This is a genomic window from Gemmatimonadota bacterium (genome assembly GCA_021295815.1).
Taxonomy (GTDB): domain Bacteria; phylum Gemmatimonadota; class Gemmatimonadetes; order Longimicrobiales; family Gaopeijiaceae; genus JAGWBQ01.
This window is the reverse complement of sequence record JAGWBQ010000002.1, coordinates 127,292-184,962: the sequence shown is the minus strand read 5'-3', so window position 1 is coordinate 184,962 and position 57,671 is coordinate 127,292. Positions and strand designations below refer to the sequence as shown.

The following is a 57,671-nucleotide window of genomic DNA, read 5'->3' as shown; positions in this document are numbered from 1 at the left end:
ACCCGTTCTCCGGAGGCGAGCGCCCGCTTGATCGAAAAGAGACAGGCCTGGACGATCTCGGAGCTCTCCCTGCGGGAAAGCACCGGTCCCATCAGGCGCTTGACCTCGTCGACGATATCCGCTCTGATCAGATTTTCCTCCTACATCCTGGGCAGGGTCACGCCGCGCTGTTTCTGATACTTGCCTTGTCGGTCGGAATAGGCGACCTCCGGTTCTTCATCGCCTGCGAAGAATACTAGCTGCGCGATCCCTTCGCCACCGTAAATCTTCGCGGGCAGGGGCGTGGTGTTGGAGATCTCCAGCGTGAGGTGCCCTTCCCACGTGGGTTCCAGCGGCGTCACGTTCACTATCAGACCGCAGCGGGCGTAGGTGGACTTTCCCACGCAGATCACGAGAACGTCGCGCGGGATGCGGAAGTACTCCTCTGTTCGGGCCAGCGCGAAGGAGTTGGGGGGGATGGTGCAATGGTCTCCTTCCAGGTCCACGAACGATCCCTGATTGAAGTCCTTCGGATCGACCACGTGGCTGTGCACGTTGGTGAAGACCTTGTACTCGCAGGCCACGCGAACGTCGTATCCGAAGGAGGACAGGCCGTACGAGATCTGACCTTCGCGCACCTGATGGGGAACGAAGGGCTCGATCATCCTCGTCTCTTCGCACATCCGGCGAATCCAGCGGTCGCTCCTGACGGGCATCGGGTGGCGTGGGTTGGGAGTGGGAGAGAGGGCGGAACGGCGCCACCTGGCTTCGGGAGCGGGGTTAGGCAATCTAGCGCCGCGCGGAGCCGGCCGCCATATGGCCGGAATTCGGTGGGCATCGCGCGCTAACTTCGAGCGCGGACTCCGGAACCTCGCGTTCCGGTGCGCCCTCGCTTGCCCGTTCGGCGGAAGTCGGTCTAACTTCCACCCCGTTGCGACTTCGACAAAGCCCATGAGTGACTTCGACAAAGGAGGCGACATTTGGCGGGATCGCCCGTGTACATCCACGTCGACGAATCCTGCCTGGGGAACCAGTTCAGGGACCGAGCGCGTCCGGGCGGCGCGGGTGGACTCGTCGAGGCGTGGCACGACGGTGAGTGGAAGCGACGGGATCTCTGGATTTCGGAACCCGATACCACCAACAACCGCATGGCGCTCCGGTCGGCTATCGAGACTCTGGGTCCGCTGCGTGGGTCGCGTCCCGCCCTCCTGATCACCGACAGCGTCTATCTGGCCAAGGGAGTGAAGGATTGGTTGCCCGGCTGGAAAAGGCGGGGCTGGAGGCGCAAGAAAGGGCCTATCGAAAACCTGGATCTCTGGCGCGAGCTCGACAGTATCCTGACGCTGCGCCGCGTCGGCGTACAGTGGGTACGCGGTCACGACGGGCATCCGGAGAACACCTACGCCGACCTGATCGCGACCCGCGCCGCAGCCGAGCAGAGCTCTTCCGGAGGCCTGTGCGAGTCCGGCTTTCCCGAGTGGCTCGATGGAGAGCGGGAGAAAGGTAATTTCCTGGACTACCGAGAGTTCCTCCCTCCCGAAAGACGTTTCTCCTATGACCGATAGTCGACAAATCTTCCGGCCACGCGCAACAGACTGCGCGACCCGTACCGGGATTACGTCCACCGAAGTCGGCGACCGAAGACCGCCGCGAATTCCTCGGCGAACGCGATCTGGACGCTCTCCATGGTGACCTCGCGACCTAGCTCCGTCTCGAGCGAAACCGCTACGGCGTCGGGGATCCCGCAAGGGATGATGGCGCCGAAGTAGGAGGCGTCGGTCGACACGTTGAGGGCGACGCCGTGCGAGGTGATCCATCCCGAGGAAACCCGCACCCCGATGGCCGCGAGCTTCCCTCGCCCGGTCCAGACCCCCGTCAGCCCGGGACGGACGTGGGCGTTCACGCCGAACGCGGCCGCCGTGCGCACCAGCGCCTCCTCCAGGTCCCTGAGGTAGCGGTGCAGGTCCTTGCGGTCGGGCTTGAGGTCGAGAATGGGGTAGGCGACGAGCTGCCCCGGTCCGTGGTAAGTCACGTCTCCCCCGCGGGATGCTCGGTAGAGATCGATGCGACGCCGCTTTCGCTCGCCTTCGTCCAGGAGGACATGCGCGGGATTCCCGCCCGAACCGAGTGTGATTACGTGCGGGTGCTCGAGAAGCAGGAGGGTGTCGGCGATCTCGCCTGCCCGCCTCCGGGCCACCAGCTCCTCCTGGAGAACGACGGCTTCGGGATAGGGTACCGCCCCCAAACGCCGGGTGCGGAGGGGCGGACGCGGAGGCCGTTCCGTCAGCTCAGACGTCTTCCGGGAAGGACTCGAGCATGGCCTTGAGGGCCGAGAGGAAACGGGCCGAATCGGCTCCGTCCACTATGCGGTGGTCATAGCCCAAGGTGAAGATCGAGCGCTTGCGGACGACGATCGAGTCGGTTCCGCTCACCGGGTCCTCGACCGCCACGACCCGCTTCTCGATGGCCCCGGTGCCCAGAATCGCCGAGGTGCCCTTCGGTATCACGGGGAGCCCCGCCAGCGTGCCCAGGACTCCGGGGTTGGTGATGGTGAAGGTGGCTCCCTGAATCTCCGAAGGTAGGAGAGTCCTCCCGCGCGCGCGCTCGGCGAGATCGACCATCCTGCGCCCGATGCCGGCGAGGCTGAGGTCGTCGGCGTCGTGGACGACGGGGACGATCAATCCGGGGTTGAGGTCCACGGCCATGCCGAGGTTGACGTTGCCGCGGAAGATGACTTCGTTGCCTGAAACGGCCGAATTCACCGTGGGGAAGTCGCGAAGAAGCCGGGCGACCGCCCACGCGACGAAGGCCGTGTAGCTGACCTTGGCTCCGCGCTCGGCCCATGCGGCTTTGCGCGCCTTGCGCACCCGGTCGATGGCGCTGAAGTCGATCTCTATGAACGAGTGCACGTGCGGCGCGACGCGTTTGGCGACCACCATGTGTTCGGCCGTGAGACGTCGAATCTTGTCCATCGCCTCCACGCGGTCGCTCGAACGGACCGGGTAGCGCGGGTGCTCGACCTCGCGGTGGAAGCGCTCCCAGAGATCGGAGGGCGCCGCGTCGGTCGGTGCGGATCGGGTCCGACGTGGGGTCGCCGGGGGCGAGGGCGCCGATGCCGCAGTCTCGATGTGGGCCAGGATATCCTTCTTAGTGACCCGGCCCATGTGCCCGGTGCCCTCCACGTCCGCGACGTTCACGTCGTGCTCGGCCGCGATCTTGCGGACGACCGGTGTCGAACGGGTCCGCAAGCGCTCGTCGAGAGAGCTGGCGCCGTCTCCGCTCTCCCGGTCCGGTGCTGCGGTGTCGGGTCGGGCGGCGGCTCCCGCCTGGGGCGCGCCGTTGTCCTCTGCTGCGGAGAGGGTGGGCGATGCGGCGGTCTCGTCGCCGGACCCCGCAGACGGAGCCTCGGTGTCGATGATCGCCACGGTGGTGCCCACCTCGACCGTTTCGCTCTCGCTCACCACGACTTCGATGAGCCAGCCTCCTGAAGGAGCCGGGATCTCGGCGTCCACCTTGTCGGTGGAGATCTCGAGGATCGGTTCGTCCCGCTCGACCCGGTCGCCGACGGCCTTGAGCCACTTGGACACGGTGCCCTCGGCGATGGACTCGCCCATCTGGGGCATGGGTACGTCTATGCGCGCCACTGCTTCTTACTCCTGCTGTTCTGAGGTGGGTCGAGGGGGGCCCGAACCGCTGCGGTGAGCCGGACTACCCCCCGGGGAGGCCTCGGTTCAATACTCCGCAAGATAACGGAGCGCCGTGAGGATATCCGCGCTTCCCGGTAAGAATTCGTCTTCCAGCCTTCCCGCGTAGGGGACCGGTGCGTCGATCGCGGTTACGCGCACGATGGGCGCGTCGAGCCATTCGAAGGCCAGTTCGTTGATGCGCATCGCGATCTCGCCGGCGATCCCGCCCGTCCGGGTGTCTTCGTGCACGACGAGAACGCGTCCGGTGTCCTTCACCGCCTCGGCGATGGCCTCGTCGTCGAGCGGCAGAAGGGTGCGCAGGTCGACGACCCGGGCCTCGGCGCCGTCCTCGGCGAGCAGATTTGCGGCCTTGAGAGATTCGTGCACCATGGCGCCGTACGTGACGACGGCGAGGTCGCTTCCGTGACGGACCGTCGCCGCGCGTCCGATCTCGACCTCGGGCAGAGGGTGCGGGAGAATCGCACGCAAGTCGGGTGCCCGGTAGAGTCCCTTGTGTTCCTCGAAGATCACGGGGGAGTCGTCCCGAATCGAGGCTTTGAGCAGAGCCTTGGCGTCTGCGGTGTTGCTCGGGTAGACGATCTTGAGGCCCGGAGTGTGGAAGAAGGCCATCTCGACGTTCTGCGAGTGGAAGGGCCCTCCCCTTCCCCCCCCTCCCACCGGACCGCGAATCACCATCGGCAGTCGGCCGGCTCCCCGATACGCCGCGGTGGCGACGTAGTTGGTGATAACGTCGTAGGCCGGCGAGACGAAGTCCATGAACTGCATCTCGACCACCGGGCGCAGTCCCGCGTGCGCCGCTCCGGCGGCGGCTCCCGTAAACCCGCCTTCGGCTATGGGAACGTCGACCACGCGATCAGGACCGAAATGGTCGAGGAAGCCGCGAGTCACCTTGAAGGCGCCTCCGTATGCGCCGATGTCTTCGCCCATGAGCAGGACCGAATCGTCCGCTACCATCTCCTCGAAGAGCGCCTCGGAGATCGCTTCCAGCATCGTGACCGGTTCGCCGCGCTCCGAGCGGGTCAGGTGATCGGGCGTCCCTGCGGTCATGCCTAGACCCCGGCCGCTTCGGCGGCGCGTCCGACCACGTCCCGGGCTTCCCCCTCGATGGCGGGCCAGTCCGGTTGCCCCGCCGCCCCGATCCCGACGCCTTCCCAAGCCGTCCTGAGCCGGGCGAGCTCTTCGGCGGGTGCGAGCGGGTCGCGATTCGGAATCAACAGGAGCGGACGGCCTTCCGATCTTACGCGGTGCAGGGCGCGGCGGGTGGCGCCGAAAACCGGGAGCAGTTCGGGATCGGATTCCTCCAGCGAGGTACCGTAGGAGTCGGCGACGGCCTGCCACGCGGGGGGGGCGCGGTCGGGCGTGGCCGATCGGCCCGTGTGAAGCTCGGGTGCGACTATCACCACGAGGGGCGAACCGGTGGCCGCCGCGAAAGACAAACCTTCGTGCCAGGCGCCCGTCGCGGTGACGCTCGAGGGCTGGATGACCGCAGTCACTCCGGGCCGGCCGGTTCGACGGATGGCGAAGGCTATGCCGGCAGCTACCTGAAGAGCGATGCCGGCCGGAACGTCGGGTGAGTGGAGTCCCTGCGGCGTCGGCCCGATCCAGCTTGGGGACCCGCCCGTTCGCCGAAGCAGAGCCGGACTCGTCACCGGACCGGTGTCGGAGGCCTGGCCGAAGACGGACGACAGGCTCTGGCCGTGGAGGTGGAGAACGCCTGCGCTCGGGGAGGTGTGTACCAGGTGGTTGCCTCCGCCCATGAGAGCCGCCGCGACAGCCACATCGAAGTGCGAGCTCCGGATAGGGGCGGAGGGACGGGCCTCGGACCGACCGAGGTCGGCGATCGCCATCGTCGACGACACGTCCGCGCCGATGGAGACGGCCGCACCCAGGCAGATCCGACGGAGTTCGTCGGGGGTGGCGGCCTCAGCCGCTGCCGGAATCGTTCTAGCCGTCGTTTCCGTTCCCGGAGTCGCTCGCGCTCTCGCCTGTTTGGCCGGTCGCGCCCTCGCCCGGTGCGCCCTCGCCGTCATTTCCGACGGCGGAGTCTCCTTCGCCCACGGTGCTCAGGATCGGGACCGGGGCCGCGTTGGGAGTCGGCACCTGGATGACGGAGGTGGGCACGGCGTTCCGCTGCGAGATGATGGAGAGGGCCAGAGCGGAGGCAAGGAAGATCGTGCCGCTGATCCAAGTCGCCCGCGTGAGCAAGCTCGTGGCCTGCCTGCCGGCGAGGATGCCTTCGGTCATGGCAGTGCCGCCGCCACCGCCCACTGCGGCAAGACCACCGCCCTTCCCCGCTTGGAGGAGGACGACGATGGCCATGAAGAGCCCGTCCAGAATAAGGAGAAGATAGAGGAAGGTGGTCATCTGCTTGGAGTCGGATCCATCGGAGTCGAGGTGCGGGTGGCGGCTCACCCGGGCCGAAAGCTCACCCGAGCGGGCCTTCCCGTCAAGGTGGTGGAGCTTGAGGCGATGGAGCTCGGTGGCAACCCGGATCACCGGAGCCCTACCTTTTGTGATCGGATCTGGAGGGGGGCGCGCCTCCGGCTGCGGGAAGGTCGTCTCCGGCCGTGCTCAGCCAGGTCTCGAACCGGCCCGAACCGAAATCCGCCTCATGGAGCCGCCCCGGCGATCGCGGCGAAGTGGTGGGGGTTCAGACTCGCGCCGCCCACCAGTACGCCGTCCACACCGGCGGCGCTCAACAGCTCGCGTGCGTTGTCCGGCTTTACGGAACCGCCGTAGAGGATGGGCGTGCGCGTCGCCGTCGCCGCGCCCAGCACGTCCGCCAGTTGTTCCCTGATCGCCGCATGTGCCAGCTCGGCATCCTCGGGGGTCGCGGTCTCGCCCGTTCCGATGGCCCAGACCGGTTCGTACGCTACCAGGAAGGTCCCGGCTCCGTTGGCGGGGCCGGGCGCGCCGCCTCCGAGGTCGGAGGAAGCGTCGGAACAACCTTCCGCCAGCGTGCCGAGCACCGCACCGAGCTGCCTGCCTACTACCGCTACCGCCATGCCGGATCGCTTTTCCTCGATGGTCTCGCCCAAGCAGATCACGGGGATCGCGCCGGCATGGAGAGCCGCGGCGGTCTTCCTGGCCACCTCTTCGTCGCTCTCGCCGAAGAAGGCGCGTCGCTCCGAGTGGCCGACGAGCACGTGACTGGCGCCCGCCCGAACCGCCATGGACGCCGAGAGCTCGCCCGTGTAGGCTCCCGAGCTCCGCCAGTGCACGTTCTGTGCGCCGAGGCGGATGCGGGGATTCGAGCGGGTTCTTCGGTGCGCCGCCCAGAGCGAGACCGTCGGCGGGAAGATGACGATCTCGTGGTCCGGATCCGTTTCGGCGATATCGAAGGCGTCGAAGAACGCCTCCGCGTCCCGCGGAGCGTGATGCATCTTCCAGTTTCCGGCGATCACGCTCATGCGCCGACTCCGACCCGGGCCGGCGGCTCGGCGGCGGCTTGCAGGACATCGTTCAGGCAGTCGACGCCGGGCAGATTTTCCCCGGCGAGAAGCGCCAGGGACGCACCACCGCCCGTCGACACATGGGTCAGCCGCTCGACCAGCCCCGCCATACGTGCCGCCGCAGCCGAATCTCCGCCACCCAGAATGCCGATTCCGTCCGTCTCGCACAAGCGCGCGATCTCTTCGAGCACCTGAGCGGTGCCGCGAGCGTACGCGGGCAGGTCGAGGACGCCGAAGGGGCCGTTCATCACGACGGTGCGAGAGTCCCGCACACGTTCCCGAAAACGGGCGACCGTCTCCGGCCCGATATCCACGATCATATCGCGAGGCCCCACCTCGTTGGCACGAACCACGCGGTGCGGCGCGCCGGCGACGAGTCTCTCGGTCACCACGCAGTCCGCCGGGAGCTCGATCCGGTCTCGGCCGCGTTTCAGGAACTCCGCCGCCAGGCCGATTCGCTCGGAATCGACCAGGGAAGCCCCCACCTCATGGCCGCAGGCGGCCAGGAAGGTATTGGCGATCGCCCCGCCGATCATGAGAGCGTCGACCTTCCCGAGCAGACGATCCACGAGAGTCAACTTGCCGGCGATCTTGGCGCCGCCCAGGAACGCGTTGAAGGGGCGGATCGGATCGTGGAGGGCGTGCGCCAGGAAGAGCAGCTCTCGGGTCATCAGCATTCCCGCGACCGCGATCCCGCCCCGGGCGCGCACCGCGTGGGCCAGGCCGGAGGTGGACGCGTGCGCCCTGTGCGCGGCTCCGAACGCGTCGTTGACCATTATCTCGCCCAGACCGGCCCAGCCGTCGGCCAATTCGTGATCGTTTCCGGTCTCTCCGGGGTGGAAGCGGGTGTTCTCGAGGAGCGCGATCTCGCCCGGCGCCAGGTCGGAGGTCCGCGCGAGGGCGACCGCAGGTGTCGAATCCTCGACGAAGCGCACGGGGTGATCCAGCAGCGAAGCCAAGGTCTTCGCGACCGGGGCGAGGGAGTGTGCCGGATCCGGCCTGCCTCCGGGCCTGCCGAAGTGCGAAAGCACGCACACGCGAGCAGCGTTCCCGACGAGGTACCGGAACGTGGGGACGACCGCCCGAGCCCTGGCGTCGTCGGTGATCTCGCCGTCGACCATCGGCAGGTTGAGATCCGCGCGTACCACCGTTCGCGCGCCGAACAGCTTTCTCCGCGGGACATCGACGATCGACCGCTTCGCGGGCGGAGGTTCAGACTGCTGGAAGTTGTCCACGGGCGGTCAACCGTCGGTAATCACGCCGCGATGCGGGAAGGTGTCCGAAAGGTCGTCCAGATACGCCCGGCCCTCGAGCGTGAGGACGGGTGGAAGGCGGGGGTCGAGACGCACGAACGTGGCGTCGGTGCCGGTGCCGATGTCCCAGAATTCGGTGTCGTGCTCTCCGTCCCCCGAGACGACACGGATAAGGGACGGTCTGCCGTACCGGACCCAGACCTGGGCGGGATCGCACGTGAGATCACCGAAGCGCAGCAAGGCTTGGCCGGCCCGAGCCAGGTGTTCCACTTCGCGCTCGTTCACCGGGGTGGTCGGATCCGGGTCGAGGCCGGCCCAGAATTCCTCCTCCCAGACCTGCCTCTCGGAGCCGTTCAGCGAGCGATAGAGTACGAGTTCCCTGCCCGTGAGCAGAGAGGTCACGTCGCGTATCGCTCGGGCCTTGGCATAAGGTAGCAGATCGAGAGCGATCTGCAGGTGGAGGGCGGCTTCGGCGCTTCTTCCGAGTCTCTGCAAGGCGAGCCCCGAGAGGATATGGGCCTCCGGCGCACCTGCGGAGGCAGCTCGAAAACGCTCGGCGCCTCTGAGCAGCTCGTGCCAGCGTCCGTCGGTGAACGGCAGGAGGTAGTTCACGTTGGCGTCCGCGTGCCCGGGGTCGATCTCGGCCGCAACGGCGAAGAGCGAGTGGCTCAATCTGTCGGGGGTCGTCGTTCGCCCGAACGCTCCGATGCTGTCGGCCTCGAACGAATTCGCGATCAGGAAGCCGAACTCGTCGGGACAGAGGTAGTTCCACGCTACGAGCTGTCGCGTCGAAGCACGGAGGCTGGATCCGTCGGACGAGGTCACCTCCGGACAGCTGTCGGGATTGATCGCCGAAGTCGGTACGGAACCTCGCAGGACGTCCGCGGCTTGTCCCTCGAGCCAGAGCTCGCCCCTCTCCACGAGAAGCGAAGCCACGAGCTCCGGTGAGGCCATGGACGGATGTTCGGTCACCCGTGCGATGCCCTGCTCGAACAGTCCGGCGGCTTGATCGCGCATCCCCTGTCCGGCCCGGATCCTCGCCAGAGCAAGGAGTGGAGCCGCGTTGTCGGGAGAGCTGCCTGCGGCTCTTTGGAAGGCTCTCTCGGCGAAGGCGTTCCAGCGGGTAGGGCTCATGGTCCGAGGTTTCGATCCCTCGACCAGCAAGCGCAGATCGTCGAAGGCCGTATTCGGATAGACGACCTTGAGGGCGTCAACGAGCAGAGCGCGTCGGTCGGGTCCGGTGAAGTCGAGGTGGAGGAGGGCGGCGTAAGCTCCCGGAACGTCCGCGATCATCCCGCCCGCGACCTTCGGCACGTCGGTCGGCAAGCCTTGCCGAGGTCCGGGAATCAAAAAGAGGAATGCCAGAGCGGTAGCAGCTACGGTCAACGTCGCAAGGGCAGCTTCGCGCCTGAGTCGGTTCGCCGAGAAGCGTTCGAAGGCGAGCGTCAGCCGTCGCGCCGCACCGGGTTTCTCTTCCGAGTACTCGGACTCCCACTTTTCTTGGAGCTCCCGGCGAAGTTCGGCACCGAACGATGCCCGTTCCGTGTAGCGGATCGAGTCGAGCTCCAGGTCGAGAGCCTCGAGTTCGTCGGGGAGCTTCCAGTCGTTCATTCGGAACCGGCCATCCCGCAACAGGATGAGGAACCCCCGTTCGAATCGGATCTGCCATTGGCATCGAACTCCGGGTTTTCGCCGACCGTGAGCTTCAGGCGCTTGAGAGCGCGATGCATCCTCACCGCCACTGCGTTGGCCGACACTCCCAGCTGTTCCGCGATCTCGGTGTTGCGCAGACCCGATCCGTACCGGAGCGAAAGGATCTCCTGTTCGTTTTTCCTCAGCATGCGCACCGCGTTCAGCAGACGCCGGACCCTCTCCTCGCGCAGGACCCGCTCTTCCGGCGAGGGCAACGACGAAACCAGGTCGGGCATGCGGTCAAGTGAAACATGATTCGAACCGTGGCGCTGGAGATGCCGAAGATGGTCCGTCACCGAGTTGCGGGCGATGGTCATCAACCAGGTGCGCGGGGCCGCCTTGGACGGGTTGTAGGTCCTGAAGGCTCGGAGCGCCTTCATGAACACCTCCGACGTGACGTCCTCGGCCGATTCCCGGTTCGCCACTCGGAAACGCACATAGCGGAAGATGGTGCCTCGGTGCTCGCTGAACCACCGCTCGAAATCTTCGGGCAACGTCCGATCAGCAGCTCCCCCCAGCGGTGCAGGAGCAACCGCCGCCGTTCGACGTGTTTGTACTGAGCTCATCGATCCTGTTCCATCGGAAATGTACCCTACCCCTTCCGCTCCTCGTGGAATAATCTACCTAACATCCCGTGCAGGTTGCGCGTCAAGGTGAGGAGGGACGCGCACCGCCGAACCTCCCCAGCTACGCTCCCACCACGGCGGCGAGATCGACCAGGCGGTTGGCGTATCCCCATTCGTTGTCGTACCAGGCCAGCACCTTGACCATTCGGCGCTCGATGACGGCGGTGCTCATTGCGTCCACGACGGCGCTGTGAGGGTTGCCGACGAAGTCCACTGAAACCAGAGGTTCGTCCGAGACCTCCAGAATGCCGGCGAGCGGTCCGGCGGAGGCCTGGCGCATGGCGTCGTTCACGGACTCGGCCGACGCGTCGGACTCGACCTCGGCGACCAGATCGATGAGGGAGACGTCGGCGGTCGGTACCCTGACGGAGAGCCCGTCGATCCGCCCCTGCACCTCCGGAAGAACGACCCCGGTGGCCCGGGCCGCTCCGGTCGTCGTGGGGATCATGGACACGGCGGCGGCGCGTGCGCGACGGAGATCCTTGTGCGGGGCGTCGATGATGTTCTGGCCGTTGGTGTACGAGTGCACGGTGGTCACCAGACCTCGCTTGAAACCGAAGCGGTCCGCGATCACCTTCACCACCGGCGCCAGGCAGTTGGTGGTGCAGCTCGCGTTCGAGACCACGTGATGATCCCGCCTGGAGTAGGTGTCGTGGTTCACACCCAGCACGAACGTGGCGTCCACGCCGTTGCCCGGAGCGGAGATCACGACCTTGCGGGCGCCGGCCTCCAGGTGCAGAGCCGCGTCCTCCCGCGAACGGAAGCGTCCCGTCGACTCGAGCGCCACATCCACACCGAGCTCTCCCCAGGGAATCCGCTCGGGTCTCGGCTCGCTCAGCACTCGCACGAGGGCGCCGTCCACCAGGATCGCGCTCGCGGATTCGTCGACCTCGACCGAGCCGGGGTAGCGACCGTGCATCGAGTCGTAGCGCAGAAGGTGCGCGAGTGTGTCGATAGACGCCAAGTCGTTGACGGCCACTATCTTGACATCGTTTCTCTCACTCACGGCTACGGCTCGCAGAGCGTGTCTGCCGATCCTGCCGAAGCCGTTGATCGCTAATTTGACGGACAAAATTCAGGTCCTCGTGGGTTGTGGGACGCAAGCTGAGGGGACCCGCACGTCACCGACGAAAGCGGTGATCCAGTTCGGGGACGGCTCGAGCGAACGTGAGCAAGATAACCCTGCCCGCGCCGCACCGAACCAGCGCCGCGCTCGCCGCCGAAGCGGTGGCTCCGGTGGTCAGAACGTCGTCGACGAGGTGAACCTCGGTACCGGGATCCAGTGTCGCGTTACCCTTGGGGCGAAAGGCGTCGCGGACGTTGGCGAAACGCTCGGTCGGACGCAGGGCGGTCTGCGACACCTCGCTCCCGCGCCGTTCGAGAAGATCGACGATCGGAAGGCCCTTCTCCGCCGCGTAGCGACGCGCGATCTCCTTGGACTGGTTGTAGCCCCGGCGGCTCTCGCGGTCCGGTGTGGCGGGAACGTAGGCGACTACTCTTCGAACGAGGGAATCGAGGCCCGATCCCGACGGGATCCCCGCTTCGACCCCGCCCCCGATTTCGGAGGAGGCGGGCAGCTCGAGCTCGACCAAAGCTTCGGCCAGCGGCTCCGCGAGTTCAGGCCAATCGCCGTACTTCAGCCCCCGCACGAGCCGGGAGCTGACCGGACAGAGGACGTAGGAGTACCGCGCGGCAAACAGATCGGGATCCCAGAGAGCGCAGTTCCCGCACTCGCCGTTATCGGCTCTCGGACCGCCCCTCGCCGGATAGTGACAGCGCGGGCAGCGGGGCCACGGGGCGGGCCGCAGCCGTCCCCGGCACGAGGCGCACACGAGCGCGGCATCCTTTCCTCCGGGAATCCAGCCCTGGCAGGCGGCGCATCCCGCGGGCAGGAAGAAGTCGGCGGCGGTGCGCAGGTGGTCGGCCAGCAGCCCGTGGAGAACGGCTACTCGCACGCGGCGGCGACCGCCTCCCGCATGACCTCGATCGGCGCGGGCCGCTTCCACCAGCGTTCGAAGGCGACGGCCGCCTGCTGGACGAGCATCTCCTTGCCGTCGGCGGCCGGAATGCCCAGCTCGACCGCGCTTTGCACGAGCCGGGTCGAATCGGCCCGGTAGACCAGATCGAGAACGTATCCGATCTTGCGCAGGCGCTCGAAGTTCAAGACCCTTCCGTCGCTCTCCTTCATCCCCAACGAGGTCGCGTTCACGACCAGGTCGAAGGATTCGCCGTCTATGTCTTCCTGAACGTTGGCGACCCGAGCCCGAAATCCGCCGATGCGCCGCGCCACCCTTCTCGCTCGTTCCAGCGACCGGTTCCTGACCGTGACCTGGTCCACTCCATCTTTCACAAGCGCCAGAAGCACGGCGCGCGCCGCGCCCCCGGCGCCCAGAAGCAGGACGCGCATACCTTGCGCCGACCGGCCGCACAGGTGTTCGACCGCCCGCTGGAAACCGGCGACGTCGGTGTTGTCGCCGTGCACCCGGCCGTCATCCCCCCTCCAGAAGGTGTTGCAGGCGCCCGAGCGGCGGACGGCCGCGGTGGGTACCTCGACGATCCTCGCGGCCCGCTCCTTGTAAGGCAGGGTGACGTTGCCGCCCGCTCCGCCCCTCGAAATGCCGCGAATCAGACCGCCGAGATCGTCTTCACCGCATCGGATGGCCACATAGACGCCCTTCACGCCTGCGGCCGCGCAAGCCGCGTTCACAACTGGCGGGGAGAGGGAGTGGGCTACCGGGTCGCCCAGCAACGCCAGGACTTGGGGATGTTCGGGTTTCGGCATGTCTTTCCGGTGCGCAGGGTCAGCCTTCGAGGCGGTGGATGGCGTCCTCGACCAGTCCTTCGAGCACGGCGAAGGTGTGTTCGTAGACGTCGGAGCCTCCGCCGAAGGGGTCGGGAACCCCGACGTCCTCCGCGGACGGAGCCTCTTTGGCGGTGGAAAACGCGGAGAGGAGGAAACTGCGGTCGCCCGCACCCAGTCGGCGCAGCCGAGCAAGGTGGCCGGGAGACATAACCAGTATAACATCCGCCCAGTTCGCGATCTCCTCATCGACGAGGGTAGCGGTGTGTCGGGCGAGGTCGAGTCCCGCCCTCGCGGCGGCCCGCAGTGCGCCCCCGGTAACGGGATCTCCCTCATGGGCGGCGGTTCCCGCAGAGCGAAACTCGACTCGTCTGGAGAGATCGGATGCCTTCCTCACCGCTATCGCTTCCGCCATCGGGCTCCGGCAGGTGTTGCCGGCGCACACGAAGAGCACGTGCAGAGCGGTACTCCCATTCGGTGAGTCCATGTCAGAAAAGGTCGAGGATCAGCGGTTTCGGCACCGCGCCTTCCCGGAGAATCCTGGGGGCCGGCGTGGTGCAGGTCACCAGAGTGGAGGGAGCCGTATCGACCCTGGCTCCTCCGTCGATGACGCATCCGCCCACTACCCCGATGCGCCGCAGCGTCTCCACTGCCGAAGCTGCGGTGAGAGCCGGACTCTCGCCGGGAAGATTGGCGCTGGTCGAGGTGACCGGTTCCCCAAGCTCGTCCAGCAGACGCCTGACTGCGGGATCGGGTGAGAGTCGAACGGCCACGCCTCCTTCGACGCTGCGCACGCCCGGCGGAAAGCTCCGGTCGGGATCTCCGAGCACGATGGTGAGCGGCCCTGGCCAGAAGCGTTCGACGAGTCTTTCGGCCGCAGAATTCCAAGCGAGGCTATCCGCCTGGGCCTTCGAGCCCACCAGAACAATGAAAGGACGATTCGGCGGGCGGTTCTTCGCGGCTGCCAGGCTCGAGACCCCTCGGGGCGTCGCGAGCGAACCGAGTCCGTATACCGTTTCGGTTGGGTATGCGAGGATACCGTGGCGGTCGAGGCAGTCGAGGGCCGGAAGGAGCGAGGCGTCCGGGTCGCCGACGAGGTCGATGACCTCCGTCTGCCCCACGCGCGGTCCGCCGGGTGCGCGACCCCCCGCCGGGCGGGGATCGTCGAGGTGTTTGCAGGCCCGTCCCGTCATCGCCGTCGGGAAAGGACGGCCTCGGCGAGCTCGAGGTCGCTTCGATATGTGATCTTGGGGTTGGGGGAATCCTCGGCCACCATGACCACCGGAAATCCCATATGGGCGGCCAGTGACGCCTCGTCGGCGACCATCGCGCTCCCGGCGTCGCCGAACCCTGCCCGGTAGGCCCGGAGCAGGAAATCGGCCGGAAAGCACTGGGGCGTGTGCGCGTGCCAGAGATACTCGCGTTCGACCTCTTCCAGCACCCGCCCGGCCCCATCGACGCGCTTCATGGAATCCACCACCGGAATCCCGGCGACGGCGCCCACTCCCGTCAGCGCGAGGTCGAAGCACTTCGTGACCGTGTCTTCCGTCACCAGCGGCCGAGCGGCGTCGTGGACGGCGATCACGTCGAGACCGGTGGGAAGCGTCTCCAGGGCGGCCTTCACCGATTCCGCTCTCTCCTTCCCTCCCCCGACGAACTTCACCCGCGACAACCTGACAAGTCGCGCAGGCGGCTCGACGACCTCGGCGGGGGGAAGGGCGACGACGACCGCCGCAGTGCGAGATTCCGCGAGGAAGGGGGCGAGAGAATGTTCGAGGAGGGATCTCCCTCCCATTTCGAGCAAGGCCTTGCTCACGCCTCCCAATCTTCTTCCCGAGCCCGCACCGGCGATCACCACCCCCACCCTCGCTTCCGAGGGTTCAGTCCGCGCGTTCCGCTCGGTCATCCCGCCCCAACGTCTCGAACCGCGTGTATTCCTGCCTGAAGTAGAGCTCCACCGTGCCGGTCGGCCCGTTGCGCTGCTTCGCGACGATCACCTCCGCCTGACCCTTGACGTCGTCGCGTCGACTCGGGTCCTGTTCGTAGTACTCAGGGCGATAGAGAAAGCAGACTATGTCGGCGTCCTGTTCGATCGAGCCCGAGTCGCGCAGGTCGGAGAGGAGGGGCCGCTTGCTGGGGCGCTGTTCGGGCGCCCTGCTGAGCTGCGAAATCGCCATCACCGGCGCCTCGATCTCGCGAGCGAGGGCCTTCAGTCCTCGAGAGATTGCGCTCACTTCCTGCACGCGACTCTCCACCGGCCCCGAGCCGGACATCAGTTGCAGGTAGTCGACGACTACGAGGCCGAGCTTCCTGCCGTCGCTGCGAAGTTCCGATTGGAGCCTGCGCGACTTCGCCCTGATCTCCAGGACGGTGCCGCCCGCCTTGTCGTCGATCCAGAGCGGCGCCTGGGAGAGGCGGTGGGCGGCCCTGAGCAGGCGTTCCATTCCGCTTCCGTCGAGTCCGTGTTTCTTGCGAATGCGTTGGGCGTCGACGCCACCTTCCGCGCAGATCAGACGTTGAACGATCTGTTGCGCCGACATTTCCAGGGAGAAGAGGAGGACAGGGATCTCCTTGTGGACGCATACGTTCGCAGCCACGTTGAGCGCCCAGGCCGTCTTGCCCATCGAAGGCCGCCCCGCGACGATGCAGAGATCTCCGGGTCGCAGTCCCGTGGTCATGCGGTCGAGGTCGCTGAATCCGGTGGGGACGCCGGTGACCTCGGCGCCCTTCTCCTGGTGTTCCTCGACCTCTTCGTAGACCCTGAAGACGAGCTCCTTGATCTTCTTGAGAGAATCGCGCTCCTGGCTGTCGGCGACCTCGAATACCCGGGCCTCGGCGCGGTCGAGGATCTCGCGAACCGTCGAGCCGCCCTGTTCGTAGGCCTCCGCGACGACCTCGTTGGCAGCTTCGATGAGCCGGCGCAGGAGCGACTTGTCGCGGATGATGCGCGCGTGATACTCGACGTTGGCCGCGGTGGGCACGGTGTCGACCAGCGACGCGACGTACTCGAGCCCTCCGGCGCGCGAGAGGTCGTCGGTGCGCTTGAGCTCTTCGCTGACGGTGATGATGTCGACGATGTCGCCCCGTTCGAAAAGCGCCTCCACGGCTCCGAAGATGCGCCTGTTCGCCTCGCGATAGAACATCGAGCTCCTGACCGTCTGCGTAGCTCGGCTGAGCGCGTCGCCGTTGATGAGAACGGCTCCCAGAACGGCGCCCTCGGCTTCGAGGGAGTAGGGCGGATCCGGGGCCAGCGCCGCCGAAGCCGTTGCCGTGGCGATCTCCATCTCAGCTCCCTCCGAGTTCTCGGCGCAGAAGCTGAAGGTCCGTCCAGGTCGCCTGGATCCAGCGGGGATTGCGAAGCAGGGCCGCCGGATGGTACGTGACCACGAGCGGACGATCCATATACCTGTGCACCTTTCCTCGGAGTTTCGAGAGAGGGGAGCGTTCCCGCGCCGTCAGCAACCGTCCCGAGAACGCTCCCACGGCCAGGATGATCCTGGGTCGGACTATCTCGATCTGTCTCAGAAGAAAGGGCGAGCAGCTCTCGATTTCACGCGGGTGCGGATTGCGGTTCCCGGGCGGGCGACACTTGAGGACGTTCGCAATATACACGTTGTCCGTCCGCGAGAGCCCCACCGTGGCGAGGAGGAGGTCGAGCAATTTGCCGGCGGGACCGACGAAGGGCGTTCCGGTCGCGTCTTCCCGCGCTCCGGGCGCTTCACCCACCACCATGACCCGGGCGTTCCGGACGCCGTCGTTGAAGACGACCCGGGTGCGTCCACCCGCGAGTGTGCAGCGCTCGCAGACCAGCGCCACGTCGCGCAGGTCGTCGTGGCTGGAAGGAAGTTCACCTCCCGTCCGGTTGATCGCCTCCCTCTCGTCGTCCGGGAGGAGACCTGAGGACCGGGCGGACGGATTCGCGACGGCTGAGGCGGAACCGGCCCCCACCCCCGCGACGTTCGCCTTCCCGGCGGCCGAACCCGCTCCGACGGCGATGGTCTCCTCGGCCTTGATCTCTTCGGCGACGGTCATGAACTCCGAAGCGCTCATTCGCGAGAGGAAGGCTTCGCCAAGCCCGGCTTCACGCTGATGGGCCAGGTAGCTGGCAAGCAGCCGCGCCCGACTCACCGACGCTCCAGCGCGGTTTCGATCCGGTCGAGGATGGCGTCGGCCACCCGCGTCTTTTCCATGAGCGGGAGCTTCTCCGGCTCTCGACCGGGCCTGAGAACCGTCACCCGGTTGGTAGTCGCTCCGAATCCGGCATCGGGGTCGCCGGCGGGATTGGCGACGACCATGTCGAAGCGACCGCCGACGAGCTTGGCGCGGGCGTTTTCGAGCATGTTCTCGCTCTCCAGTGCGAATCCGACCGAAAAGCCTTCGTTTTCCATCGCCTGAACGGCAGCTAGCGCCACGTCCGGATTCGGGGCAAGCTCGAGGAAGACCTCTTCCGGCAGGTCGCGCCGCTTGAGCTTTCGCTCGGCGGTCTGCCGGGGCCGCAGGTCCGCCACCGCCGCAGCGAAGATGCATAGATCTCGGTCAGGTGCGATCTCGACCACGCGGTCTCGCATCTCTCGTGCGGTTTCGCATCTGCGCACGGCGATCCCGTCCGGAACGGAGAGCTCGCTCGGCCCCGTTACGAGGACCACGTCGGCCCCCCGCAGCCACGCGGACTCGGCCAGCGCGTAACCCATGCGCCCCGACGAACGGTTGCCGAGGTAACGCACGGTGTCGACAGGTTCCCGCGTCGGACCTGCGGTGACCAGCACCTTCCTGGAGGCGAGAGCGCCCAGGCGAGCCGAACCGAGGGCCCTGCCGACCAGCGCGGTTATCTCGTCGGGCTCCAACATCCGTCCCGCGCCCTCGACCTCACCTGCGGCCAGCCTGCCGACTCCTGGGCCGCAGATCTCCACTCCGGACGTCCCTCGAAGTTTCTCCAGATTGGCCGCCACCCGCGGATGCTCGAGCATGAGGGTGTTCATGGCCGGAAAGAGCAGGATCGGAGCGCGAACGGCGAGCAGGCTCGTGGTCAGGAGATCGTCGGCTCGGCCCGCAGCCATCCGCCCCAGGAAATCGGCGGTGGCGGGAGCGACGCACACCGCGTCCGCGTCACTCCCCAGGCGGAGGTGGCGCGCCGCGCCTTCGGCGGAGAAGAGCTCGGTGAGCGCCCGGCGTCCGGTTACAGCCTCGAACGAGAGCGGAGTGACGAAGCGCCGAGCGGCCGCCGACAGCACGACGTCGACCTCGGCGCCCAGCAGAGTCAGATCGCGAGCGACCTGCACGGACTTGTAGGCAGCCACTCCGCCGGTGACGCCGAGCAGGACGCGCCGCGCCAGCCACGGCCTTCGTCCTGCCTCGGAGTCCACCGGAACCGCAATAGCGTCAGTCCGTCTCACCCCTCCCCTTGCGCTTCACCAGCCTGAACTCGATTTCGTTCCGGGTAAGCGCCTTGAGAGCCCGCGTGGTGAGCTTCTCCTCGCGGTCGATCGGGAGTCGGTCCACGGGCATGGTGTTGAGTTCGCGCGCGTACTTCGCGGCCACCAGAACGCCGAGGTATTTGCTCTCGGCTCCTGCGGCCAACTCCTTAGGGGTGAAAACCTTCATTTGCTCCCGTTCCTTGCGTTGCTGTCGATGGGGGTGGGCGCCTCGCCGGAAGCGGGCTTCTCAAAGCTACACTCGGGGGACGGTTTGGTGCAGGTTCTCCGGCGCTCCCCGGTTGAGTCCCTCCCTACTCCGGGTCCCACTTCTTCATGGTCTCGATCTCGCGCCGCAGTGCGCTCACCCTGCGGGCGGCTTCCTCAGCTCCAATGCCCGTTCCCCGCCCCTCGGCCACGGACATGAGCTCGTCCACGCACTCCTCCAGCGCGTCATTGACCACGACCACGTCGAAGCGGCGCACCCGCTCGAGTTCGTCGAGGGCGGCTCTCAACCTCCTTTTTCTCTCGTCATCCTGCTCGCTCCCGCGGAGGGCGAGACGCTTCTGCACGCTTTCGAGCGACGGCGGCAGGATGAAGACGAGCAGCGGATCGACGGTGGTGGCCTTGAGCAGCAGCGCCCCCTGCACGTCGATGTCGAGCACCGTGCAGAGCCCCGGACGACTCGGGTCGAGCACGCCGGCGCGCGGGGTGCCGTAGAGATTGCCGTGCACCTCGACCCACTCCAGGAGCTCGCCGTTCTCGACCATGCGCAGGAACGAGGCTTTGTCGCGAAAGTGGTAGTCGACGCCGTCGCGTTCATCGGGCCGGGGTTTTCGCGTGGTCGCCGACACCGAAAACACGAATCGGTCGGACCTCGCCACCAGCGCCTTGGCCAAAGTGGTCTTCCCGCACCCGCTTGGAGCCGAGAGCACGAGAACGGACCTCATCAGTTGAACATCGTCCAGCGGATACCGAAGATCGTTCGCCACGCGGGGAGAACGCGGTCGGGGAAGTACTGAAGCTCGGGGTTTCCGGTCAGATTGTCCCAGCGCACGAAGATACGCACGGTAAGGATGCGCGCCTGGGTGCGAGCGTACCAGTACCGGAAGACAGGCGTCGAGACGAAGGCGCGGGCCCCGTTGGCGTCGGCGGACGCGAGGGTCGGCAAGGTCAGCTCCGAGTGGCCGCGCAGCCCCGCTCTCCACCACCATTCGAAGTTGCCGCTCTCGAGGTAGGTTCGGTGGAAGACCAGGGCTCCGCCGTAACTCGTGCGCGGAAGGTAGGGAGCGTGCGCGTCCCAGCTCATATAGTGACCCTCCATGGAGAGACCGTCGATCCAGGGGACGGGTATCCGGCCTCGGAATTCGAGCCCTTGGCGTTCGGCCAGCCCCGGGACCGCCTCGGCCTCGGTTTCAGGGGCCAGCGCGAGCGGGAAGATCGTGTCCGCCGAGGCGGAGATCGCCGCGCCCGAAGCCAGTGCGCCGCGCCATTGCAGGGCGGCGCCGATTCGGCGACCCGAGCGCGCCGCGACCCCGAAAAGGGACTCGGCGGCGGGCAGGGAGTCCTCTTCGGCAAGCGGGTCGCCCGGCGAGACGAGTTCGCTCACCACGCTTCTCCGCGTCCCGTAGTCGCCGTCCTCGATGGAGGCGAAGAGCGAAATGACGCCGGCGAGCGGCGCGGTCCATGCGCGAACGCTCCGCGCCTGGAGACCGTCATCCTCCCAGGTCGAGCGCTCGTAGCGCCCTTCCACGCCTCCCCATGAGTCGCGGGAGTAACCGACGGAGCCGTCGATCCGAAGCGCGGGCAGCCTAGATCCCGGGAAATACCGAGCCTCGCCCAGGGCCCATGCCCCCGATCCGGCGTACTCCGCTCGCCCGCCGAATTGTCTCCGATTCCCGCCTTCGTATCGGACGCCGGGTCCCACGCCCGAGGTGTCGCTCGCTTCGGGAAGCCCGTGGGACGAGGTGCCGAAGAACATCTCTCCGGTAAGGCCACCGCTCCTTCCCCGGGCGCGCACGACCCAGTCGGTTCTGCTCAGAGCCGAGGGAGACGGTTCCAGATCGGTCTCGGAGCGCATGCTTCGGTAATCGAGCGCAACGCCCAGACGGTCGCCGCGATGCCACTGATAGCGGAACCAGGTGCCCGCGAAGTTGCCGGGCTCATTTCCGCCCGAACCTTTGGTGTCGATCCGCTCGAGGGAGATTCCGAGACTTCCGCCGAGGGACCGTGGAGCCGCGAGCGCACCTCTGAAGAGATTGGTGTCGCTCTCTCCCGTTCCCACCTCGATGAGCGAGAAGGTGCGTCCGTCGTTGTGAGTGAGCGAGAAGAGCTCGACCGTCATCCCGCCGAGGTTGCGGGTGACGCGAATGCGTTCGATTCCCCCCAGACCGATGCGCGACAGGTCGGGAACGCCGCCGGCGAAGGGATAGAGTTCGAAGCCGTCCCTGAAAATCCGCATGCCTCCCCCACCGACCCCGTACGTGCTTGCGCCCACCGGGGCGCCGTAGTCTCCGCCCAGCAGCACGAGGATGCCCGGCACCTCGGAAAGGAGCTCTCCGAGCGAGACCGCCGCCGAAGCCATGATCTCGTCGTGGTCCCATTCGAAGCTCCATCCGGTCTGGTCGGCGCGGGCGCCACCGGTGAACTCGGGGAGGTCGAAGGCGATGAGCGAATCGACCGCCGTCGCGGTGTCGGGCGGCGCTTCCGCAGAGTCGAGCACTGCCAGCGCGGAATCGGAGACGACGGAGTCGGGCGGTGCGAGAGAGTCGGGAGGCGGCGGATCCTGTCCCAGCGCGGAAGCCGGCCGAACCGGAGTCGAGCCGAGGAGGGCGACTGCGTATAGTCCGCAGACGAAACGCGGCGGCCACCGTCTCATCGGGTTCTGGCGAGCGCCCATTCGACCAGGAGGCGCGTGGGAAGTCCGTGGGGTCCCTTGCTCTGGTAAGGCTTAAGGGCCTTTCCGTAGGCGGTGCCCGCTATGTCGATGTGAGTCCAGGGCGTGTCGTCCACGAATTCCCTGAGGAAGGCGGCGGCCGTTATCGTCCCGGCCGCACGTCCGCCCACGTTCGCCAGATCGGCGCACTCGCTCCTGAGCTGATCTCGGTAGGCGGGCCAGAGCGGAAGTCGCCAGCAGCGTTCTCCGGAGCGTTCGCCTGCGGCGACGACCTGGGCGGCGAGCTCGTCGTCGGTGCCCAGTACCGCCGATGCGTGACGCCCCAGGGCCACGACCGCCGCGCCGGTCAGAGTCGCGCAATCCACGATGGCCCGGGGGTTCCTGTCCGAGACCCAGTCGAGCGCGTCGGCAAGAACGAGGCGCCCTTCGGCGTCGGTGTTTACGACCTCGACGCTCTTGCCTGCCCGGGTGCCGATCACGTCACCGGGCTTCACGGCGGTTCCGGAAGGCAGGTTCTCACTCGACGGGACCACGCCGAGGACGTTCACGGGGAGATCGAGTTCGGCGATGGCCTTCATCGCCGCGATCACCGCCGCACCGCCCGACATGTCGTACTTCATCTCCTCCATTCGGAGCGGCGGCTTGAGCGAGATGCCGCCGGCGTCGAACGAGAGTCCCTTCCCTACCAGAGCCAGAGGCGCGTCGTCCGGCTCTCCTCCGAGGTGCTCCAGGACTATCAGCCGAGCCTCCTCCGCCGAGCCCTTGGAAACCGCCAGAATCGCCTCCATGCCTTCGGCGGCCATCCGTTTCTCGTCGAACACGACGCATCCGAGCCCGACCGCTGCCGCCATCTTCTCGGCTGAGCGGGCGAGGGCCGAGGGAGTCGCCAGGTTGCCCGGTCGTGCCTGCAAAGTGCGAGCGAAGTTGGCGGCTTCGCCCAGCACACCGCCGATACGAGCGGCTTTCTCGTCGCCTCCCGCCAGCTCGAGCGAGGCCACCGTCCCTCGATCTTCGCCGTCCTCCCTGTCGGATCTGAGCTCGCGGAAACTCCAGCTCGCGAGTACGGCTCCCTCGGCGGCCGCCTGGGATTCGGACCCGTGATCGTCTGCGGCGTCTTCAACCCAGCCGAGCGCGAACGCAGGCAGACCCAGGCGGTCGGCGCGCCGGAGAGCTCTGGCGGCCACCCCGCGCATACTGTCCATCCGCGCGCATGCGGAGTCCATTCCGGAGGACGCGCCGTTCTCCGGCTCACCGGTTCCGAGGAGCAGGACGCGTTCCGGGCCTGGGTCCCCGTCCTCACCGGTCCGGGAAGAATAGAGCAGCAGCTCGTCCTTGGCGCCGCCGCGGAAATCCCGCCCCATGACCGCGCCGATCCGTCCGCCGAAGCGGGAGTCGAGCTTGGCGAGGGCGCTTCCCGGGCCCGCCGACGCCCGCTTGCGGCCGACTCCCAGAGCGAGCAGGGGGACCGGACGGACGAGGTCGGCACCGACGCAGGTGATCTTCAGCTTTCTCGTCACGCACGCCGCATGTGTGAGACGATGGCCTCGGCGAAGCCCGAGCAGGACACCTTGGTGGCCCCTTCAAGTTGACGCTCGAGGTCGTAGGTGACCGTCCGGGCGCCGACCGCGCCTTCGATTCCGGTGTCGACGATCCGGGCCGCCTCGTCCCATTCCATGTGCTCCAGCATCATGACGGCGGAGAGGATGAGCGAGCCGGGGTTGACCTTGTCGAGCCCAGCGTATTTCGGAGCCGTTCCGTGCGTGGCCTCGAAGACGGCCGTCGCGTCTCCCACGTTCGCGCCCGGCGCCATCCCGAGGCCGCCTACTTGGGCCGCGCAGGCGTCGGAGAGATAGTCGCCGTTGAGATTCGGGGTCGTGAGCACATCGTATTCGTCGGGTCGCAGGAGGACCTGCTGGAACATGGCGTCCGCGATCCGATCCTTTACGATCAGGCGTCCCTCGGGGCGCGCGCCCTTCCAGATCTCGCTCTCGGGCAAGGTGCGTTCCCCGAAGTTCTCGGCGGCCTCCTCGTATCCCCAGTCGCGAAACGCGCCTTCGGTGAACTTCATGATGTTGCCCTTGTGCACCAGGGTGACCGACGAACGTCCGCGTTCGAGGGCGTACCGGATGGAGGCGGCGACGTGGCGCCTGGTTCCGAAGCGCGAGATGGGCTTGACGGCCACCCCCGACCCCTCCCTGATCGGGGTTCCCATCTCCGTGTCGAGAAAGGAGAGCACGCGACGGGCCTCCGGGGTTCCCGACTCCCACTCGATGCCGGCGTAGACGTCTTCGGTATTCTCTCGGAAAATGACCACATCGAGCTTCTCCGGCTCCCTCATGGGTGAAGGCGTTCCCGGGATCCAGCGAACCGGACGGATGCAGGAGTAGAGATCGAGCGCCTGCCGGATCCTCACGTTCAGCGAGCGGATGCCGCCTCCGACCGGGGTGGTGAGCGGTCCTTTGATGGCGACTCCGAACTCCGCGATCGAGTCGAGACTCGCCTGTGGAAGCCACTCCCCGGTCTTCCGGAAGGCCTTCTCGCCCGCGAGCACCTCCATCCAGGCTATCGAGCGCTCACCCCCGTAGGCCCTGGAGACGGCGGCGTCGGTGACGCGTCGGGTGGCGGCCCAGATGTCGGGCCCGATCCCGTCTCCTTCGATGAAGGGGACGATGGGTCGATCCGGAACGCGGAGGCCTTCGTTGAAAGTTACGGGCTCCCCGTTCTCGGGAGGTGTCGGTCGGTAAGTCAATGGCAGATTTTCTCGGGTGGCGGGCAAGCCGAGGTTCGGGGGGCGAAAGGCACCCGGAAAGATAGAAAGGAATATGCGTGAAGCGCCGCCGAAGAGCGGCCGCCGACAGTCCGTGAGAGGTTGTCCGCAGGCCTCTAAAGCCCTTCTACCGTTTCCGCCGCGAGATGATGCACTACCTCTCTCATGCTTCCGGTCTCGTCCAGGACACGGAGCTGTCGGTCGGCGCTCGTGCCCTCCTCGAGAATGCGGAAGGCGTATTCGACCTCCTTGCGGGTGCCGAGGTCGTCGAGCACATCGTCCAGGAACCACTCCACGAGCTCCCGGATGAGCTCCCGCGCCGTACGTTCGCGTTCCTGCCCCAGGTCGAGGAGATTGCCGCTGATGCCGTAGCGCGCCGCTCGCCACTTGTTCTCTTCGATAAGTGAGACAGGGTAGACGCGGAACGACATGTTGTCGCGACGCATGCGCCAGAGCTTGGCTACGATCGCCTGACAGATCGCCGCGATGCACACCGCCTCCTCCAGGCGCGTGCAGATGTCGCAGAAGCGGAATTCGATGGTGGGAAAGATGTGATGGGGACGCACGTCCCACCAGATCTTCGACGCGTCGGGGATTGAGTTCGCGTTGACCAGAACCTCGACGATCCTCTGGTACTGATTGAAGGAATCGAGCGTGGGCGGAATGCCGGTGCGCGGAAAGTTGCGCCACTGAACGCTGCGGTACGACTTGAGACCCGTCCTGCGCCCCATCCAGAAGGGGGAACTCGTGGAGAGCGCGAGCACGTGCGGGATGAAGTACCGTGAGACCTTCATCGCGTCCATGAGGAATTCCGGGTCGTCGATGCCGACATGCACGTGCATCCCGAAGATGAGATTCTGGCGCGCAAGATCCTGAAGATCCTGCTCGATGCCTATGTAGCGGTCGAGCGGCGTGATCTCCTGCTGCTGCCAGGACGAGAACGGATGAGTGCCGGCGGCGACCATCTCCAGGCCGTCCTCGGATACGATTTTCTGCACGGCGTTCCGCAGCCGCGTGAGTTCGGTGCGGACGTCGGCAGGCGTCTCGCAGACCTCGGTGCCCACCTCCAGCACCGAGCGGTGGAGCTCGGGCTTGATCTCGGGCGGAAGCGCATCCTCGTCGAGGAGGCGATGAATGAACGAGGTCAGCTCGCCGGTTTCGGGATGGACGACCTGGTACTCTTCTTCTACGCCCAGCGTAAGCGAAGGCTCTTTCATGGTGGCGGGTGGATGCGGGTAGGTGGATCGGGAGCGGACGGCGGAGGTCGGTTCCGGCAGTCCGTGGACAAAGCCTCCCACGGCAGCGCGGGCGCCGCATCCGCGCTGGACGCTTCGCCTGGTGTCGCTCTTCGGGCGAATAGCGGCGCTGCTCGTCCCTCCTCGCGCCGCAAGCGGCTGCTACGCCGCTCTCGGCGTTCGCGCGAATTTCGCCTGCGGGCTGCCAGGCAAGGAAGTTATCGAACGCCGGCGAACCGCGCCACGACCGGAGCGTCCGTCCATCTCGCCCTCTCGTCCCTCCTCGCCCATCTCGCCCTCCCCGCGCTTCGAGACGATAGGTGTATATTACGGTATTCGGAATAGATTCGGTTTTCACTTCTCGCCATGGGATCCACAGTCACGAGCCCGATTTCGCGGAGAGCCGAAGGCGCGGTCCGTCCGTCCGGTTTCGGCGGCTGTCGCGCCCTCTGCCTCTGGCTTCCGACTTTCGAGCTCAGACTCGAGCTCGTGCGCACGCCGGAGCTTGACGACACTTCGGTCGCCCTCCTCGCCCCGGGGTCGGAGCGGAGGAGGAGCGTCTGGCAGGTGTCGGGCAGGGCACGGGACTCCGGGGTGGAGCCGGGCCAGCTCGTTTCCCGGGCGGTCGCCCTCTGCCCGGGCCTTACCCTGCTCGAGCCGGATCCCGCTCACTACGAGGCGGCCGGCGAGGCCGTCTTCGAGGCCCTCACGGGCGTGACTCCGGTTGTCGAGCCTGCCGGTCTCGGGCGGGTTTTCTTGGGAATGGACGGCCTGGAGCGGCTCTTCGGATCTCCCGCCCGCCAGGTGAGTCGTGCGGTGAACGCCCTTCACGACGTGCTGCCCGCAAGGTTGGTGGCTTCCGTGCGAGCCGGGATGGCGGAGGGCAAGTTCGGCGCCTGGGTCGCGGCCGTGTCCGCCCGTCCCGGTGACCGCCTGATCGTCCCCTCGGGCAGGCTCGCGAGCTTTCTGGCACCGAGGTCGGTCAGGGCGCTTCCTCTGGACGAGCGCATGATCGCGCGCCTGGAGCGACTAGGGGTTGCCACTCTCGGGGCCCTGCGCAGATTTCCGGCAGCCGCGTTGACGTCGCAGTTCGGGTCCGATGGCGCGCAGGCGCTGGGGTGGGCTACCGGAAGGCGCATCGATCCCGTGCGCCCACTCCATCGGCCGCGCCCCATACGGGTCGTACTCGATTTCCCAGATCCGGCAGGCGTGGAGAGCACTCTGCACATGGCGATAGATCGCCTGATCGAGCTCGCCCTTGCGCGGCGGGAGCGGCGCGGACGGGGCGTTGTCGAGTTGCGTCTGCGCGCCCGTCTGGAAGGGGGCGGATCGTGGATGGCGAGAGCTACGTTGCGCGAGCCTGCGGCCAAGGTTTCCCGACTCGCGTCGCCGTTGCGGGACAAGCTGGAGCTCTCGCCGCCGCCGAGAGCCGTGGAATCGCTCGCGCTCGAGTTCACCGCCTTCGGCGCCTCCAGCCTGCAATCCGAGCTCTTCGCTCCCACGAAAGGAGGCAAGGGTGCCGCAGGCTACGCTCTGGACCGAGGAGAGACTCCCGAGGCTCTGCGGGACGCCGCTCGCGAGCTTCGTCTGCGTCTGGGCCATCCCCCGCTCTATCGAGTGGTCGAGGTGGAGCCCTGGTCGCGGTTGCCGGAACGGCGTTACGCCCTGATGAGCTTCGATTCGAGTTCGTTCGGCGAAGAGGATCCGAGCGCCGCCGCTCTCGATGCTCGCGCGAGTTTCTCAACGGGCTTCTAGGGAGGAAGGAGTCGCCATGTCTTCTCCTCGCACTCCCGAGCACGGGAATCGGCTACGTCCTCTCCACCGACCGCGCCCGCTCCACGTGCGCCTCGGCTCTGACGATCTGCCCGCCTTCGTGCGCTTTCCGGGCAGGCCCGCCCGTAAGGTCGCCGCAGTTCGGGAGAGCTGGCGCATCGACGACGAATGGTGGCGCGACCCCATCTCCAGGAGGTACTTCGAAGTCGTCCTGAACGAGGGCGGGCAGTTCGTCATCTACAGGGATCTGCTCACGGGAGAGTGGTTCGCGCAGCGTTAGCGCGGCCGCTTCGGACGCACTTCGCGCCGTGTCCCAATCCGACATTCCGATTTTCGGGATCGGTCGCGATCTTGCCGGCGTGACTGACGACCCGATCAAAATACTCCGGGAACGCTTCGGCTACCGCTCCTTTCGCCCCGGGCAGGAGGAGATCGTGCGGGCGGTGATCGCCGGACGGGACGCCCTCGGCATCCTCCCCACCGGGGGCGGAAAAAGCCTCTGCTACCAGGTGCCCGCGATCGCGTTGCGCGGACTCTCCATCGTCGTCACTCCCATCATCTCGCTCATGGAGGACCAGGTGAGACGCGCCCTCGAGCTGGGCATGCGCGCTCGCCACATGAGCTCGAACCAGCCCGCGAAGCTGCGCACAGAGACCTTGGAGCTCGCCGAGCAGGATGGGCTCGACCTCCTTTTCGTAGCTCCCGAGCGTCTCGGGAGCGAGGCCTTCTCCCAGCTTCTGAGCAGCGCGGACATACGCCTCATAGTCGTCGACGAGGCGCACTGCATCTCGGAGTGGGGGCACGACTTCAGACCTTCCTACCGGATGATCGGGCGCATCCGCAGCCGTACCCGCGCTCCCCTGCTCGCGCTCACCGCCACCGCCACCCCCGATGTCCAGCGGGACATCGCCTCCAACCTCGGGCTCGTGGATCCGCGCAAGGTGGTCAGATCCTTCGACCGCTCCAATCTGAGCTGGCAGATAAGGAAGCTCGGTCGCGGTGAGGACAGGATCGGGATCGTTCACTCCCTCCTCGGGTCTCGTGCGGGCAGTTGCATCGTCTACGGGGCCACCCGGAGGATCGTGGAGGAAGCGGACAAAGGGCTCAGGCGGCTCGGTCATCGGGTTGAGACCTACCACGCCGGAATGAGCGGAAGCGAGCGTTCCCGAACTCTCGAGGTCTTCCTCGGGGACGAGTGCCGGATCGTGTGCGCGACGAACGCCTTCGGCATGGGAATCGACAAACCCGACGTGCGAACCGTGGTCCATCTCAACCTGCCCACCACCCTCGAGGCCTACTATCAGGAAGCCGGACGGGCGGGACGGGACGGCGAGCCGGCCCTTTGCGTCGCGCTCTACTCCGCCCGGGATCGCGGGCTCCGAGAGAGTTTCGTGGAATCGACGCACCCCGATCTTCGTCGTCTCCGCCACGTGCATCGCGTTCTCCTGTCGGTGAGCGACGCCAACCGCGTCTCCAGCACGGAGCTCGGAGAAGTGGCCCGACTGGCGGGAGTGGCCACGCCCGGCGCGGTCGCGAACGCCCTTGCCGCTCTGGAACGCACCGGAGCCATCCATCCCCTCCAACCCCTTCCGGAGGCCGGAACCATAGGCCCGGCGGAGGTGTCGTATCCGCTTCAGGTGGGGGTGACGGCAAGGGCCGACTTCGCCTGGGCCGCTTCGCTTCGCAGAGCCGCGATCGAGAAACTGGCCGCTGTCGACGCATTCGCATGCGGCCGCCGGTGTCGGCGAGCGGCGCTCCTGCGTTACTTCGGCGAGTCCTCACCCCGACGTTGCGGGGCGTGCGATCGTTGCCGAGGACAACTTCAACTCTAAATGCGACGCTACCTGAACGACGGTCACCTAAGACTACGGGATCGAGTGCGCTCGTTCGCCGAGGCGCGCATAGCCCCCATTGCGCGGGAGCTCGACGAAAAATCCCGCTTTCCGTGGGAAACCGTGCGCGAGATGGCTGAGATGGGTCTCCTGGGCGTGACCGCGCCTCGCGAGCTCGGTGGTCTGGGGCTCGACTTCCTAAGCTACGTACTCGTGGTCGAGGAGCTGGCCCGAGTGGACGCCAGTCACTCGATCACCGTGGCTGCCCACACGGGGCTCTGTCTCTCTCCGATCATGAGCCTTGGTGACGATGATCAGAAGCGCCTGTTCGTTCCACCATTGGCGAAGGGAGAGGTGATCGGCGGTTTCGGGCTCTCGGAGCCCGGATCGGGATCGGACGTGGCGGCGATGACGACCCGGGCGCGGCGAGAGGGCGACTCCTACTCCATCTCCGGCGCGAAGATATTCATCACCCACGCAGGGGTGGGCCAGGTGATGGTGGTTACGGCGGTGACCGATCCCGAGGCAGGAGCCCGCAGTCTCAGCACTTTCGTGGTCTGCAAGCACATCTGCGACGACGAGAGGGCCGCGGCGTCCGCGAGCGGATGGACCCACCCGACCCTTCCCCGCACCGCAGGAGTGGTGCCGGGAGTCAAGGACGACAAAATGGGCTGGCGCGCCTCGGACACGCGTGAGCTCTTCTTCGACAACGTCCGCGTTCCGGCCGAGTTCAGACTCGGAGCGGAAGGAGCGGGACTTGGAAACGCCTTGCATACGCTGACTGCAGGTCGCATCGCCGTCGCCGCGCTCTCATTGGGACTCGCGCAGGGAGCCCTCGACGTGGCGGCGGCGTACGCTACCCGACGCGAACAATTCGGTCGCAAGATCATCGATTTCCAACAGGTCGGATTCAGGTTGGCCGATCTCGCCACCGAGATAGAGGCCGGCAGGCATCTGACCTATCACGCGGCCTGGCTCAAGGACCGGGGCCATCCCTTCGAGCGCGAGGCGTCGATGGCGAAGCTGTTCTGTTCCGAACTCGCGATGCGGGCGGCGCACGGTGCGATTCAGACCTTGGGAGCGGCGGGTTACACGAGCGACCATCCGGTCGAACGCATCATGCGTGACGCGAAGGTCTGCGAGATCGGCGAAGGCACGAGCGAGATCCAGCGGTTGATACTCTCGCGCCTTCTCACAAGAGAGACGACGGCGATTCTCGACGCCGAGGCCGCCAGCTTCGGAGCCGCGTGAAGCGGGAAATCCTCGTGAGCGCCACCGACCACGAGTCGTGGGTGGCGATCGTGGAGGACGGACGACTCGCCCAGGTGATGCTCGACCGTCCGGACCGAGACCGCATCGCCGGTCACGTCTTCAAGGGCCGGGTAGACGCCGTGGTTCCGGGTATTCAGGCGGCCTTCGTGGACATCGGGCTCGAAAAGGCGGCTTTCCTCCAGGCGCGCGATCTCGTCGAGAACGACGATTCCGACGCTGCCGAGGAGCGAGACGCGATCGAGGAAAGGCTCGGTCGCGGCGACTGGATCGTGGTTCAGGTCACCAAGGAATCGATCGGCGGAAAGGGACCCAAGGTCACTGCCGAGATTTCGCTGGCGGGCCGGTTCCTGGTCTACCTGCCCTTCTCCGGACGAGTGGGGGTGAGCCGCAAGATAGAGGGAAGGCGGCAGCGTCATTCCCTGAGACGTATGGCTGCCGCCGTGGTGGGGGACACGGGCGAAAACGGCGGCGTGATCGTGCGAACGGTCGGCGAAGAAGTCACCCCCCAGCGCATGGCTCAGGAATTTGCGGGGCTGAGGCGCACCTGGCGGCGCATCGAAGCCAAGATCGACGCGCTGGAAACGCCGGGGGTCGTTCACAAGGAGGCCCGGCTCATCGGCGGAGTCATCCGAGATCTCTTCACCGACAGCTTCGAGGCGGTTCGGGTCGAACCGGAAACCGTTTACGCCCAGGTCCGAGACTATGTGGCCGAGGTGGCGCCGGATCTCGTGGACCGCATACACCTGCACGACGGCGCATCCGGAAGTCTGCTGGAGGAGGCCGGCGTCCTCGACCAGCTCCATCGCGCCTTCGAGCCCAGGGTGGAACTCAAGTCGGGTGGGCACCTGGTCGTCGAGTCCACCGAGGCCCTGGTCGCGATAGATGTCAACACCGGTCGCTATACCGGATCGGGCACCGATGCGGCGAAGACGATCCTGCGCACCAATCTCGAGGCGGCGCGCGAGATCGCCCACCAGCTCAGGCTCCGCGACGTGGGCGGACTGGTAGTCATCGATTTCATCGACATGGAGGAAGCCGAACATCGGCAGAAGGTCCTGCACGAACTGCGCACCCATCTGGGCAGGGACCGCGCGCGCACCCGAACCAACGAGATCTCGCAGTTCGGCCTGTTGGAGATGACTCGTCAGCGCGTCAGACCTCCGCTGCTCGAGCGGGTGACCATCGGCTGTCGTTCCTGCGGGGGTTCGGGGCGCGTCTATTCGCCGGCGACGGTAGCGCGACGGGTCGAGCGCGGCATCCGGCGCGCGGCGGCGGACGGGAACGCGAAACGCATCGTCATCGGACTGCATCCGGAGGTGGCGCTGCACCTTCTAGAGGAGGAGTCCGGCCTGATGCCGCTGCTCCGACGCGGAACGGGGCTGGAGCTCGAACTACGGGACGATCCCGTGCTGCGAGAAGATGAAGTACGCATACTCGCGGGTCCTGCCGAGGCCGACGTCACCGGCAAGTATTTGTAAGTCTTCTGAATCTGCTCCATGGTCGTGACTCCCTCAAGTTGATGCGGAACCTGCCAACGACTTTGAGACACTTTCCGATTCAGTTTAGCGAGCCCTCCTTTCGCCCGTTGGTTGACTCTATAGTGCCCCCGATTTCCCTGGACAGTATTTTAGCAACCCTTTTCCCTGGACAGTATTTTAGCAACCCTTCTGAGGTCCAGGAAGAGCGGTCGCAGCCCGGCTTCCCAGCTCGGTCATCCCCGCCTTTCGAAAGCTCCCAGAACCATGCCCATCAGGAGTATCCCGATGGCCGCCGGAATCATCCAGTCGAGGTCGAGCAAGAGCCCGAGGAGGGCCAGAGTCGCACCTGCCGCCAGGCTGGCGATGCGCCAACCGAGCAACGGACCAGGCGGTCCCGCACCGGATCTTCTGGGCAGAAACACCGATCCGACCTCAGCGGCGGCGGAAGAAGCGCGCGAGGCCGTCGCGAAGTTCGTCCGACTCCCTGGCTTCGGCGTTCACGTGGGCTCCCAGCGCCATCGCCTCGTCGAAGGAGAGCCCGTCGCTCTCCGCGAGGAGCTTCCTGGTGGCGTTCATCGCTCCCGGAGGGCGCCCGGCCAGATCGCGCAGGTACTCGGCAGCGCCGGAATCGAAGCTTTCCCCGGGGAACACCTTGGTAATGAGGCCGATCTCGGCGGCACGGGCGGCCGACACCGGTTTCCCGGTGGCCACGAGATCGAAGATGCGCGTCTCAGGAAGCTTTCTGCGGAGCATGGCCATCACCAGCGCCGGAACGAAGCCGATGTGCAGCTCGGGGAACCCGAAACGGGCGTCGTCGCTCGCAAGTACGGCGTCGCAGGCGATCGCCAGACCGCATCCGCCGCCCAGTGCTCGCCCGCGCACGGTCGCCACGACGGGCCGGGGATGGTTCCGGATCTGCTTGAAGAGTTCGCCCAGGCGCATGGCGTCCTCAAGACGCTCCTCGCGCGAAAGTTCGCGAGACTCCGCCAGCTCGACGAGGTCGGCGCCGGCCGAAAAATCGCTGCCTTCGCCGCAGATGGCGACTACCCGGCTCTCGGGGTCGCAGGCGGCTTCCCGCAACGCTCCGGCCAGCCCTTCCACCAGACGACGCGAGAGGGCGTTGCGCTTGCGTCCGCGACGGAGCTCGATCCGACGCACCCCGCCATCGACGTCGGCGGCCACCAGGGAGCTGCGCCCGCCCTTTGGCACGTTCAAGGCGACCCCTCCGTTTCCGGACCGACCGGCGCGTAGCCTTTCCCGGCTCGCTCCATCGCGACTTTGTCCGGAACGTCGATCTTCATGCGCAGCAGGGCGTTCGAAAGAACCTTGCCCTGAGAGTCGGTTCTGAGCGAGACCGTGCCGCCTCCGGCCAACGCGTTGCGCACTAGGAAATTGAAGGCCGAGAGGCCGGGAAGCTCGAAGCGTTCCACGTCGCCGATGCCGAACGGAGCGAGATGGTTCTCGACCCGCGACGCCGTCAGCTCTCTCGCCAGCAGATCGTAGTCCTCGGAGCGGTAGGCGATCACCCCGATGTTGGCTGTGTCGCCCTTGTCGCCGGACCGGGCGTGCGCGAGATGGACGAGTCGCAGCTTCGCCATCGGATCAGACCTCGACCACGTCGACGGTGACGAAGGGCTCCACCATGTCGCGGTCGATCAGCGCCGGCCAGAAGGCGATCACCTCCTGGACGCGGGGCCGCCCGCCCAGGTAGCCGGTGGCCGATGGCGGTCCGGTGAGCACGAGCGGCGCGATCTCGCGGCTGAAACGCTCGACGGCGGCGCGGGACTCGGAGCGAACCCCGAACCGAAGTTCGACCTCGGGCAAATCCGGCGGCGGCGGTCCGGAAAGCGGTCCCAGTGCGGAATCCCAGCCCACGAGCTCGGCCCGTGTCTCGTTGAAACCGAGACCGAGCCGGTCCAGACGCCTTCCGAGCAGACGGGCGGCCGCACGGGCCTTCAAGGCCGCGTCGGGCCACGCGTAGGTCATCGTTCCGGTGGCGCGCCAACCGGATGCCACCCCTATCGAGACCTTCAGACGTTCGGGTCGGGACCGACCCCCGGCACCGCGCACCCTCACCCGGTCGGGACCGTCGCTCTCCAGGCTCAAGCCGGTGAAATCGGCGATCACGTCCGGTGTGGCGTATGCCGCAGGGTCACCGATCTCGTACAGGATCTGCTCGGTCACCGTCGCCCGATCGACCCGGCCTCCGCTTCCGACATGCTTGGTGACTGTGATTCCACCGTCGGCCCCTGCCTCGACGATGGGAAAGCCGACCGCAGCGAGATCGGGAATCTCCCACCAGGTGTGCATGCAGTTGCCGCCGGTCGCCTGCGCTCCGCACTCGAGCACGTGGCCGGCGACCGTCGCGGCTCCCAGAAGATCGAAGCGCCGCATGGACCAGCCGAATTCGTGCACGAGGGGAGCCACGGTCAGAGAAGCGTCGGCGACCCGGCCAGTGACCACGACCTTCGCTTTCGAGGCGGCCCCTTCCCTGCTTGCATCCCTTTGGGCGTCCAGCCTAGCGAGCGCCTCGACCACGGGAGCGGCTCCGAGATAGACGTTGGCGCAGCGAACGCGATCGAGCACGGTCGTCAACGGCTCGCCGTTCTCCATGTGCGACAGGGTGTGACCGGAAGAGGTGATCTCTTCGAGCCGATCGGCGATGTCGTCGCCCCGAACCAGCGCTACCCGGGCACGGGTCCCGGCTCTAGCTGCCGCATCGGCGACGGCCCGAGCGCACCCTGCCGGATTGACTCCGCCCGCGTTCGCGATCACGGTGACGCCCCGGCTCGCGCACTCCGGAAAGATTCGCTCCATCAGCGGTACGAAGTCGGTGGCGTACCCCGTGTCCGGATTCCTGTCCTTCATTCGGCGCATGATGGACATCGTCACTTCGGCCAGGTAGTCGAGGGTGAGATAGTCGATGGCGCCTCCCTCGATCTGGCGGACCGGGGCCTCGCGGTCGTCGCCCCAGAATCCTTGCCCGTTCGCCACTCTCACCACGCGGCGAAGCTCTTTGTGCGACGGATTCACGCCCGACCGCCTCCGTCCGAATCGCGGACCTCGTCAAGCTCGCGGTCCCCACCGAATCCACCCTCACCGAACCCGCCGTCCCCACCGAATCCATCGGCTCCGAGATACCTGATACCCAACTCCTCCGGCGTCCGACGCTCCCTTTTTCCTCGCGTCGCGTCCAGCAGAAGCGCCAGGTAAGGTCGAAGCTCCTCGGGCAGGACGATGGCGTCCACGAAGCCGCGCGCGGCGGCGAAGCGGGCGTCGAGCTGCCTGTCGTATTCGGCCCTGACCGCTTCGTCCCGCACCTCTTCCCTCTCCCTCAGAGTGGCCAGTTGCGACTCGAAGAGGCCGGCCACGGCGCTTGCCCCCTCCATCACCCCCATGCGTCCCCCCGGAAGCGAGAGGATGAAATCCGGATCGAACCCCTGCCCTGCCATCGCGTAATATCCGGCTCCAGATGCGTGGTTGAGCGTCACGACGATGCGCGGTACCTTCGCGGTGGCCATCGCCTCGACGAAGTCGGCGCCCGCACGGATGATCCCGGAACGTTCGGCCTCGGGACCGACCATGAACCCGGATACGTCCTGGATGAAGAGGAGCGGTATGGATTGTCGATCCATGATGTCGATGAAGCGGGCCGCCTTGCGCGCGCTCTCGGTGTAGATGATCCCGCCCAGCGTCGGCGGTCCGTCGCCACCCGGCCTCGGGAAGATGCCGCGAGCGTTCGCGAGGACTCCCACCCTTCTTCCCGCAACGGTCGCCCGAGCGCAGATGAGTTCCGGAGCGTGGCCCTCCTGAAATTGACGGAGAGAGTTCGCGTCGACGATGCAGGCGAGCGCCTCCCGGGCGTCGTAGGGGTGACGATGGTCGTCAGGCAGCAGCTCGTAGAGATCCGCAGCGGGTCTCACCGCCGACGCGGTGGCTTTCTTGGCATCCGGGGCGGGTGCCGACGCCACAGCCTTGAGCTGATCCCTGATCTCCTCCACGCAGGTCTCGTCGTCGGGCGCCGTGCGGTGCGCCACGCCGCTGATCTCGACATGTAGACGAGCGCCGCCGAGCTCTTCGGCGTCGACATTCCGTCCCGTGGCTCCCTTGACCAGGTTGGGGCCTCCCAGCCCCATGAACGAGCTGCCTTCGACCATGATGATCAGGTCGGAGAGCGCCGGCAGGTAGGCCCCTCCCGCAATGCAGGGTCCCATCACGGCCGCGATCTGGGGAATGCGGAGCCAGCGGCGCATAATGGAGCAGTTGCGGAATATGCGCGCCGCGCCGTAACGCCCCGGGAAGACCCCGCTCTGATAAGGAAGATTGACCCCGGCCGAGTCCACCAGATAGACGATGGGGAGGCCGCATCCCATCGCCGCTTCCTGGGCCCTGAGCATCTTGGTGATCGTTTCCGGCCACCAGGAGCCCGCCTTGACGGTGGCATCGTTGGCCACCACCACGACGGGGCGCCCGTGGACACGTCCCACTCCCGTCACGACCCCTGCGGACGGGGCTCCCCCTTCATAAAGGTCGTACCCGAGCAGAAGGCCGATCTCGAACCAGTCTTCGCCCTCGTCGAAGAGGAGCCGGACGCGTTCGCGGGCCGTCAGTTTACCTTTGGAGTGTTGACGCTCCACACGTCGGGCGCCTCCGCCTCGGTAGAGCTGCTCGCGAAGCTCGAGGAGTTCGTCCGCGAGTATGCGCTGGCGTCCGCGGGCGGCCTGCTGGTCGCCGTCCACTCAGGCGGCCGTTTCTTCGAACCAGCCGCGTACGTACTCGATAGCGTCTCGCGTCGAGGTTCCTGGTCCGAAGATGCGTCCTATCCCTCTCTCCCGCAATGCCTTGGCGTCTTCCTCCGGAATGATGCCTCCGCCGGTGATGAGCACATGTTCCCCTCCCTGCTCCCGGAGCAGCTCCTGCACCTTGGGGAAGAGCGTCATGTGGGCGCCGGAGAGTATGGAGAGGGCGACCACGTCGACGTCCTCCTGAACGGCGGCGGCCGCTATCATCTCCGGAGTCTGATGGAGACCCGTGTAGATCACCTCGAATCCGGCGTCGCGGAAGGCGCTTGCGATCACCTTCGCGCCCCGGTCGTGGCCGTCGAGCCCAGGCTTCCCGACGAGGATTCTGATTCTGCGTCCGGGGACGCCGGCCGGTCCCGCGCTCAAAAGAAAACCGGCTCCCGGTAAGCTCCGAAGACCGTCTCCATCGCATTCCTTATCTCGAAGAGCGTGCAGTCGGCTCGCGCACAGTCGATGAGGCGCGGGATGAGATTCTCCGAACCGGCTGCCGTCCCACGCAGCGCTTCGATCGAGCTCTCGGCCCTGGCCGCATCCCTCGCGGCTCTCAGCTCCCGCAGGCGTTCCACTCGACGCTCCTCCACGCTCGGATCGATCCGCAACGTGTCGATCTCGATCTCCTCCGAACCGCCGGTGAAGGCGTTGACGCCGACCACGATCCGTTCCCCGCTCTCGATCTCGCCTTGCTGGCGAGCCGCCGATGCGGCGATCTCCCTCTGGAACCATCCGCTCTCGATGGCGGGCACCACTCCACCGGCATCCTCGATCTCCTCGAAGTACTCCTCCGCATCCCGTTCCAGCTCGTCGGTGAGCGCCTCGACGAAATAGGATCCGGCCAGCGGGTCGATGGAGTTCGCGACGCCGGACTCGTGAGCGAGTATCTGCTGCGTGCGCAACGCTATGCGTACCGCCTTCCTCGTCGGGAGAGCGAGCGTCTCGTCCATGGAGTTCGTGTGCAGCGACTGCGTGCCGCCGAGGACCGCGGCGAGCGCCTGGTAGGCCACTCGCACGACGTTGTTTTCGGGTTGCTGCGCGGTCAGGGTGACCCCTGCGGTCTGCGCATGCGTGCGCAGTCTCCAGGAGAGTGGATCCCGAGCGCCGTAGCGATGGCGGAGATGCCTGGCCCAGATACGGCGGGCGGCCCGGAACTTGGCGACCTCCTCGAAGAGGTTGTTGTGCACGTCCAAAAAGAAGGAAAGCCGCGGCGCGAAGGCGTCGACCGCAAGACCGCGTCTCCGACCCCGTTCCACGTACTCGAAGCCGTTCGCGAGTGTGAAGGCGAGCTCCTGTGCGGCGGTGGCGCCGGCTTCTCTGATGTGGTAGCCGGAGATGGAGACGGGGTTGTACTTCGGAGTGTTGGTCGAACACCACTCCAGCATGTCGACGATGATGCGCAGGGCGGGCTCGGGCGGATAGACCCACGCATGTTGAGCCTGATACTCCTTCAGGATGTCGTTCTGCACCGTGCCGCGCAGCAGCGCCGCATCGACGCCCTGGCGCTCGGCGGCGACCACGTAGAAGGCGAAGAGTATCGCGGCAGGTCCGTTGATGGTCATGGAGACCGACACGCGGTCGAGCGGTATGCCCTTGAAGAGACGTTCCATGTCGGCTGCGGAAGAGATCGCCACGCCGCACACGCCGACCTCTCCGAGCGAACGCGGGTGGTCGGAGTCGTAGCCCATCAGCGTCGGGAAATCGAAGGCGACCGAAAGACCGGTCTGACCCTGTTCGAGGAGATAGCGATAGCGCGCGTTGGTTTCCTCGGCGGTGGCGAAACCGGCGAACTGGCGCATGGTCCACAGCCTGGTCCGGTACATGCTCGTGTAAGGACCCCGCGTGAACGGATACTCGCCGGGAAGGCCGACATCGGAAAGGTAGGAACCGCCGGAGTCGAAAGGCGTCGCCAGCGGCGGCACCTCCTTCCCCGCCGAGTCGACGAGGTGCGGACGCTTGGGAAGCTCTCCGTAGGCGGCCTCCCAGGCGCCCAGGCGAGCGCGAAGATCGGCGATCTCCGTTTCCTTGCTTTCCAGGACCCGGATCAGGCTCTCGGAGGTGCCGGGCGCAGTGCTGGTGTTGGACATGTGGTTGCGAATCAGGAGTGGGTCACCGTGTGCGTGCTACCCCGTCGCTCGGGCTCCGGTTCGATTCGGTGAACGAGCGTCAGAGTCGAAGCAGGCGGTCGGTGATCTCACGCGCGACGTCGTAGGGCGTCACGCGACCGGCCGCGATCTCTCCAACCTGGCTCTCGATGAGCTCTTCGGCCCATCCGGCACCCTTAAGTCTTCCGATCAGCTCGCGCTCGGCGATGTCGCGCACCCGGCTTCCCGCGCGCAGTTCTCGCCGCCTGCGCAGTTCGCCAGAACTCTCCAGCCACTCCCGATGTCGGGTGATCGTGGCGAGCAGTTCGGGAACGCCCTCCCGCCGGTGGGCGACGGTCGGAAGCACCGGGACCCTCCACTTCGTCTCGTCCTTTCTCGGAGATTTGCGGGCGGGGCGTCGGGATGCGGGCGCATCAGGCTCCAAGCCGGATCGGTCGCCCCCTTCCGTCGCCTCGTTTCGGCGGACCCGCACCGACGTCAGGTCGACTCCGTGATGACCGGCGGCCGGTCTGGTCACCACCTCCTCGCGCAGTCTGAGGGCCTGCCTGAGATCGCGGGCCAACCGATCGGCCCCCGGGCGGTCGGCCTTGTTGACTACGAAGATATCCGCTATCTCCATCAGACCCGCCTTCATGGCCTGCACCGAGTCTCCGGATTCCGGCACCAGCACCACCACCACGGTATCGGCCGCGCTCACAATTTCCAGCTCGGTCTGCCCCACGCCCACGGTCTCGACGAGTATCCGCTCGAAGCCGAAGGCGTCGATGAGATCGAGAGCTTCGCGGGTTGCGCCTGCCAGCCCTCCCAAGGAACCTCGAGTCGCCATCGAGCGAATGAAGACACCGGGGTCGGTCGCGAGATCGTTCATGCGAATTCGGTCGCCGAGCAGCGCTCCGCCGGAGTACGGGGAGGTCGGATCGACGGCCACCACCCCGACCCGCTCATCGTCGGAACGGTAGGTTTCGGTCGCGGCTGTCAGGAGGCTGGACTTGCCGGCTCCGGGCGGACCCGTGAAGCCGGTTCGACGGGCTGCGGGAGGACCACCGAGCAACTCTCGCGCGAGGGTGTCGTATCCCTTTCGCTCGTCCTCGATTATCGATATGGCTCGTGCAAGAGCGCCTATGCGTCCGGCTCGGAAGTTTCGGACCAGGCTGTCGAGATGGGATCCGGGCACGAGCGAGGTCCTGGTGGCTTGGCCCGGGTGGCCCGGGCGTCTGAACGAGGCGGACGAGGACGCCGGAAGGCGTCGAACTCCGCCGGCACGCGAAAGATAGTAACGACCCGAACCTGTCCGGGGTACTCTTCACCATGACGGTCAATCTTCAGCTCCTTGCCATCCTCGCCTACTCTCTGGCCCTCGCAGGCCTGGGCATTTGGCTGGCCAGGCGCGTACGCGACGCGTCCGGCTTTTTCGTGGCCGGGAGGCGGCTTGGCGCCGGGCTTACCTTTTCGACCTTCCTTGCGGCCAACATCGGCGCCGGTTCGGTGATCGCGGCGTCCGGCCTCGCCTACCGGGAAGGGCTTTCGGCCTGGTGGTGGGTCGGCTCCGCAGGGATCGGATCCATGCTCCTCGGCCTATGGATCGGCCCACGCATCTGGGAGATCGCCAAACGGGAAGGGCTGCTTACCACGGGCGATTTTCTCGAATACCGCTACGGTCAGTCGGTACGGACGGCGGTGGCGGTGATTTTATGGTTCGCCGGTCTCGCCGCGCTCGCCGCTCAACTCGTCGCCATGTCGCAGATCCTGACCTGGGTGCTGGGAGCGCCGACCTGGCTGGGAGCGGCCTTGGGCGGAGCTCTCGTCGTCACCTATTTCGCGACCGGAGGCCTCTTGGCCAGCGCGTGGGTGAACATGGTCCAGCTCGTCGTTCTTCTGGGAGGCATGGCGGTTCTGGTGCCCGTGGCGATGGTGCGCGCCGGCGGCTGGGATAAGGTCGTGGGCTCGGAGCTCGCCCACGGGCTTCCCGGCTTCCTCAATGGAGAGGGATCCGGGTGGGTGCTCGCAGCTCTGCTGGTGCCGGCCTTCATGGTGTCGCCGGGGCTGCTGCAAAAGGCGTTCGGGGCTCGCGACAAGCGCTCGCTACGTTTGGGGATCGTTCTTCAGGGCGTCGTGCTTCTCTTGTTCGCCTGCGTTCCGGTGGCGCTGGGGCTGCTCGCCCGGGTCCACGACCCCTCGCTTGCGGGAAGCGCCGAACTGGCTGTGCCCACGGTGCTCACCTACGGCGTTCCGGCCGCAGTCGGAGCGCTCGCGCTCGCGGCGGTGTTTTCGGCCGAAGTGTCGTCGGCGGACGCGGTCCTCTTCATGCTGACCACCTCGCTTTCGAAGGACCTCTACAAGCGCCATCTCCGTCCCGAGGCCTCCGATAGGGATCTTCTCCGGGTGGCGCGCTTCACTGCGGCGATCGCCGGAGCGGGAGCGGTGCTGCTCGCCATTGCCAATCCCAGCGTGGTCGGTCAGCTCACCCTTTTCTACTCGATCCTGTCTGTCAGCCTGTTCGTGCCTGTGCTTGCAGGGATCTATCGATCTCGATTCGGGACGCTCGAAGCGCTCGCGACCATAGCCTTCGGAGTCGCCGTGCTCTTCATCGTCCGGTTGAGCGACCTCGGGGACGCCCATCGGCTGCTTGATCCGGCGCTCCTCGGGATAGCCGGATCGGCTTTGGCCGGGGCGCTGGCCCTCGGGGTCCGGAGGCTAAGGTAAGACCCTGCGGACCCGGGACCGGGCCAGGCTGGACCAGTGGCTCGAATCAGGCCGTTTCGCGAGCTTCTCAGGGCTCCTGCCCATCAGTTCTTTGACCAAGCTGGCAGTCGGGTTACGATAGTCGAGCGGGTCGTAGGACCGGGGTTCAGGCATGGAAGGGCACAAGTCTGGAGAACGCAATCATGTTCTCACCGCCCGGGACGCCGTGGACTCCCGGCTTGAGCGTCTTGACTGGCATGTCCAGCGGACTCCCGGTGTGCCCGGGGTACGCGCGGGCCCCAAGCTGAAGCCTGTGGAAGAGAGCGTCCGGCTCTCACCGTGGGATCGCTTGCTCGAACATGCACACCGGTACGGTACCGGGACATCCTATTATTATCCCAACCATCCCCTCCAGCGATACGTTGCCGCGTCCCAAGGGAACCGCCGCGCCATCCCTCCCTTCCCCACCGAGCCATGCCCATAGCCACGCCCCGCGAGTTCGCCGCGATGCTCGATGCCGCGCAGGACGGCGATTACGCGTATCCTGCAGTCAACGTGACCTCCATCGTCACGCTGAACGCCGCCATGAAGGGTTTCAGCGACTCGCGTTCGGACGGCATCATCCAGTTCTCGACCGGAGCCGGGCAGTTCGCGGCGGGGCTTGAAACGGCGGATGCGGCCCACGGCTGCATCGTGCTCGCCGAGGCCGCTCATCGCCTGGCGGAGCGTTACGACGTGCTCTTCGCCCTCAACACCGACCATTGCCAGCCGCAGAAGGCCGCCGAATTCCTGAAGCCGCTCATTCGCGCGACCGCCGAGCGACGGGCGCGGGGAGAGGGCAATCTCTTCCAGAACCACATGCTCGACGCATCCGCGCTCAGGCTCGAAGAGAACATCGAAATTTCGAGGGAATATCTTGCGTTGGCCGCCGAACACGAGATCATCCTCGAGGTGGAGGCCGGCGTGGTAGGTGGCGAGGAGGACGGCGCTGCAGGATCGGAGGATACTCCGGAGGAACACCTCTACACGACACCGGAGGACATGCTGGCGGTATACGAAGGGCTCCGGGAGATCGGACGCTTCACCTTCGCCGCCACCTTCGGCAACGTGCACGGCCACTACAAGCCGGGAGCGGTCAAGCTCCGCCCCGAGATTCTCCGCAACGGCCAGGAGGCGGTGATCTCCCGGTACGGCGAGGAGGCGCGCATGGATCTCGTCTTCCACGGAGGAAGTGGCAGCTCCCGGGAAGAAATTCGCGAGACGCTGGGTTACGGCGTGGTCAAGATGAATATCGACACCGACACTCAGTACGCCTTCACCCGACCCATCGCCGACCACATGATGACGGGTTACGAGGGTGTGCTCAAGATCGACGGCGAGGTCGGCAACAAGAAGCTCTACGATCCGCGCTCCTATCTCAAGAAGGCGGAAGCGTCGATGGCGGCGCGCGTCAGCGAGGGATGCGAAGACCTGCTCAGCGCCGGTCGGTCGATCTTCGAGCGGACGTAACCGCCTGCGGAATCGCGGCCCGCTACATCCTCCGGAATAGGCGAATTCCCACTTCGAGCGAGCTCGCGACCGGAACCTGTCCCCCGGAACCGGCCACCGGGAAGAGCCAGCGGATGTTCACCTCGAATGGAGATGACATCCTCGCTCCGAGAGGGTCGGTCGTGGAGTAGCGTATTCCCAGACCGGCGCGATGCCACGTCGCACCGCTCTCCAGCTCCAGGGCGGCAGGATCAGGGGCGCCGGATTCCGCAACGTCGAGAACGAAGCGGTCCCGGCTCTTTGCGAACAGGCGGTACGCTCCCACCACCGAGAGCTCGTCGGTCACCGTCCATGCGGGTTCCGCGTCCACGCCAAGGTACGACCCCGGATGCCAGGTCGCCGAGCTCAGGGTGGAAAGCGGTGCAAAGATGTCGTCGGGCGACGCGATCCTCAATTCCCGCACCAGCGGCTGCTGGACGCCGTACCTGGCACCGATCCGCACGCCGGCGAAGCTGCGCCACCTGAAGGCGCCGACGACCCTCGCCTCGATGTCGATCTGGCCGTCGCCCGTTCCCAGGTCGAAGAGCCGGTCGGGCGCGTCCGGGGCGCCGGTGCCGAAACGGCCCGTGATTCCGGCGGTCACGTGGTAGGCTGCGGTCGGAGCGGTCGGGTCCCCCGTAGTCCCCTCCAGAACTCTCGCCAGGAGGCTCGCTTCCACATCCCCCAGTTTCCACTCCCCGTCGATCGGCGCGATCGGCTCGGCGCCGATGAAGGTCTGCGAGGGCAGTTCGGTGATCGCGGAAGCGGTGAACCAGTCCGTGGCGAAGACCATCGACGGCAGATTCCGTACGCCGGCCACGGCCAGGTCGGCTTCCAGCCGGGCAAGCGCGGCCGCCAGGGAATCGGCCACCGCAGTCCCCTCCATCGGAAACACGAACGAGCTCGTGTAGGCGCCTCGCGCAGAACTCTCGAACGAGGCGATCCTGGCGCTGAGCGCCTGCGCGTCCCGACAGACGTTCGAGCCGGGATCGGACGAGCACCGGCCGGTCGCGTAGTTTCCGGCGGCCGCGGTCGCGGCGGCGAGTCCGTCGAGGAGGCGCGCCACCTCCCCTGCGTTTTGGAGGAGCGGATTCACGCCGAGATTGGCATCCTCCCCTGTCCACAGGGAGTTCTCGAAGGCCATGCGGGTCTTGACCAGAGGTAGGTTCACGCCCACCGTCAGCCAGTCGAAGACTCCGTAATGAGCTCCGATGTCGACCCTCGTGATATCCTGATGGAGCGCGGCGTCCGACGAACCCGCCGAACCAAGGAAATCCGGATCGTCGATCAGAGCCCGGATATGGTTCTCCATGTCCGTGAAACCCGGGAAGATTGCGCCCCTCTCGTCGATGAGGACGTCGCCCAGGGATTCGACCGCGCGGGTCTCGACGCCGTCCTCGATCTTGAGGCCGTAACGGGAATCCCACGAAGTGAACGACGGCAGGGCTCCCAGGCGCAGGTAGCCGCGGGGCGCCAGAGTCTCGTCGAGCAGCCGGGTCGCCGTCTGAGCCGTCAGGCGTCCGGACCCGAGATGCGTCCAGCTCGACGCCGAAGCCGCGACCAGGGCGGTGAGGAGGAGTAGTTTCGCACGCATGGCCTGAAAGATACTGGGAATGGCTGGGTTGGCGTCCCCGGCCCACGCCCTTGACACCAAATCGCCCTCTCGGTAAGATTCCTTTCCTGCGGGAATAGCTCAGTTGGTAGAGCACAACCTTGCCAAGGTTGGGGTCGCCGGTTCGAGTCCGGTTTCCCGCTTGTTGGAGCGAGTCGCACTGTCCGAGCCCATCGTGATTTTCGCCGATGACCGGCAGGGCAGACCGCCGACCCTCCGTCGGCGCCGTGGCCAAGTGGTAAGGCAGAGGACTGCAAATCCTTCATCCCCGGTTCGAATCCGGGCGGCGCCTCTATCGGTCCGCGGACACGCGAACGGCCAAGCGCCGCGTGGCCGGAACGCCTCCGGTCGGTTCCCGGCGGTGCGTCGACACTTTCGACGCCCGTCATTCCCGGCTCCCGGTCATCCCCAGCTCTTGATGCCGGGGGGATCACGCCTCAGAACGGCGAGGTAGCGGTACGGATCGCTTGGGGCGGCCGGTGCCGAGTTTGGGAGGTGTCCGCCGCTGCTCTCCTCTAGAAGGCTCTCCACCTGTTTCGCGACGACGTTTACGGTGGCTCCGTCTCTTCTCAGCGTTCCGTTCACCTTGAGGAAAGGTTCGAGGCGGACCACGCTCTTGCAACGCTCGTAGATCTGCGGGCGGACGATGACGTTCACGGGGCCGCATTCGTCCTCCATGAGCACGAACACGTATCCTTTCGCTGTCGCCGGCCGCTGGCGGGTGGTTACGAGTCCCGCCACGGTCACGTCGATCCCGGGCGATGCCGCCAGGAGCTCGTCGGAACGGACAACGTCGTTCGGCAGAGCTTCGCGGAGCGGGGCGAAGGGGTGGAGCTCCGCCGAGAAGTCGAGGGCGTCGTACTCCGCCATCATCCGTTCGGCAGCTCCGAGTTCCGGAAAGGCGAGATCCGAGTACGGGTCTTCGAAAGGCAGACCGAAGCTGGGTTCGCGGCGCCTCGGACGAGTGGTTCGGGACTCGGATCCGGCCGCCCCGGAGCCGGCGACGTCCGGACCCAGCCAGAGACCGGCCTGCCAGAGCAGCTCGCGCCGGGAGAGGCCGAAGCAATCCATCCCACCCACCCATATCAGGCTTTCCACGGCGGCGCGGGCGAGGCGGCGCGTCGTGATTCGCACCTCCGAACGCCGCAGCAAATCGGGCAACGAAGCGTAGCCGCCGCCCCGCTCACGCTCGGCCACCACGGCCTCCGCGACCTCCTCCCCCCACTCGCGCACGAACCCAAGGCCGATGCGCAGATCGCCGCCCTCGGCCGTGCAGCGCACCTGACTCCTGTTCAGGTCGGGCAGAAGCGTGGCCACGCCGTTCCGGCGACAATCGCGGCCCAGGGCGTCGAGCGAATAGAAACCCATCGGCTGATTGTTGAAGAGGCCGACGTAGAATTCCACCGGATAGTAGTGCCGCAGCCACGCCGACTGATAGGCGAGCAGTCCGAATGCGGCCGCGTGCGACTTCGGGAAGCCGAACTCGGAGAACGCGACGACCTGGGTGAAGATCACGCGGGCCTTTTCCTCGCTCACGCCGTTGGCCGCCGCTCCATCCCGGAAGCGTTCCCAGTGAGCGGAGAGAGCGTCGCGCGAGCGCTTGCGGCTCATAGCCCGGCGCAGGGATTCGCCCTCGCTGTCCGAAAACCCCGCCAGCGCCTGGCACACTCCCAGAACCTGGTCCTGAAAGACGATGACGCCCAGAGTTTCGCCGAGCGGCTCCGCGAGGAGCGGGTGTGCGTACTCAACCTCGTAGTCGGGATTGTCGCGAAGGAGCTCGCACCTGCGCACATAAGGGTTGACCGCCCCTCCGACGATGGGGCCGGGGCGCACGATGGCCACCTGCACCGCCAGCTCGCTCAGATTCCGAGGTCGTGTCCTCCGGATCATCTGGATCTGGGCCCTGCTCTCAACCTGGAAGATGCCTACGTTGTCGCCGGCGCAGAGGCGGTCGTAGACGGCGTCGTCGGCGAAGTCGATGCGCGAGAGGTCTGGGGCCTGCCCGTGACGCTCCGCGATCAGGTCGGTGGTTTCCTCGACCAGGGAGAGCATGCCGAGAGCGAGAAAATCTATCTTGACGAAGCCGGCGTCGTCGCAGGAGTCCTTGTCCCATTGACATAGCACCCTTCCCTCCCATGCTGCCGGCTGAAGCGGCACGAGCTCGACGAGTGGTCTGCTGGAAACGATCATCCCTCCCACGTGCTGGGATATGTGCCGCGGCAGGCCCGCGATTTCTTCGGCGAGCTCGCCCAGCATGCGCCAAGGTCGGGAGTCCGCGCGTTCGCCGAACTCCGGTAGCGTCCTCATTTCTTCGGCAAGCCCCCGGGCGGAGCGCTGTCCGGCGAGCTTCGAGAGCTTCTCCAGATCTCCCGTCGGGAGCTCGAGGGTCTTCCCGATCTCCTTGACCGCCGAGCGCAGGCGATAGGTGGGAAAGGTGCATACCAGGCCGGCGTGTTCGTCTCCGTATTTCTCGTAGATGCGGAGAATGAGCTGCTCGCGGATGTCGCGCGGAAAATCGAGATCGATGTCGGGGACGCTGCCCAGAGCTTCGTTCAGGAACCTCCCCAGGAAGAGCCTGTTCCTGACCGGGTCGATGTGCGAGAGACCGACGAGATAGCAGATGATCGAAGAGACCGAAGAGCCGCGCCCGCGCCCCGCAGGAAGATTGGCGCTCGCCCTGAGCGCGCTGCCGCGAACCTCGTGCGCGACCTCGGCAGCCAGGTTCATGATGTCGCGGTAGACGAGGAAGAATCCGGCGAGTCCGTGGAGATCGACCAGCGCGAGCTCGGTGTCGAGCCGTTCCCGGGCGTCTTCCCACTCACGGCTTCCCGGCCGGTAACGTTCTTCCAGCCGCGCCCGACAGAGGGCCGAGAGCGTTGAGAGCGCGCTCGTTCCCCGCCCGCCGTCGAAGTCGGGAAACTCGTATCCCAGATCCTCGGTGAGATCGAACGCCGAAGCCCGCTCCGCAATGCGAGCCGAGTTGCGGATCGCGTCGACGCGATCCGAGAAGCGCTGTCGCATCTCGTCGGGCGACGCAAGCCGGAAGAGCGAATTGGAGCGCCGCGCTCGATGAGAACCGTCGAGAGTCGACCGCTCCCGGATGGACACGAGAACGTCCTGAAGTCGACTGCGAGACGAGTCGTGGTAATGGACGTTGCCGGTGGCGACGACGCCGACGCCGGCGGAGTCGGCTAAAGATGCCAGAGCGCGATTTCTTGTCCGATCTCCGCGCACGGAGTTCTCCTGAAGCTCTACGAAGACGCCGCGTTCGCCGAAGCTCTCCATGATGGAAGCCATCAAGGATTCGGCGTCGGCCACCGAAGAGCGGCGAGCGGCGGCGAGCGGTCCTCGACGGCAGCCGGTGAGCAGGATGAGCCCCTCGGGGCGCGCGAGGAGAGATGCAAGGGGGAGCGCCACCCGATCGCGCGGCGACTCCATGTGGGCCTCGGTCACCAGGCGGCAGAGGTTGGCGTATCCCCGCCGGTTCTCCGCTATGAGCGTCACATGGTGCAGTCCGTCTCCAGGAAGGGTGTCGCGCAACGTGAGTTCGACTCCCGTGACGGGTTGAACGCCAGCGTTTTTCGCCGCTTGGGCGAATTCCATGGAGCCGTAGAGCCCGTCGTGATCGGTCAGGGCCAGAGCCCCGTATCCGAGCTCCGCCGCGCGCGTCGCGAGTTCTTCGGGATGGGACGCGCCGTCAAGGAAAGAGAATCCCGAGTGACAGTGGAGCTCGGCGTAAGGAACCATGACCGAACATAACCCGAATATCTTGAAGACGGAAGCGATTCGATTAGCTTACGGCCAGTCCGTCCCTCGGGACTCCCTTTCGATTCCACGACCAGTTGCCATGTCCGATCTCGTCTACCTTTCCATCAGCCGGATCGAGCGGCTCAAGGGACCGCACCGCCACGCCTGGCTCCCTGCGCACTCCGGCCCTGTGGAGTTCGGCGTCCACGGAGCGGTGAAGGAGCACTACGGCGCGGATCCCGAGCGCGAGATCACCACCACTCTCGACTACGTGGCGGCGTCCACCGGCGGGTGACTGGTGGGAACCTTCGGAGGCGCGCTGGAGGCGCGCGGGATAGATGCGAGCGACGGACGGCTCACCGCCGAAGTGCACGGCGAGGTCGAGAAGGAAGAGGACGGCGTGCTCGTCCTCCGCAGGATTCACGTCAAATACAAGCTGGAGGCGGAGCCGGAGCACGCGGAGACCATAGACCGAGTCCACGGTTTTCACGCCGACAAGTGCCCGGTCTACCGTTCGTTGAAGAAATCCATAGCGATCACGACCGCTCTCGACGTGGTGGAGGCCGGATAGTTCATCCCTTGCAGCCCGTGAAGGCGAGCTGCGGCTATTTTTATCCCATGTCTTCACCTGCTCGCACGGCTCGACGCACGCACTCGTTCACGGAATCCGTGATCCGGGAAATGACCCGGATCGCCACCAGGCACGGTGCCACCAATCTCGCCCAGGGTTTTCCGGATTTCGCCGCCCCTGAGCTTCTCAAGGAAGCCGCCTGCCGTGCGATCCGAACCGACGTCAACCAGTACGCCGTCACCTGGGGAGCTCCTCCGCTCAGGCAGGCTCTGGTGGAGTGGTACGCCCGTCGGTACGCGATGGAGGTGGACGGCGACACGGAGCTCACGGTGACCTGCGGCGCGACCGAGGCGATGATCACGGTCATGCTCGCCGCGGTGGATCCCGGTGACGAAGTCATCGTATTCGAGCCCTTTTACGAAAACTACGGCCCCGACGCCGTGCTCTGCGAAGCCGCGCCGGTATTCGTTCCGCTCGACCCGCCCGACTACCGGATCGATCCGGACAGACTCCGAGACGCGGTGACCGACCGCACCCGCGCCATCGTGGTCAACACGCCCAACAACCCGACGGGGCGGGTCTTCACCCGTGACGAGCTCGGAGTCATCGCCGACATCTGCCGCGAACGCGACATTCTGGCGATCACCGACGAGATCTACGAACACATCGTCTACGAGGGCGAGCACCTGCCGCTGGCCATGTTTGCGGGCATGCGCGACCGGACCGCGGTCGTCAGCGGTCTCTCCAAGACCTTTAGCATCACCGGCTGGCGCATCGGCACCATCGTCGCGCCCGCCGAACTGACCGGAGCCATCCGCAAGGTCCACGACTTCCTCACCGTCGGCGCCCCGGCCCCGCTCCAGGAGGCCTGCGCCGTCGGCATCCGCGAGCTGGAGAGCGAGTACTACGACGAGATGCGACGCGAGTACGCCGAGAAGCGCTCGGTCGTGCTGAAGGCCCTGACCGAGGCGGGATTCTCGTGCTCCAATCCGGAGGGCGCCTACTACGTGCTCGCGGATTTCAGCGAGCTTGCCGACGAGGACGACGTTTCCTTCTCGTACAGGCTGGTGCGCGAGGCGGGAGTGGCGCCGGTTCCGGGTTCGAGCTTCTTCAGCGAACCCGACCGAGGTCGGAATCTCATCCGATTTGCATTCTGCAAGAAGATGGACACCCTGCTCAGGGCCGGGGAACGCCTGGCCGACTGGAGCGCACAGCGGTAGCGGCCCCTTCCCCCGGGGGAACAGGCGAAACCTAAGATCGCTCCGAGCCCGCCTACTCTCCCCTCAGGGTAGCCAGCGGCGGCTTCGAGAGCAGGCCGCGGCTGCTGATCAGCCCGACGATCGCGGTGGCAGCCATCAGCCCGATCCAAAGACCCAGGAGCTCGAGCACCTGGGGTTGCTGCGCCACATCGGTTCCGACGACGATGAGAGGTATGGCCAGGAGCGCGCCCAGCAGCAGACCGCAGAAGGTGGCCAAGGTACCGATGCTCACGAACTCCGTGAGCAGCACGGTCAGAACCTGGCGACGACTCGCTCCGAGGGTGCGCAGGAGCGCCCCTTCCCGGAAACGCTGGGCTCTCGAGGTGGCCAGTACCCCGACCATCACCACCAGACCCACGAGGATCGCGAAGAGCGCGAGCAGGGATATGCCCTGCCGCACCCGTTCCAGGACGGTGACGAGCAGAGTCACCAACCGATGGAAGTCAAAGGCCGCGACCTCGGGGTGAGCGGCGAGTGTCGCCCGCTGGACCCGCGAATTCGCTTCGGCATCGTCGAAGATCGCGCCGGCCATGTAGCGAAACGGGATCGCTGCCGACGAGCCCGGTTCGAGAACGAGGGGAATCGACCCTCCCCGGAGCGCATCCAGGAAGACTCCGTTAAAGGTCGGGTCGGCCTGGGTCGTCGGGGGGATGTTGGGAGGCGTGCCGCTGCGCACGCTCGAAATGACCGTGGCCACGAACGTGCCCTCCGTTTCCCAGACGGCAGTGTCGCCCACTGCCAGTTCGAGTTCCGAGGCGATCCATTCCGTGATCGAGAGCCGCAGCGGCGAGTCGTCGGTACCCTGTCCGGGCATCCGATCGGTCATGGCGTTCCACCATTCCCCTTCGAGGATCACTTCGTCGTCTTCGAGATCGTTCCGAGTCGTGACCGTCCACCTTCGTTGGAATCCCCTCGTGAAGGAGTCGTTCGCGAGGTCCGTATCGGCTTGCGCGTCCGTCGGACGCTCGGCGACGATGTCCTCGTAGAGCCTCCCGTTGATCTCGACGATCTCCAGATCCGACATCGAAATGATCAACAGATTGCCGTCGATCCCGGCGCTTCCGTCCGACGTTCCCTCTTCGTCGACTCCGTTCCCGTCGTTTGCGGCCATCTCCGCCCGGGCCAGCTCTTCGATGGTTTCGCGTGCGTCGGTGTCGACGTTGTAGAAGAGCACCGTCGGGCTTATCCCGGATTCTTCGGTGAGGCCGGCCATCGCTCTTCCCAACGATCCGCCCATGACCACCACCAACGCGATTACGAAGGCCCCCGAGCCGAGTGCGATCGTCAAGGCCAGCGTCTGATTATGCGGACGGAAGAGGTTCGATACGCCCTGGCGCACGGGGTACGGCATCTTCTTCGGGAAGAACTTGCGGGTCGCGGCCGTGATCCCCCATGCCGCCAGCGCCAGCGCACCGATCGCGACGACGAGGGTGCCTGCGAAGGCCAGGCCGACGCCCCAGTGGGGAGCCTCGATCACGCAGAGGACCAGTGCGCTCGCCAGTACGATCAGCCAGGCGAGGATGGTCAAAGGGTCGAGGGCCCTCTTGCCACGTTCGCCGAAACCGCTTCTCAACGCTTCCAGAGGAGAGATCTTTCTGATTTTGAGGAGCGGAATGAGGGCGAAGACGAGCGCCACCCAGATCCCGATTCCTATGCCCGTCAACCAGGCCGCGGGCGAGATGCGCACGCCGAATTCGACCGGAACCAGTCCAGACACCACGATCGGGAAGAGCGCCTGCATCCCGACGCCGAGGACTCCGCCCAGGAGCGCACCGCCCAGACCAAGTCCTACGGCATGGATCAGGTAGGCCAGGAACGCGGTCCAGCGTCCCGCCCCGAGACAGCGAAGCACGGCTACCGAGGTGCGCTTTTCGAGGATGTAGATGTGGATGGCGCTGGCCACTCCGATGCCGCCCAGCAGGAGCGCCGCCACGCCCACCACGCCGAAGAAGCGGGTAGCGATCGAAGCCGCTTCCGCCAACTGGTCGGCCTCCTCCTCGGCGAACGAAACGTCGACTCTCTCCTCCATCCAAAAGGACTCTCGATCTTCGCGGAATTCGCGTCTTGCGCTCCGGTCCGGCATGACCAGGAAGGCCTCGTGAGTTGCCAACGTCCCGGTTCCTAGAAGCCTGCTCCGTTCCAACGTGGAGGGGGCGACATAGACGGAAGCACCGAAGATGGCGGACAGGAACTGACCTCCGCGGGTGGCGCCGGGGATGCCGGAGACGATGCCGGCCACCTCGAGCGTGAGCGAGCCTACTCGAAGAGGGTCGCCGGGCCTCGCGTTGAGTTCTGCGGCCACGGCCGTGCTCAGAAAGACCTGGTTCGGACCGATCTCGCCCGTCCATGCGTCTGCGGGATCGCTCGTCACCTCCCCGTAGAACGGATAGCCGCCGCTCACCGCGACGACCTGTCCCAGGCTTCCGAGTGAAGCGTCGGGGGTCGAGAGCATGCCGGTGGCCATCGATACGAAGCCTACCTCGGTCCCTTCGGCCGCAAGCGAGTCGAGCAGGCCGGCAACCCGGGGACCGAGACGACCGCCGGCGGGTGTCAGCCGCACGTCCGCACCTACGGACTCGCGAGCGTGATCGAAAATGGAGTCGACCACCTCTTCCCGAAACGACTGGATCGACACGAGCCCGCCCACTCCTACGGCGATCGAGAGCATGTAGAGCCCTATCCGCCGGAAGCCGTTCCGCCATTCTCGGAGGGCGAGGCGCAACGCGAAACCGGCGTTGACCCTACTCACCGGCGAATCCCGCGATCGCGGCGGCTCCGACGTAACCGCCGGGACGATCATCGACGATCCGACCGTCCGAGAGCTGGACCACCCGGTCGGCGAGCCCGGCGAGCTCGAGGTCGTGGGTCACGAGAACCAGGGTCGTCTTCGCCTGGCGATTGATGTCGCGAAGGATCGAGACGATCTCCGCACCCGTGCGCGTATCGAGATTGCCGGTGGGTTCGTCGGCGAAGAGAATGCCGGGCCGATTGGCGAAGGAGCGAGCCAGGGCCACCCTCTGCTGCTCTCCGCCCGAGAGCTGGATGGGATAGTGGTCGAGGCGGTCGCCCAGCCCGACCCGGGTGAGCAGCCCCGCCGCCGTCGCACGCGCCCCGCGCGAATTTCCGGCGAGCTCGACGGTCACCAGAACGTTCTCGAGGGCCGTCAAGGTGGGAAGCAGATGGAAGGTCTGGAAAACGAAGCCCACATGGCGCAATCTGAACTCGGCTCGTCCGTCCTCGCCCAGCCCGGCGAGATCTTTTCCATCGACCAGGACCTTGCCTTCAGAAGGCTCGTCGAGTCCCGCGAGCAATCCCAGCAGGGTCGTCTTTCCGCTCCCGGACGGACCCACGATGGCGACGAACGAGGACGGTTCGATATCGAAGTTCACGTCGCGCAGAACTCGAAGCGGCCTACCCCCGCTGGTGTAGGTCTTGCTGAGTCGTTCAGCCACTATTCTCATACGTTGGTCCTCCCTAGCTAGTTTTCGCTTGCACCAGGCTCAAGCCGGCCTGTACGCCGACCCCGCAGGGGTGTTTCGTTCCGCAACCGAGCCATATTCGATGACGTCAGACACCCGGACGACCTCGCCGATCAGTCCCGCAGGTCGAGGACCCGCATTCTCGCTCGGGGCGCTCGTGCTCGGCGGAGGCGCGCTCGTGCTAATGGTTTTTCTCGCGATCGGATTTCTCCTACCCTCCGACTGGGAGGTGAGCGTGGTACGCGAGATGGATGCCGGGCCCGGCGATATCTTCGATTTCCTCGATTCCCCCGAGGGTTGGCGGAGCTGGACGACCTGGCCCGAAGGCGGTCTCGTTCGGTCGGGGCCCGAACGGGGGGCCGGCGCCTCCATCTCCTGGGATGACCCGGAGGTGGGACGCGGAGCCTTCGATTTGGTGCGATCCGAAGCGTCCGAACGCGTCGAATACGCCGTCGAATTCGGTCAAGCGATGCGGGCGAGCGGCGTGGTCTTCCTTCAAACCGAGGGCTCTCGAACGCTCGTGGAGTGGACCGAGAAGGGCGATCTCGGTTGGAACCCACTCATGGGCTACTGGGCCCTCTTCATGGAAAAAGGGCAGACCCAAGAGATGGAGAAGAGCCTGGACCGTCTTGCGGCGCTGGCGGAGGGCGAAGGAGAGGGACGGGAAGAGGCCGCTCAGAGATCCTGAGCCCAGCGCACCAGCTCGGTATTGTTGGGTGTCTTGCGCAGGGCCCCCAGAATCTCCTGCATCGCTTCCACCGGGTGCATGACGCCCAGACGGTTGCGCAAGGCGTGGGAGACCGCGAGGGTGCGGTCGGAGAGTAGGAGCTCCTCCTTTCGGGTCGCCGACGCGGAAATGTCGATCGCCGGAAAGATGCGCCGGTCGGCAAGCTCCCTGGAGAGGACGAGTTCGCTGTTCCCCGTTCCCTTGAACTCCTCGAAGATCACCTGATCCATGCGGGAGCCGGTATCGACGAGAGCGGTGGCGATTATGGTGAGCGAACCGCCGCCCTGCGACGCGGGGATGTTGCGCGCGCTGCCGAGGAAGCGTTTCGGCTTCTCGAGCGCGTTCGAGCCCAGTCCGCCCGAAAGAGTTCGCTGGTTGCCCCCCGCCAGGTTGTTGTAAGCTCTGGCCATCCGGGTGATCGAGTCGAGAATGATCACCACGTCCTCACCAAGCTCCACCCTGCGCCGGGCTCGCTCCAAGGTAAGCTCGGACACCTGGGCGTGACGCTCCGCCTTGCGGTCGAAGGTGGAGGCCACGACCTCGCCGAAGCCGGTCTGCTCCATTTCGGTGACCTCCTCCGGTCGCTCGTCGACAAGAAGGATGATGAGGTGCACCTCGGGGTGATTCGTGACGACCCCCTCGGCGACGGCCTGCAAGACCGTCGTCTTACCTGCCTTTGCTGGCGCCACGATCATGGCGCGCTGCCCCTTGCCGAAAGGACAGAGCAGATCGACGACGCGGTTGGTCGGGTCGGGCAGACCGCGCACCGACCTTCCGCACTCCAGCACCAATTGCTCGTTGGGGTGCATGGCTCCGAGCTTGTCGAAGTGCGGCCGGTCGCGAAGCTCGGGGAGAGGAAGGTCGTTCACGCGCTCGAGATGAGCAAGCGGCGGGTTCTTGCCTCCGCGCGAGGTGCCGACGATACCCGCGAGTTCGTCGCCGGGCCGGAGTCCGTGGCGCTGCACCAGAGCCCGCGAGACGTAGATGTCGTTCGGACTCGTGGCGTAACCCGCCTCACGGAGCCTGATGAAACCCGTCCCTCCTCCCACGATTTCGAGCAATCCCAGAGGCCTGGACATGGCGGTGAGCTCTTCCGGGTCTTTCGGGAGGTCGGTTTTCGGAGCTCCGTGGTCGGCCCGCCGTCTGGGCTTCCTTCTTCGCCGCGGACGGCGGGGTCTGCGCGGTCCCTTCGAGGGTCCCGATCCGCTGGGCTTGTTCGAGTCGCCGGGCTCCGACGAACCGGGAGACGATGACGCCGCGGCACTTGAAGGGTCCGCGGTGACGGGGGGGGATTGGATGGAATCCATCACACTTCGGAGTTTGAGAAGATGTCCGATACCTGTGTGGTACGGATGTCGGCTTGGCCGGAGGTCCGACAACAAAACGCGGTCTCCTTGTCGGACCCCGAGGAGACCGGTCCGGTACTCGCGAGAGCGGCAGAGCTGCCCGTCCCGGCATCGGAGGTTCGGATACCCGGGTCCGCGTGTCCACACGTGACGGAGGTGGTGTCCTCAGTCGGGGACATCCCATGGACCTCGGCCTTGACCCCGGAAAGATACTACCTTTATGGCCGAGAACGCAAGTTGCGGCGCCGGACGGAGAGATCGGGCCTCGTTCAGCCTGCCGTCCCGGGCTTCCGCGGCGGCGCCTGGGCAAGCCCCGGCGGCGGCACGATACTTGCGATTTCGGAGTACGAACCTGCACTCCAACCAGCGAGCCGACCATGAACAGAATCGCACGCCATCTCCCGGCTCTGGCCTTAGCCGCCGGTGCCTCGTTCTCACCGGGCGAGGGGACTCTCCACGCCCAGGGACACGTCGCCGTCTCGGCCTCCGCCAGCATCGGCCCCCTCTTCGCGGGGGTCTCCTTCGGGATCGGGGATCCGCTCCCGTCCGGCTCGGTCTTCGCCCCGCTCCCGTATTTCGGCGGCAGCTACGGGTACGACGAGGGCGGATACGGGATCTACTCGGAGGGCCGGGGCGACGGATGGTCCGGCGGTTACTGGGACGCGTCCTACATCCGTCTGCGACCCTGCTGGGAGTCCGGCTGGGGTTGGGCTTACCGGATCGAGTGCGATCCGTTCTGGTCGACCTACCGCTACGGCTGGTACCGACCCTACTGGGGACACAGCTTCGCCTGGGGGTGGTCGGCGGGATGGAGTTCGGCGATCTGGGTCGACCCCTTCTATCGTCCGTGGGGACTCTTCACCGCCCACGATCCCTGGGGCTGGTACTGGGACGGTTATCGCGACGGCTACTGGGACGCGCATCGGTGGGGAGGCGGACGGTGGAATCGGGGAAGGCACGGCTTCGTCCACCGGGGCGGTTACGGATACGACGGTTACGGATACGGACGGGCCGTGGCCGGGGTCGGCTACAAGAGCGACCCTCGGTCAGGCGGTGACAATCGAGGAGACGTGGGAAGAAAGGCTGTGCCGCGGAATCCGGCAACGAGCGGTGACGGTGGGCGGCCCGACAGGATCGTAGGGACCGGTGCTCGCGTGGCGACGCCGCGAACAGGTACGGACGTGCGAGATGGCGCCACGAGGCCCCCGAGCCGAGTGGGCGTCACGCCGTCACGAAGAGCGGTTCCACGGGACGGCGGAGCTGCGCGCACGGGCGAAACGCGGCCGCCGTCGCGAGTCGGGGTCCCTTCCGGCGAAGGGCGGTCGGGCGTGGGCACGCTGCCGAGCCGGCGCTTCAGTCCCCCGACGAGGAGCGCGGTCGGCAGGACCTCAACGACCGCACGAAGCACGCGGAGTCGCGCAGGGTCCGACGACGGTGGCCGTGCGGCCTCGGATCGCACCGCCACGATGCGAACGCCCACCAGCCGGACGGTGCCCGCGACCAGCCGGGTACCGACGCGAGCGACGCCGCCTCGGGCATCGAGCAGCTCGGCCCGTCCGCGCACGCCGCCTCGGGCATCGAGCAGCTCCGCCCGTCCGCGAACGCCGCCCCGGGCATCGAGCAGCTCCGCCCGTCCGCGAACGCCGCCCC

General features: G+C 66.4%; 52 protein-coding genes, 2 tRNA genes and 1 pseudogene (1 of these 55 cut by a window edge). 15 read left to right on the top strand and 40 right to left on the bottom strand.

Annotated elements, in window-relative coordinates:
• Positions 1–131, bottom strand: partial view of an integration host factor subunit beta gene (locus J4G12_01440; GenBank protein MCE2454469.1) — the 5' portion only. Its footprint begins 169 nt before the window's first position; the window shows 131 of its 300 coding nt (coding positions 1–131); its start codon is at positions 129–131; the stop codon falls past the left edge of the window.
• Between the two features lie 9 nt (positions 132–140).
• On the bottom strand, positions 141–695 hold the full coding sequence (locus J4G12_01435) for a dCTP deaminase (GenBank protein ID MCE2454468.1): 555 nt from the start codon (positions 693–695) through the stop codon (positions 141–143).
• Positions 696–974: 279 nt separating this feature from the next.
• Between J4G12_01435 and J4G12_01430 the strand changes: the two genes are divergently transcribed.
• Positions 975–1,544, top strand: a complete 570-nt coding sequence (locus J4G12_01430; protein MCE2454467.1) for a ribonuclease HI — start codon at positions 975–977, stop codon at positions 1,542–1,544.
• Positions 1,545–1,594: 50 nt separating this feature from the next.
• Here J4G12_01430 and lipB read toward each other — a convergent pair whose 3' ends face one another.
• From lipB to J4G12_01310, 24 genes are all read right to left on the bottom strand, one after another.
• The gene (gene lipB, locus J4G12_01425; GenBank protein MCE2454466.1) at positions 1,595–2,266 is read right to left on the bottom strand and encodes a lipoyl(octanoyl) transferase LipB; all 672 of its coding nucleotides are present in this window, start codon (positions 2,264–2,266) and stop codon (positions 1,595–1,597) included.
• A 1-nt stretch (position 2,267) separates the two neighbouring features.
• Positions 2,268–3,623 carry a 2-oxo acid dehydrogenase subunit E2 gene (locus tag J4G12_01420; protein MCE2454465.1) on the bottom strand — a complete coding sequence of 452 codons (1,356 nt, stop codon included), beginning with the start codon at positions 3,621–3,623 and terminating at the stop codon, positions 2,268–2,270.
• Positions 3,624–3,710: 87 nt separating this feature from the next.
• Positions 3,711–4,733 carry an alpha-ketoacid dehydrogenase subunit beta gene (locus J4G12_01415; GenBank protein ID MCE2454464.1) on the bottom strand — a complete coding sequence of 341 codons (1,023 nt, stop codon included), beginning with the start codon at positions 4,731–4,733 and terminating at the stop codon, positions 3,711–3,713.
• Between the two features lie 2 nt (positions 4,734–4,735).
• Complete coding sequence (locus J4G12_01410) at positions 4,736–5,533, bottom strand: hypothetical protein (protein MCE2454463.1); 798 nt, start codon at positions 5,531–5,533, stop codon at positions 4,736–4,738.
• A 97-nt stretch (positions 5,534–5,630) separates the two neighbouring features.
• Positions 5,631–6,182 (bottom strand): preprotein translocase subunit SecG, encoded by a 552-nt coding sequence (gene secG, locus J4G12_01405; protein ID MCE2454462.1) that lies wholly within the window; start codon positions 6,180–6,182, stop codon positions 5,631–5,633.
• A gap of 113 nt (positions 6,183–6,295) precedes the next feature.
• Positions 6,296–7,096: a triose-phosphate isomerase gene (tpiA, locus tag J4G12_01400; GenBank protein MCE2454461.1), complete on the bottom strand. Its 801-nt coding sequence runs from the start codon at positions 7,094–7,096 to the stop codon at positions 6,296–6,298.
• Complete coding sequence (locus tag J4G12_01395; protein ID MCE2454460.1) at positions 7,093–8,259, bottom strand: phosphoglycerate kinase; 1,167 nt, start codon at positions 8,257–8,259, stop codon at positions 7,093–7,095. The genes tpiA and J4G12_01395 overlap by 4 nt, the downstream gene beginning before the upstream one ends.
• 120 nt (positions 8,260–8,379) lie before the next feature.
• A complete protein-coding gene (locus tag J4G12_01390; GenBank protein ID MCE2454459.1) occupies positions 8,380–10,002 on the bottom strand; it encodes a hypothetical protein in 1,623 nt (540 codons plus the stop codon).
• Positions 9,999–10,649, bottom strand: coding sequence for a sigma-70 family RNA polymerase sigma factor (locus J4G12_01385; protein MCE2454458.1), 651 nt, complete (start codon positions 10,647–10,649; stop codon positions 9,999–10,001). The genes J4G12_01390 and J4G12_01385 overlap by 4 nt, the downstream gene beginning before the upstream one ends.
• 121 nt (positions 10,650–10,770) lie before the next feature.
• Entirely contained in the window at positions 10,771–11,781 is a 1,011-nt protein-coding gene (gap, locus tag J4G12_01380) for a type I glyceraldehyde-3-phosphate dehydrogenase (protein ID MCE2454457.1), read from the bottom strand.
• A gap of 49 nt (positions 11,782–11,830) precedes the next feature.
• Positions 11,831–12,664 carry a ComF family protein gene (locus tag J4G12_01375; GenBank protein ID MCE2454456.1) on the bottom strand — a complete coding sequence of 278 codons (834 nt, stop codon included), beginning with the start codon at positions 12,662–12,664 and terminating at the stop codon, positions 11,831–11,833.
• Positions 12,655–13,491 (bottom strand): shikimate dehydrogenase, encoded by an 837-nt coding sequence (aroE, locus tag J4G12_01370; GenBank protein MCE2454455.1) that lies wholly within the window; start codon positions 13,489–13,491, stop codon positions 12,655–12,657. The genes J4G12_01375 and aroE overlap by 10 nt, the downstream gene beginning before the upstream one ends.
• 19 nt (positions 13,492–13,510) lie before the next feature.
• The gene (locus tag J4G12_01365; protein MCE2454454.1) at positions 13,511–13,996 is read right to left on the bottom strand and encodes a low molecular weight protein arginine phosphatase; all 486 of its coding nucleotides are present in this window, start codon (positions 13,994–13,996) and stop codon (positions 13,511–13,513) included.
• A gap of 1 nt (position 13,997) precedes the next feature.
• Entirely contained in the window at positions 13,998–14,630 is a 633-nt protein-coding gene (locus tag J4G12_01360; protein MCE2454453.1) for a threonylcarbamoyl-AMP synthase, read from the bottom strand.
• A gap of 68 nt (positions 14,631–14,698) precedes the next feature.
• Positions 14,699–15,415, bottom strand: coding sequence for a 2-C-methyl-D-erythritol 4-phosphate cytidylyltransferase (gene ispD, locus J4G12_01355; protein MCE2454452.1), 717 nt, complete (start codon positions 15,413–15,415; stop codon positions 14,699–14,701).
• Complete coding sequence (gene dnaB / locus J4G12_01350) at positions 15,390–16,793, bottom strand: replicative DNA helicase (protein MCE2454451.1); 1,404 nt, start codon at positions 16,791–16,793, stop codon at positions 15,390–15,392. Before dnaB ends, ispD begins: the two co-directional genes overlap by 26 nt.
• 1 nt (position 16,794) lies before the next feature.
• Entirely contained in the window at positions 16,795–17,457 is a 663-nt protein-coding gene (locus tag J4G12_01345; GenBank protein MCE2454450.1) for a uracil-DNA glycosylase, read from the bottom strand.
• A 176-nt stretch (positions 17,458–17,633) separates the two neighbouring features.
• Positions 17,634–18,872 (bottom strand): bifunctional phosphopantothenoylcysteine decarboxylase/phosphopantothenate--cysteine ligase CoaBC, encoded by a 1,239-nt coding sequence (coaBC, locus tag J4G12_01340; GenBank protein MCE2454449.1) that lies wholly within the window; start codon positions 18,870–18,872, stop codon positions 17,634–17,636.
• 16 nt (positions 18,873–18,888) lie between these two features.
• A complete protein-coding gene (locus tag J4G12_01335; protein ID MCE2454448.1) occupies positions 18,889–19,110 on the bottom strand; it encodes a hypothetical protein in 222 nt (73 codons plus the stop codon).
• Positions 19,111–19,234: 124 nt separating this feature from the next.
• Positions 19,235–19,870: a guanylate kinase gene (gmk, locus tag J4G12_01330; GenBank protein MCE2454447.1), complete on the bottom strand. Its 636-nt coding sequence runs from the start codon at positions 19,868–19,870 to the stop codon at positions 19,235–19,237.
• Positions 19,870–21,798, bottom strand: a complete 1,929-nt coding sequence (locus J4G12_01325; GenBank protein MCE2454446.1) for a Plug domain-containing protein — start codon at positions 21,796–21,798, stop codon at positions 19,870–19,872. Before J4G12_01325 ends, gmk begins: the two co-directional genes overlap by 1 nt.
• The gene (locus J4G12_01320) at positions 21,795–23,333 is read right to left on the bottom strand and encodes a leucyl aminopeptidase (GenBank protein ID MCE2454445.1); all 1,539 of its coding nucleotides are present in this window, start codon (positions 23,331–23,333) and stop codon (positions 21,795–21,797) included. The genes J4G12_01325 and J4G12_01320 overlap by 4 nt, the downstream gene beginning before the upstream one ends.
• Positions 23,330–24,565: an isocitrate dehydrogenase (NADP(+)) gene (gene icd / locus J4G12_01315; GenBank protein MCE2454444.1), complete on the bottom strand. Its 1,236-nt coding sequence runs from the start codon at positions 24,563–24,565 to the stop codon at positions 23,330–23,332. Before icd ends, J4G12_01320 begins: the two co-directional genes overlap by 4 nt.
• Before the next feature lie 134 nt (positions 24,566–24,699).
• Positions 24,700–25,800, bottom strand: a complete 1,101-nt coding sequence (locus J4G12_01310) for a carboxylate-amine ligase (GenBank protein MCE2454443.1) — start codon at positions 25,798–25,800, stop codon at positions 24,700–24,702.
• A 384-nt stretch (positions 25,801–26,184) separates the two neighbouring features.
• On the opposite strand from J4G12_01310, the gene J4G12_01305 reads away from it, so the two are divergent.
• From J4G12_01305 to J4G12_01285, 5 genes are all read left to right on the top strand, one after another.
• Complete coding sequence (locus J4G12_01305) at positions 26,185–27,573, top strand: DNA polymerase Y family protein (protein MCE2454442.1); 1,389 nt, start codon at positions 26,185–26,187, stop codon at positions 27,571–27,573.
• Positions 27,574–27,658: 85 nt separating this feature from the next.
• Positions 27,659–27,871 (top strand): hypothetical protein, encoded by a 213-nt coding sequence (locus J4G12_01300; protein ID MCE2454441.1) that lies wholly within the window; start codon positions 27,659–27,661, stop codon positions 27,869–27,871.
• A 28-nt stretch (positions 27,872–27,899) separates the two neighbouring features.
• Positions 27,900–29,423 (top strand): ATP-dependent DNA helicase RecQ, encoded by a 1,524-nt coding sequence (locus J4G12_01295; protein MCE2454440.1) that lies wholly within the window; start codon positions 27,900–27,902, stop codon positions 29,421–29,423.
• On the top strand, positions 29,424–30,674 hold the full coding sequence (locus tag J4G12_01290; protein MCE2454439.1) for an acyl-CoA dehydrogenase family protein: 1,251 nt from the start codon (positions 29,424–29,426) through the stop codon (positions 30,672–30,674). It begins immediately after the preceding gene.
• Positions 30,671–32,173, top strand: a complete 1,503-nt coding sequence (locus tag J4G12_01285) for an Rne/Rng family ribonuclease (GenBank protein MCE2454438.1) — start codon at positions 30,671–30,673, stop codon at positions 32,171–32,173. The genes J4G12_01290 and J4G12_01285 overlap by 4 nt, the downstream gene beginning before the upstream one ends.
• A 233-nt stretch (positions 32,174–32,406) precedes the next feature.
• On the opposite strand, the gene J4G12_01280 is transcribed toward J4G12_01285, so the two are convergent.
• The 8 genes from J4G12_01280 to meaB form a co-directional block, all read right to left on the bottom strand.
• Complete coding sequence (locus tag J4G12_01280) at positions 32,407–32,553, bottom strand: hypothetical protein (GenBank protein ID MCE2454437.1); 147 nt, start codon at positions 32,551–32,553, stop codon at positions 32,407–32,409.
• 52 nt (positions 32,554–32,605) lie between these two features.
• The gene (locus J4G12_01275) at positions 32,606–33,388 is read right to left on the bottom strand and encodes an enoyl-CoA hydratase/isomerase family protein (GenBank protein MCE2454436.1); all 783 of its coding nucleotides are present in this window, start codon (positions 33,386–33,388) and stop codon (positions 32,606–32,608) included.
• Positions 33,385–33,771 carry a hypothetical protein gene (locus tag J4G12_01270; GenBank protein MCE2454435.1) on the bottom strand — a complete coding sequence of 129 codons (387 nt, stop codon included), beginning with the start codon at positions 33,769–33,771 and terminating at the stop codon, positions 33,385–33,387. The genes J4G12_01275 and J4G12_01270 overlap by 4 nt, the downstream gene beginning before the upstream one ends.
• A gap of 4 nt (positions 33,772–33,775) precedes the next feature.
• Positions 33,776–35,176, bottom strand: a complete 1,401-nt coding sequence (locus J4G12_01265) for a DUF1446 domain-containing protein (GenBank protein ID MCE2454434.1) — start codon at positions 35,174–35,176, stop codon at positions 33,776–33,778.
• Between the two features lie 26 nt (positions 35,177–35,202).
• Positions 35,203–36,912: an acyl-CoA carboxylase subunit beta gene (locus J4G12_01260; GenBank protein ID MCE2454433.1), complete on the bottom strand. Its 1,710-nt coding sequence runs from the start codon at positions 36,910–36,912 to the stop codon at positions 35,203–35,205.
• Complete coding sequence (locus J4G12_01255; GenBank protein MCE2454432.1) at positions 36,913–37,341, bottom strand: cobalamin B12-binding domain-containing protein; 429 nt, start codon at positions 37,339–37,341, stop codon at positions 36,913–36,915.
• A complete protein-coding gene (locus tag J4G12_01250; protein ID MCE2454431.1) occupies positions 37,338–39,053 on the bottom strand; it encodes a methylmalonyl-CoA mutase in 1,716 nt (571 codons plus the stop codon). The genes J4G12_01255 and J4G12_01250 overlap by 4 nt, the downstream gene beginning before the upstream one ends.
• Positions 39,054–39,132: 79 nt before the next feature.
• Complete coding sequence (meaB, locus tag J4G12_01245) at positions 39,133–40,245, bottom strand: methylmalonyl Co-A mutase-associated GTPase MeaB (GenBank protein MCE2454430.1); 1,113 nt, start codon at positions 40,243–40,245, stop codon at positions 39,133–39,135.
• Between the two features lie 134 nt (positions 40,246–40,379).
• Here meaB and J4G12_01240 point away from each other — a divergent pair, with 134 nt between their 5' ends.
• Positions 40,380–41,774 (top strand): sodium:solute symporter family protein, encoded by a 1,395-nt coding sequence (locus tag J4G12_01240; GenBank protein ID MCE2454429.1) that lies wholly within the window; start codon positions 40,380–40,382, stop codon positions 41,772–41,774.
• A 178-nt stretch (positions 41,775–41,952) separates the two neighbouring features.
• Here the strand turns inward: J4G12_01240 and J4G12_01235 are convergent.
• Positions 41,953–42,069, bottom strand: a pseudogene (locus J4G12_01235) (DNA (cytosine-5-)-methyltransferase).
• A 158-nt stretch (positions 42,070–42,227) separates the two neighbouring features.
• Between J4G12_01235 and fbaA the strand changes: the two are divergent.
• Positions 42,228–43,262 carry a class II fructose-bisphosphate aldolase gene (fbaA, locus tag J4G12_01230; protein MCE2454428.1) on the top strand — a complete coding sequence of 345 codons (1,035 nt, stop codon included), beginning with the start codon at positions 42,228–42,230 and terminating at the stop codon, positions 43,260–43,262.
• A 22-nt stretch (positions 43,263–43,284) separates the two neighbouring features.
• On the opposite strand, the gene J4G12_01225 is transcribed toward fbaA, so the two are convergent.
• Positions 43,285–44,874: a hypothetical protein gene (locus J4G12_01225; protein MCE2454427.1), complete on the bottom strand. Its 1,590-nt coding sequence runs from the start codon at positions 44,872–44,874 to the stop codon at positions 43,285–43,287.
• 88 nt (positions 44,875–44,962) lie between these two features.
• On the opposite strand from J4G12_01225, the gene J4G12_01220 reads away from it, so the two are divergent.
• A tRNA-Gly gene (locus tag J4G12_01220) sits at positions 44,963–45,035 on the top strand.
• A gap of 78 nt (positions 45,036–45,113) precedes the next feature.
• Positions 45,114–45,184 (top strand) — tRNA-Cys (locus tag J4G12_01215).
• Between the two features lie 110 nt (positions 45,185–45,294).
• Here the strand turns inward: J4G12_01215 and J4G12_01210 are convergent.
• A complete protein-coding gene (locus J4G12_01210) occupies positions 45,295–48,639 on the bottom strand; it encodes a DNA polymerase III subunit alpha (GenBank protein ID MCE2454426.1) in 3,345 nt (1,114 codons plus the stop codon).
• 100 nt (positions 48,640–48,739) lie between these two features.
• Here J4G12_01210 and J4G12_01205 point away from each other — a divergent pair, with 100 nt between their 5' ends.
• The 3 genes from J4G12_01205 to J4G12_01195 are packed head-to-tail and all read left to right on the top strand — an operon-like array spanning position 48,740 to position 50,430.
• The gene (locus tag J4G12_01205) at positions 48,740–48,934 is read left to right on the top strand and encodes a hypothetical protein (GenBank protein ID MCE2454425.1); all 195 of its coding nucleotides are present in this window, start codon (positions 48,740–48,742) and stop codon (positions 48,932–48,934) included.
• Between the two features lie 3 nt (positions 48,935–48,937).
• Entirely contained in the window at positions 48,938–49,210 is a 273-nt protein-coding gene (locus J4G12_01200; protein MCE2454424.1) for an OsmC family protein, read from the top strand.
• Between the two features lie 47 nt (positions 49,211–49,257).
• Positions 49,258–50,430, top strand: a complete 1,173-nt coding sequence (locus tag J4G12_01195; protein ID MCE2454423.1) for an aminotransferase class I/II-fold pyridoxal phosphate-dependent enzyme — start codon at positions 49,258–49,260, stop codon at positions 50,428–50,430.
• Between the two features lie 52 nt (positions 50,431–50,482).
• On the opposite strand, the gene J4G12_01190 is transcribed toward J4G12_01195, so the two are convergent.
• Positions 50,483–53,218 (bottom strand): FtsX-like permease family protein, encoded by a 2,736-nt coding sequence (locus J4G12_01190; protein ID MCE2454422.1) that lies wholly within the window; start codon positions 53,216–53,218, stop codon positions 50,483–50,485.
• Positions 53,211–53,930, bottom strand: a complete 720-nt coding sequence (locus tag J4G12_01185) for an ABC transporter ATP-binding protein (GenBank protein ID MCE2454421.1) — start codon at positions 53,928–53,930, stop codon at positions 53,211–53,213. Before J4G12_01185 ends, J4G12_01190 begins: the two co-directional genes overlap by 8 nt.
• Positions 53,931–54,030: 100 nt before the next feature.
• Here J4G12_01185 and J4G12_01180 point away from each other — a divergent pair, with 100 nt between their 5' ends.
• Complete coding sequence (locus tag J4G12_01180; protein MCE2454420.1) at positions 54,031–54,636, top strand: SRPBCC family protein; 606 nt, start codon at positions 54,031–54,033, stop codon at positions 54,634–54,636.
• Here J4G12_01180 and rho read toward each other — a convergent pair.
• A complete protein-coding gene (rho, locus tag J4G12_01175) occupies positions 54,624–55,754 on the bottom strand; it encodes a transcription termination factor Rho (GenBank protein MCE2454419.1) in 1,131 nt (376 codons plus the stop codon). The genes J4G12_01180 and rho overlap by 13 nt on opposite strands.
• A gap of 644 nt (positions 55,755–56,398) precedes the next feature.
• Here rho and J4G12_01170 point away from each other — a divergent pair.
• Positions 56,399–57,671 (top strand): hypothetical protein (locus J4G12_01170; GenBank protein MCE2454418.1); only part of this gene is annotated, 1,273 nt, incomplete at its 3' end.

Excerpts from the sequence above, each read along its gene's own strand:
- J4G12_01435 (MCE2454468.1), bottom strand. The coding sequence starts at position 695 with ATGCCCGTCAGGAGCGACCGCTGGATTCGCCGGATGTGCGAAGAGACG.
- J4G12_01415 (MCE2454464.1), bottom strand. The coding sequence starts at position 4,733 with ATGACCGCAGGGACGCCCGATCACCTGACCCGCTCGGAGCGCGGCGAA.
- J4G12_01410 (MCE2454463.1), bottom strand. The coding sequence starts at position 5,533 with ATGGCGATCGCCGACCTCGGTCGGTCCGAGGCCCGTCCCTCCGCCCCT.
- tpiA (MCE2454461.1), bottom strand. The coding sequence starts at position 7,096 with ATGAGCGTGATCGCCGGAAACTGGAAGATGCATCACGCTCCGCGGGAC.
- J4G12_01395 (MCE2454460.1), bottom strand. The coding sequence starts at position 8,259 with ATGGTCGACGGCGAGATCACCGACGACGCCAGGGCTCGGGCGGTCGTC.
- J4G12_01390 (MCE2454459.1), bottom strand. The coding sequence starts at position 10,002 with ATGAACGACTGGAAGCTCCCCGACGAACTCGAGGCTCTCGACCTGGAG.
- J4G12_01385 (MCE2454458.1), bottom strand. The coding sequence starts at position 10,649 with ATGAGCTCAGTACAAACACGTCGAACGGCGGCGGTTGCTCCTGCACCG.
- aroE (MCE2454455.1), bottom strand. The coding sequence starts at position 13,491 with ATGCCGAAACCCGAACATCCCCAAGTCCTGGCGTTGCTGGGCGACCCG.
- J4G12_01365 (MCE2454454.1), bottom strand. The coding sequence starts at position 13,996 with ATGGACTCACCGAATGGGAGTACCGCTCTGCACGTGCTCTTCGTGTGC.
- ispD (MCE2454452.1), bottom strand. The coding sequence starts at position 15,415 with ATGACCGAGCGGAACGCGCGGACTGAACCCTCGGAAGCGAGGGTGGGG.
- dnaB (MCE2454451.1), bottom strand. The coding sequence starts at position 16,793 with ATGGAGATCGCCACGGCAACGGCTTCGGCGGCGCTGGCCCCGGATCCG.
- J4G12_01335 (MCE2454448.1), bottom strand. The coding sequence starts at position 19,110 with ATGAAGGTTTTCACCCCTAAGGAGTTGGCCGCAGGAGCCGAGAGCAAA.
- gmk (MCE2454447.1), bottom strand. The coding sequence starts at position 19,870 with ATGAGGTCCGTTCTCGTGCTCTCGGCTCCAAGCGGGTGCGGGAAGACC.
- J4G12_01325 (MCE2454446.1), bottom strand. The coding sequence starts at position 21,798 with ATGAGACGGTGGCCGCCGCGTTTCGTCTGCGGACTATACGCAGTCGCC.
- J4G12_01310 (MCE2454443.1), bottom strand. The coding sequence starts at position 25,800 with ATGAAAGAGCCTTCGCTTACGCTGGGCGTAGAAGAAGAGTACCAGGTC.
- J4G12_01305 (MCE2454442.1), top strand. The coding sequence starts at position 26,185 with ATGGGATCCACAGTCACGAGCCCGATTTCGCGGAGAGCCGAAGGCGCG.
- J4G12_01290 (MCE2454439.1), top strand. The coding sequence starts at position 29,424 with ATGCGACGCTACCTGAACGACGGTCACCTAAGACTACGGGATCGAGTG.
- J4G12_01270 (MCE2454435.1), bottom strand. The coding sequence starts at position 33,771 with ATGGCGAAGCTGCGACTCGTCCATCTCGCGCACGCCCGGTCCGGCGAC.
- J4G12_01250 (MCE2454431.1), bottom strand. The coding sequence starts at position 39,053 with ATGTCCAACACCAGCACTGCGCCCGGCACCTCCGAGAGCCTGATCCGG.
- J4G12_01240 (MCE2454429.1), top strand. The coding sequence starts at position 40,380 with ATGACGGTCAATCTTCAGCTCCTTGCCATCCTCGCCTACTCTCTGGCC.
- fbaA (MCE2454428.1), top strand. The coding sequence starts at position 42,228 with ATGCCCATAGCCACGCCCCGCGAGTTCGCCGCGATGCTCGATGCCGCG.
- J4G12_01225 (MCE2454427.1), bottom strand. The coding sequence starts at position 44,874 with ATGCGTGCGAAACTACTCCTCCTCACCGCCCTGGTCGCGGCTTCGGCG.
- J4G12_01210 (MCE2454426.1), bottom strand. The coding sequence starts at position 48,639 with ATGGTTCCTTACGCCGAGCTCCACTGTCACTCGGGATTCTCTTTCCTT.
- J4G12_01205 (MCE2454425.1), top strand. The coding sequence starts at position 48,740 with ATGTCCGATCTCGTCTACCTTTCCATCAGCCGGATCGAGCGGCTCAAG.
- J4G12_01195 (MCE2454423.1), top strand. The coding sequence starts at position 49,258 with ATGTCTTCACCTGCTCGCACGGCTCGACGCACGCACTCGTTCACGGAA.
- J4G12_01185 (MCE2454421.1), bottom strand. The coding sequence starts at position 53,930 with ATGAGAATAGTGGCTGAACGACTCAGCAAGACCTACACCAGCGGGGGT.
- J4G12_01180 (MCE2454420.1), top strand. The coding sequence starts at position 54,031 with ATGACGTCAGACACCCGGACGACCTCGCCGATCAGTCCCGCAGGTCGA.
- rho (MCE2454419.1), bottom strand. The coding sequence starts at position 55,754 with ATGTCCAGGCCTCTGGGATTGCTCGAAATCGTGGGAGGAGGGACGGGT.